This window comes from Hamadaea tsunoensis DSM 44101, from assembly GCF_000428945.1.
Lineage (GTDB): Bacteria > Actinomycetota > Actinomycetes > Mycobacteriales > Micromonosporaceae > Hamadaea > Hamadaea tsunoensis.
Map to the genome: position 1 here is coordinate 57672 of NZ_KE386822.1, position 57053 is coordinate 114724.

A 57053-nucleotide genomic window follows, 5' to 3' on the forward strand; every position below is an offset into this window, starting at 1 on the left:
ATGAGGGCGCCGTTGAGCGTACGGTTGCCGAACTCGATGACGCCGTGCACGCCCATGGCCTTGGTGGTGGTGAGCGACTCGGCGGTGCAGCGGGGCCAGGTCGGGCAGCCGAGGCCGGAGCCGGTGAGGCGGACCGCGCCGCCGGTGACGACGATGCCGATGTTGGCGACCAGGTTGGCCATCGCGGTCACCCGCAGCAGCCGCTCCGACATCACGCCGGACTCGCGGAGTGCGGCCGGGGACAGCCGGCCGAGGAAACGCCTGACGGGGGACGGTGGCACGGCACCGAGCATAGCCACGGCCCGGGTGTGTCCGCGCTCACGCCGCGCTCCCGAGATGGTTCACACCCCGTTCATCGGTGATCGCGGGCAGCTTCCTATGCTGCTCACATGATCCGCCGACCCCTCCTCCTCGGTATCGCGACCGCGGCCTTGAGCGCCGCCGCCCTCACGGCGTGCGCGCCGGCCGACGACACGAGCACCTCTCCTTCCGCGGCCGCGTCCGGGGCCGCCTGCGCCAAGGACTCGCTGAAGACGCTGGCCGCCGGGAAGCTGACCGTCGGCACCGACGAGCCCGTCTACGAGCCGTGGTTCGTCGACAACAAGCCGGACAACCAGAAGGGCTTCGAGGGCGCGGTCGCGTACGCGGTCGCGACGAAGCTCGGCTACCAGCCGGCCGAGGTCGTCTGGACCCGGGTGACCTTCAACAACGCCATCGCGCCCGGTGCGAAGACCTACGACTTCGACATCAACGAGTTCTCGATCACCGACGACCGCAAGAAGGCGGTCGACTTCTCCTCGCCGTACTACGACGTGCGGCAGACCGTGATCGCGCTGAAGTCCTCGAAGATCGCCGGGGCGAAGTCGCTGGCCGACCTGAAGAACGCCAAGCTCGGCGCCCAGGTCGGGACGTCCTCCTACACCGCCATCACCGACGTCATCAAGCCCGGTACGCAGCCCGCCGTCTTCAACAACAACGACGACGCCAAGAAGGCGCTGCAGAACGGCCAGATCGACGGCCTCGTCGTGGACCTGCCGACGGCGTTCTACATGACCGGTGCCGAGATCGAGAACTCCCTCATCGTCGGCCAGCTGCCCCCGACCACGGGGAACGTCGAGCAGTTCGGTCTCGTGCTGGACAAGGGATCGGCCCTGACCGCGTGCGTCAGCCAGGCCGTGGACGCCCTCAAGGCCGACGGGACGCTGGCGAACCTCCAGAAGCAGTGGCTCTCGCAGGACGCGGGCGCGCCCGAACTCTCGTGACGATCACCGACACCTGGCGGCCCAGCGCCGTCGAACAGGAGCGGATCGCGTACCGGCGACGGCGCGCGATCCGCTCGGTTCTGCTCGCGGCGGCCTCGACGGCGGTGCTCGGCACGCTGCTGGCCGTCGGCGTCACGAACTCGCCGGGCTGGCCGCGGGTCAAGGAGTCCTTCTTCGACCTCGCGGTCGCCCAGGACTCCCTGCCGGCCATCCTGGACGGCCTCGTGCTCAACATCGAGCTGCTGATCTGCTGCGCGCTGGGCGCGATGGCGCTGGGCCTGCTCATCGCCGTGCTGCGTACGCTGCGCGGGCCGGTCGCCTTCCCGGTCCGGGCGCTGGCCACCGGCTACACGTACGGGTTCCGGGGCGTACCGCTGATCATCGTGCTGTACGTGATGACGCTCGGCGTACCGGGGCTGCGGCTGTCGGGCATGCCGTCGACCCTCGTCCTCGGCGGCCTGGCGCTCGTGATCGTCTACGGCGCGTACCTGGCCGAGGTGTTCCGGGCCGGCATCGAATCGGTGCACCCGAGCCAGCTCGCCGCCGCCCGCTCGCTCGGCCTGACCTACCGCCAGACCATGCGCCACGTCGTGCTGCCGCAGGCCGTCCGGCGGGTCGCGCCGCCGCTGCTCAACGACACCGTCGCCCTGCAGAAGGACGTCGGCCTGGTCTCGCTGGCCGGACCCATCGACGCCGTACGCGCGGCGCAGATCCAGGTCGCCGAGCACTTCAACTTCACCCCGTACATCGTCGCCGGGGTGCTGTTCGTCCTGCTGGCCCTGCCGCTGATCGGCGTCACCGACTGGGTGACCCTGCGGGCGGCCCGACGTCAGGGGGCCCGTTCATGAGTCCCGTCCTCCAGTGCCGGGGGCTGCGCAAGACGTTCCACGGTTCGGTCGTCCTCGACAGCCTCGACCTCGACGTCGCCGAGCACGAGGTCGTCGCGCTCATCGGCGCCTCGGGTTCGGGCAAGTCGACCCTGCTGCGCTGCGTGAACCTGCTCGAACGGCTGGACGACGGCACGATCCACCTCGGCGGGGAGCACATCACCGACCCCCGGGCCGACGCCGACCGCGTACGCCGGCAGATCGGGATCGTGTTCCAGGCGTACAACCTGTTCCCGCACATGACCGTGCTGCAGAACATCCTGCTGGCGCCGGTACGCGTACACCGGCGGGCGAGGGCCGAGGCGGAGCAGGCGGCGCGGACGTGGCTGGACCGGGTCGGCCTGGGCAACCGCGCGGGTGACTATCCCGACCGGCTCAGCGGCGGCCAGCAGCAGCGGGTGGCGATCGTGCGGGCGCTGGTCAACAACCCGCGGCTGCTGCTGCTCGACGAGGTCACCAGCGCGCTCGACCCGGAGCTGGTCGGCGAGGTGCTGTCGATGGTGCGGGAGCTGAAGGGCGACGGGATGACCATGGTCCTCGCCACCCACGAGATGGGCTTCGCCAAGCAGGTCGCCGACCGCGTCGTCTTCCTCGACGGGGGAAGAGTCCTCGAACAAGGCCCGCCCGAACAGGTCCTCGGCGACCCGGTGGAGGCGCGGACCAGGCAGTTCCTCAGCCGCATCATCGAAGCAGGTCGTCTGTGACCGACCCCGACGATCTTGCGCGAACGTACCGGCACTTCGGGCATTCCGCGCAGATTTTGAGGCATTCGCGCAAGATCGTCGGAACGGATTAAAGTTAGGCTTACCTCCGGTGGGCTGGATCACCGGGGCCCGGGTTTGCGCACCTGAGAGCAAATAAGTCACACTGGTGTAGTGGAAATCCAGACCGAGACTCCTGCGGGCGCCGACCGGCGTACCCGGGACAAGGTGCTGGAACTGCTCGGCCAGGCACCGGCGACCGCCGGCCAGCTCGGCACCGCGCTCGGCCTGAAGCCCGCCGCGATCCGCCGGCATCTCGACGCGCTGTGCGCCGACGGCCTGCTGACCGGCCGCGAGCTGCCGGCGAAGGGCCGGGGCCGGCCGGCGAAGATCTTCAGTCTGACCCGGCTGGGCCGCGAAGGCCTCGGCGGGCACTCGTACGACAACCTGGCCGCCGCCGCGCTGCGGTGGCTGGCCGCGCGGGGCGGCGAGGCCGAGGTGGCCGAGTTCGCCCGGGCGCAGGTCGAGACGCTGGAGACCCGCTGCCAGGAGGCGATGAGCGAGGCCGGCGACGACCCGGTGGCGCGGGCGGAGGCGCTGGCCGGCGCCCTGACCGCCGAGGGTTACGCCGCGAGCGCCTCGGTGATCGCCACGGGCGGGCAGCTGTGCCAGCACCACTGCCCGGTGGCGCACGTCGCCGCCGAGTTCCCCCAGCTCTGCGAGGCGGAGACGGCGGTCATCGGCCGCCTCGTCGGCTCGCACGTGCAACGGCTGGCGACCATCGCCCACGGCGACGGGGTGTGCACCACGCACATCCCCGGCCAGCTCCACCAGATCCAGACCCACCAGACACACCCGATAACGGTGAGGGATTAGCTCATGACCGAGATCACGCAGGAAGAACACCTCGCTGCGCTAGGCAAGTACGAGTACGGCTGGGCCGACTCGGACCTCGCCGGTGCCGCGGCGCAGCGCGGCCTGAACGAGGCCGTCGTCCGGGACATCTCGGCGAAGAAGAACGAGCCCGAATGGATGCTCGACCTGCGGCTCAAGGGACTTCGCCTGTTCGGCCGCAAGCCGATGCCGGCGTGGGGCGCCGACCTGTCGGGGATCGACTTCGACAACATCAAGTACTTCGTGCGGTCCACCGAGAAGCAGGCGGCCAGCTGGGAAGAGCTGCCCGACGACATCAAGGCGACCTACGACCGGCTCGGCATCCCGGAGGCGGAGAAGCAGCGCCTCGTGGCCGGCGTCGCCGCGCAGTACGAGTCCGAGGTCGTCTACCACAAGATCCGTGAGGATCTCGAGGAGCAGGGCGTCCTCTTCCTCGACACGGACACCGCGCTCAAGCAGTACCCGGAGATCTTCCAGGAGTACTTCGGCACGGTCATCCCGGTGGGCGACAACAAGTTCGCCGCGCTGAACACGTCCGTGTGGTCCGGCGGCTCGTTCATCTACGTGCCGAAGGGCGTGCACGTCGAGATCCCGCTGCAGGCGTACTTCCGGATCAACACCGAGAACATGGGCCAGTTCGAGCGGACGCTGATCATCGTCGACGAGGGCGCGTACGTGCACTACGTCGAGGGTTGCACCGCGCCCATCTACTCGTCCGACTCGCTGCACAGCGCGGTCGTCGAGATCATCGTCAAGAAGGGCGGCCGCTGCCGCTACACGACGATCCAGAACTGGTCGAACAACGTCTACAACCTGGTCACCAAGCGCGCGGTCTGTCACGAGGGCGCGACCATGGAGTGGATCGACGGCAACATCGGCTCCAAGGTGACGATGAAGTACCCGGCCGTCTACATGACCGGCGAGCACGCCAAGGGCGAGGTGCTCAGCGTGGCCATGGCCGGCGAGGGCCAGCACCAGGACGCGGGCGCCAAGATGGTGCACGCCGCGCCGCACACCAGCAGCACGATCATCTCGAAGTCGATCGCGCGCGGCGGCGGCCGCACGTCCTACCGCGGCCTGATCCAGGTACTCGAGGGGTCGCACCACAGCAAGTCCACGGTCAAGTGCGACGCGCTGCTGGTCGACACGATCTCCCGCTCCGACACCTACCCGTACGTCGACATCCGCGAGGACGACGTCGCGATGGGGCACGAGGCCACGGTCTCCAAGGTGAGCGAGGACCAGCTCTTCTACCTCATGTCCCGCGGCATGTCCGAGGACGAGGCCATGGCGATGATCGTGCGCGGCTTCATCGAGCCGATCGCCAAGGAGCTGCCCATGGAGTACGCCCTGGAGCTGAACCGCCTGATCGAACTGCAGATGGAAGGTGCCGTCGGCTGATGACGACGCTTACGAACGCCGCTCCGCCCAAGACCAAGAGTCAGGCGCTGCGGTCCTACGATGTCGCCGATTTCCCGGCCCTCACGGGTCTGGAGGAGGAGTGGCGTTTCACCCCGCTCAAGCGCCTGCGCGGACTCGCCTCGGCGACCGACGCGGTGGCGACCGGGGCGGCCCCGAAGCACGAGGCCGTCTCGCTGCCGGCCGGCGTGACGCTGTCGTCGATCGGGCGCGACGATCCCCGGCTGGGCAGCATCCTCGCGCCGTTCGACCGGATCAGCGCGCTCGCGTACGGGGGTGCGCCGGAGGCGCTGCTCGTCAGCGTGGCCAAGGAGGCGACCCCCGGTGAGCCTGCCATCCTGCGGCTCGTGGGCGGCGGCGCCGAGGGGCTGTCCTTCGGCCACACCTTCGTCGACGTCGGCCCGATGGCCGAGGTCACCCTCGTGCTGGAGCACACCGGCAGCGCCACCCTCGCCGACAACGTCGAGGTGTCGGTCGGCGCCGGGGCGCACCTGGTCTTCGTCACCATCTCCTCGTGGGCGCCGGACGCGGTCCAGGCGCAGCACATCCGGTTCCGGCTCGGCCGGGACGCCAAGGCCACGCACGTGCAGGTGACCCTCGGCGGCGACCTCGTACGCCAGTACACCTCGGTCGACTACGCGGACCGCGGCGGCGACATGAGCGCGTACGGGCTGTACTTCGCGACCGAGGGGCAGCACCAGGAGCACCGCCTGCTGGTGGACCACTCGGTGCCGGACTGCCGGTCCTACGTGGGCTACCGCGGGGCGCTGCAGGGCGAGCAGGCGCACACGGTCTGGGTCGGCGACGTGCTGATCCAGAAGGAGGCGACCGGCACCGACACCTACGAGATCAACCGCAACCTGCTGCTGAGCGACGGGGCGCGGGCCGACTCGGTGCCGAACCTGGAGATCGAGACCGGCGAGGTCGCCGGGGCGGGCCACGCCAGCACGACCGGCCGGTTCGACGACGAGCACCTGTTCTACCTGATGGCCCGGGGCATTCCCGAGACCGAGGCGCGCAAGCTGGTCGTGCGCGGCTTCTTCGCCGAACTGCTGGCGAAGATCCCGGTCGAGGAGATCCGCGAGCGGCTCGGCGGCGAGATCGAGGCCCGCCTCGTCGACGCGGAGTCCGCGTCGGTCGCCGCGGCGAAGGTCGAGGAGATCACGGAGGGGGCGCTGTGAGCGAGCTTCTCGCCTGCGCCGTCGACGAGGTCGCCAAGGGCGCCGCGCTGCGGGTGGAGCTGGCGGGCGTCGACATCGCGATCGTGCACGCCGACGACGACAACTTCTACGCGATCCACGACGAGTGCTCGCACGCGGCCGTGCCGCTGTCGGACGGCGAGGTCGACGGCTGCACCCTGGAATGCTGGCTGCACGGCTCGCGTTTCGATCTTCGTACCGGCGAGCCGACGGGGCTGCCGGCCACCGAACCCGTCCCCGTCTATCCCGTCGAGATCCGCGACGGTTCTGTCTACGTCAGTCTGACGTCGAGCAATGGAGTCACCCGATGAGCGTCCTGGAAATCCGCGACCTGCAGGTGTCGGTCAAGCTGCCGGAGGGCGAGCTCAAGCCGATCCTGGCCGGCGTCGACCTGACCGTACGCGCGGGCGAGACCCACGCGATCATGGGTCCCAACGGCTCGGGCAAGTCCACGCTCGCGTACTCGATCGCGGGGCACCCGAAGTACGAGATCACCGGCGGCTCGGTCCACCTGGACGGCCGGGACGTGCTGGCGATGACGGTCGACGAGCGCGCCCGCGCCGGGCTGTTCCTCGCGATGCAGTACCCGGTCGAGGTCCCCGGCGTCTCCGTGGCGAACTTCCTGCGGACCGCCAAGACCGCGATCGACGGCGAGGCGCCGAAGCTGCGTACGTGGGCCGCCGAGCTGAAGGGCTCGATGGAGAAGCTCGGCATGGACCCGGCCTTCGCCCAGCGCAACGTCAACGAGGGCTTCTCCGGCGGCGAGAAGAAGCGGCACGAGATCGTGCAGCTCGAACTGCTCAAGCCGAAGATCGCCATCCTCGACGAGACCGACTCCGGCCTCGACGTCGACGCGCTGCGGGTGGTCAGCGAGGGCGTGAACCGCGTACAGGCCAACGGGGACACCGGTCTGCTGCTGATCACGCACTACACGCGCATCCTGCGCTACATCAAGCCCGACTTCGTGCACGTCTTCGTCGCCGGCCGGATCGTCGAGGAGGGTGGTCCCGAACTCGCCGAGAAGCTGGAAGCCGAGGGCTACGTCGCCTACACCACCGCCGCGGCCTGAGAGGTTGATCCGATGTCCGTGATCACCATTCCGCAGGGCATGCCGCAGTACGCGGACAAGCCCCGCTTCGACGTGGAGAAGATCCGGGCGGACTTCCCGATCCTGTCGCGTACGGTCAACGGGCATCCGCTCGTCTACCTCGACTCGGCGGCGACCTCACAGAAGCCGCGCCAGGTCGTCGAGGCGATCGCCGATCACTACCTGAACCACAACGCCAACGTCGCGCGCTCGGTGCACACGCTGGGCACCGAGGCGACGGAGGCGTACGAGGGGGCGCGGGCGCTGGTCGCCGGGTTCATCGGAGCCCGGGCGCCGGAGGAGATCGTCTTCACGAAGAACTCCACCGAGTCGATCAACCTGGTGGCGCACGCCTTCTCGCCCACCGCCGCCGACCCGCGGTTCCGCCTCGGGCCGGGGGACGAGGTCGTGATCTCCGAGATGGAGCACCACTCGAACCTCGTACCGTGGCAGATGGTGTGCGAGCGTACCGGGGCGACGCTGAAGTGGTTCGGCGTCACCGATCAGGGCCGGCTGGACGAGTCCGATCTGGACGGTCTGATCACCGAGCGGACGAAGATCGTCTCCCTCGTGCACTACTCGAACGTGCTCGGGACGATCAACGCGACGGCCCGCATCACGAAGCGCGTACGCGAGGTCGGCGCCCTGCTGATGCTGGACTGCTCGCAGACCGTCCCGCACCTGCCGTTCGACGTGGTCGACTACGACGTGGACTTCGTGGCGTTCACCGGCCACAAGATGCTCGGCCCGACCGGGGTCGGCGTCCTGTGGGGCCGGTCGGAGCTGCTGGAGGCCATGCCGCCGTTCCTCGGGGGCGGGTCGATGGTCGAGACGGTCACGATGCCGAAGACCACGTTCGCCCCGCCGCCGGCCCGGTTCGAGGCCGGTACGCCGCCCATCGCCGAAGCCGTCGGCCTCGGTGCCGCCGTCCGGTACCTGCAGGACATCGGCATGGAGGCGATCCAGTGGCACGAGAAGGAGCTGACGGCGTACGCGCTGGACGCTCTGGCCACCGTGCCCGGGCTGAACCTGGTCGGGCCGTCGGTGCCGGTCGGCCGGGGCGGGACGCTCTCGTTCTCGCTGGCGGCCGCCGACGGTACGCCGATCCACCCGCACGACGTCGGCCAGGTGCTGGACAGCCTCGGCATCCAGGTACGCGTCGGCCACCACTGCGCGCGCCCGACGTGCGTACGCTTCGGGGTGGCCGCGCTGACCCGCGCCTCGTTCTACCTCTACACGACGACCGACGAGGTCGACGCCCTGGTGCGCGGCCTGGACCAGGTCCGGAAGGTGTTCGCGTAGCCATGGAAATCGACCAGCTCTACCAGGAGATCATCCTCGATCACTACAAGCGCCCGCACGGCCGCGGCCTCCAGGACGCGACCGGTGAGCATGTGGGCGAGGCGCACCACGTCAACCCGACGTGCGGCGACGAGATCACCATCCGGGTGGACGCGCAGGACGAGAAGATCGCCGGCATCTCGTGGGAGGGCCAGGGCTGCTCGATCTCCCAGGCCTCCGCGAGTGTCCTGCACGAACTGCTCACCGGTACGGGCGTGACCGACGCGCTGCGCGTACACGGGGACTTCGTGGAACTGATGCAGAGCAAGGGCCAGCTGGAGCCGGACGAGGAGGTCCTCGGCGACGCCGTGGCCTTCGCCGGAGTGGCCAAGTACCCGGCGCGCGTGAAGTGCGCCCTGCTGTCGTGGATGGCGTTCAAGGACGCGCTCGCGCGTACCGGTGCGATGGAGGTTCAGTCATGAGCGAGGAAACCCTGGCCGACACCGCGGCCGAGAGCCCGGTGGCCGTGAGCCCCGGGGCCGTGAGCAAGGCGACCGAGGCCGAGATCGAGGAGGCGATGAAGGACGTCGTCGACCCCGAGCTCGGGATCAACGTCGTCGACCTGGGCCTCGTCTACGGTACGCACGTCGACGACGACAACGTCGTCACGCTGGACATGACGCTGACGTCGGCGGCCTGCCCGCTGACCGACGTGATCGAGGACCAGGCGCGCCAGGCGCTGTGCGGCGGTCCCGGCGGCGGGCTCGCCAGCGACATCAGGATCAACTGGGTCTGGCTGCCGCCGTGGGGCCCGGACAAGATCACCGACGAGGGCCGCGACCAGCTGCGGGCACTCGGCTTCAACGTCTGACCGGCTTCAACGTCTGAGCGGCACCCCGCCGCGACTTCTGACGGAAACCCAAGATCCCGTTGGGATCAGGGAAATCACCCGAATCTTGGCTCAAGATTACGGGCGGAACCCTGATCCCAACGGGATCTTGGCGTGTCCGCTCTTGGTGTGTCCGCGGGGGCGGGTCAGCGCTTGATCGCGACGCCGCCGGACATGTAGACGTGCTCCACGTCGACCGCGGCGGCCTCGGCGTCCGGGTGCCACTCGCTGACCGGCACCACGCCCGGCTCCACCAGCTCCAGGCCGTCGAACATCGCGGTGACCTCCGCGATCGAGCGGGCCCGGGCGGCGATGCCGCTCGCGTTGTACTGCGCGGTCGCCCGGCGCGACTCCTCGGACTCGATGCGCACGGTCGAGACGGCCAGGGCGCTCCCGCTCGGCAGCGGGGCCAGGAACTCGTCGAGGATCCGGCGCAGCTCGGCGTCGTCGGTCACGAACTGCAGCACGGCGATGAGACTGACGGCCACCGGCTTCGACAGGTCGAAGGTCCGGGTGAGCTCCTGCGCGTGCAGGATCCCCTGGACGTCGCGCATGTCCGCGTCGATGTACGCCGTCATGCCCTGCGGCGCGCTGGTGAGCAGTGCCCGCGCGTGCACCAGCACGATGGGGTCATTGTCGACATAGACGATCCGCGACTCGGGTGCGGCCGACTGGACGACCTCATGCAGGTTCGGCGCTGTGGGCAGCCCGGTGCCGACGTCGAGGAACTGCCGGATGCCGACCTCGGCCGCGAGGTAGTGCGCGACCCGGGCCATGAACGTGCGGTTGGCCCGCATCGACGTGGCGAGGTTCGGCGCGGCATTCATGATCGACTCGGCGGCCCGGCGGTCGGCGTCGAAGTTGTCCTTGCCACCGAGCATGTAGTCGTAGATCCGTGCCGAGTGCGGAATGTGAGTATTGAGCTCGACCGTCGACATGGCCGGAAGCCTACTGCACTCCATCGTTGATGTGGATGCCCATGTGGACGCAGCGTGGTGCCGGGCGGCCGTCACCGCATTCCGTCAGCCGCTCGGCTCACCCCGGGTGGTCGGTGGGTCACAAGACAGCGGCTGTCCTTGATGGATGCGTCGCCGTGCCCAAGACTGAAGCAATGCGAGCGTTCGGGGAGCGGCGCTGGGCCGGCGTGGGGGGATCGTCCGATCTGGACTCCCGTCGCGCCGCGCTGGCCGCCGCGACCGCCGCACTGGCCGGCGACGATCCCCGGCTGCTGCTCGTCTTCGGCTCGGCCCGGTACGACCCCGAGGCCGTACTGGCCGGCGTCGGCGAGGTCGCGGGCGGCGTACCGCTGATCGGGTGCTCCTCGACGCGGGTCGTGGGCGGCCATGATCTCGTCGTGGTCGCGCTCGGCGGCCCCGGGCTGTCGGCCGTCACCGCCGCCGCCCCGCACGCCGCCGCCGACCGCCGCGCCGCCGGGTCGGCCGTCGCCGCCTGCGCCGTCGACCCCGGCGACCGCCCCCACCATGTGCTGATCATGCTCACCGACGGCGTCACCCCCGGTCAGGAGGAGATCCTCGCCGGCGCGTACGCGATGGTGGGCGCGAGCGTGCCGATGGTGGGCGGGGCGGCCAGCCCGGACGCGTACGCGGGGCGGACGTTCCAGCTGCACGGCGACCAGGTGCTGACCGACGGGGTGGTCGGCGCGCTGCTGTCGTCCGACGGCCCGCTCGGCATCGGCCTGCGGCACGGCTGGCGCAAGGTCGGCGAGCCGATGATCGTCACGAAGAGCTCCGGCGGAGACGTGCACACCCTGGACGACCGGCCGGCGCTGACGGCGTACCTGGACCGGCTGGGGGCGCCCGCGGCCGCGTACGAGGACCCGGCGGCGTTCGAGACCTTCGCGCAGGTACGCCCGATCGGCATCCGCCGCCGTAGCGGAGAGGAGGTACGCGGAGTCAGCTCCCCCGGCATGTTCGGCTCCGGCGGCCTGAGATCCAGCGGCGAGGTCCCCGAGGGCGGTCTCGTCTGGCCGATGGAGGGCGACGAGCGCTCGGTCCTCGACTCCGCCGCCGACGCCTGCCGGGACGCGGTGGCCGCGCTGGAAGGCGTACCGCCGCTGGCCCTGCTCACCTTCGACTGCGAATCGCGCGGCCGGCTCCTGGGCGACGAGGGCGTACGCGCGGAACTGGCCCGGATGACCGGCGAGGTCCCCGGCGTACCGGTCGGCGGGCCGTACACGTGGGGCGAGATCTGCCGGACGCGCGGCATCAACGGCTTCCACAACCAGACGCTGGTCGTCTTGGCGGTGGGGTAGATGCCGACGAACGCCACGGCGCTCGCCACCCAGCAGCTCGCCGAGTTCCTCGCGATGCTCTCGGCCGCGACCGATCCCGGTGCCGTCGCCCGCATCGCCGCCGAACGCGCGGCGCGGGCGCTGGAAGCCGAGGTCGCCGTCGTCCTGGGAGGCGGCCCGGCGGAGGGCTACGAACTCGTCAGCTCCGTCGGCTTCCCGGCGGGACGCGTACCCGGGGCCGACCTGACCGAGGTGGTGCTGGGGCGCCGGCAGCTGCTCGACGTGCCCGGCGCGGGCAAGTGCCACACGGCGGTGGCCCCGCTCGGCGATCCGGTCCCCGGCGCGCTGCTGGTGGCGCGGGCGGGAGCCGAGGGCTTCACCCCGGACGAGGGCAGCCTGCTGCGGGGCATGGCGCGGGTGCTGGAGCTGGTGGTGCAGAGCCTGGGCCGGCTGTCCGCCGAGCGAACGCAGGCGGTGCAGAACGCCCGGCTGCTCGCCTCCCTGCAGGAGCGGCACAACCTGCTCAACCAGCTGTCGCGGATCCAGCGCGCGATCAGCCGCCGCCAGCCGCTGACCGACATCCTGCACACGATCACCGCCTCGGCCAAGGAGCTGTTCGCCGACGACGAGGTGGTCGGGCTGCGCCTGCGCGATCCCGACGACCCGGCGATGCTCATCCTGGTCTCGCAGCGCGGCATGCGCCCGCAGCTGGCCCGGGAGATCTGGCGGGTGGACGTCGAGGACGCCGGCGCCACCGGCCAGGCCGTCCTGCTCGACGACCTCGTCGTCATGGAGCGGTACGCCGACGCCGAGCACGGGATACCGCAGCTGGCCGCCGAGCACATCCAGGCCGCGATGGCCGCGCCGGTGCACGACAACGGGGAGGTGGCCGGGGGCCTGGCGGTGGCGTCCTACCGCGGCCGGGGGTACACCCGCCGGGACAGGGAGACGCTGCTCGTCTTCGCCGAGCACGTGAGCCTCGCCCTCAGCGATCACCGGACGCGGGAGAAGATGCGGGAGGCGTACCACGACGCGCTGACCGGCCTGGCCAGCCGCGGGCTCTTCCTCGACCAGCTGGAGCAGGCGCTGGCCCGGGCCGCCCGCAAGGACGCCCCGCTCGCGGTCCTCTTCGTCGACCTGGACCGGTTCAAGATCGTCAACGACTCCCTCGGCCACGCCGCCGGCGACTCCCTGCTCATCGCGGTCGCCGACCGGCTGCGGTCCTGCCTGCGCGCGTCCGACGTGGCGGCCCGGTTCGGCGGTGACGAGTTCGCCGTGGTCCTGCCCGACCTGGGCGAACCCGAGCAGGCCCAGGCCGTCGCCCGGCGCATCACCGAAGTCGTCCAGGCCCCGTTCGTCGTCCTCGGCCGCGAGGTCTTCATCGACGCCAGCATCGGGATCGCGTACCGGGAGGAGGGCACGACCGGCGAGGAGCTCATCCGCCGCGCCGACCTCGCCATGTACCAGGCCAAACGCAACGGCCGGGGGCAGACCGCGACCTTCCGCCCGGCCATGCAGGCGACCCTGCGGCGTACGCTCGATCTTGAGGCCCGGCTGCGCCGCGCGGTCGAGGACAGCGCCTTCGAGGTGCACTACCAGCCGATCGTCGCGCTCGCGGACGGCACGGTCGCCGGCGTCGAGGCCCTCGTGCGCTGGCGCCACCCGCAACGGGGCCTGGTCACCCCGGGCTCCTTCGTCCCGCTGGCCGAGGAGACCGGGCTCATCGTCCCCATCGGACTGCTGTCCCTGCGCGAGGCGTGCCGGCAGACCGCCAAGTGGAACAGCGTACGCCCGGGCCGGCCGCTCACCGTCGGCGTCAACATCTCGGCCCGGCAGCTGCACCAGCCGGACCTGCCCGACGCCGTGGCCCGGATCCTCGCCGAGACCGACCTCGACCCGGGCTGCCTCGTCCTCGAACTGGCCGAGACCCTGCTGGCCGAGGACCCCGACGCGGCCCTGGACCGGCTGTGCAGCCTCAAGAACCTCGGCGTACGCCTCGCGCTCGACGACTTCGGCACGGCGTACGGGTCGCTGGCGCACCTGCGGCGGTACCCGGTCGACATCATCAAGATAGATCCGTCGTATGTGGCCGGAATGGGCCGCTCGGCGGCGGCGGACCAGGCGGCGCAGGCGGCGATCACGCTCGGGCAGATCATGGGGCTGCAGACGATCGCCGAAGGCATCGAGACGGCCGGCCAGCTGGCCGCGCTGCGGGGGGCGGGGTGCGAACTCGGCCAGGGGCATTTCCTGGCCCGCCCGGTCGCCGCCGAGGAGGCCGACGAACTCCTCCGCACCTCCTTCTAAGGCTCTTCGGTCGCTTGTGTGGGTCCGGATCGCCCGTTTTCTGCAGGATCCGGGAACTTGATCATGCTTTCCCGTCGTGATGGACCGGCCCGCTGTTGAGCGGCCCGCCGTGGAGTGATCATTTACCGCTATTTCGGCAGTCCACGGTGTGTCTCCTTGATCAAATACCGGCTATCCGGCAGGGAGGTGCGCTCTCGCCGTAATGACGGTATTTGATCAAGGTAATCGGCGTCGTGATGCCGCAATAGTGGTATTTGATCAAGTCCTCGGACTCCACTGCCGCCTGAGTGGGGCGAAGCATCATCCACCGTCGCCCGGCGGCAGCTCGTGACCTTTGTCGGCGGGGTTCGGCATGATCAAGGTCGCACCGCTCGGCCGGCCAGGCATGGTCCGGGCTGTGGGATGGATCTTCCGGACGGTGGGACGTGCTTCGGACTTTGTCTCGATTTTCCAGTTTCGCGGCCATCCGGCCTTGATCATGTGATGCATATACGTCGAAAACCCCCGCCCGGCGACATATGCATCACATGATCATGGGGACGTCGAAGGTGCCGCCCTGGCTCCGCGTGGACTTTGTCGCGACTGTCCGGCGCTGAGGTTCGCTGCCTCGGTTCAGTGGTGATCGTTGGCAATCATCGGTCCCCATACGAGACAGTCGCGACAAAAGCTGGTTGACGGCAAAATGCCCATGGATAACCATCAATGATCTTGAATATCGACGTACAGTCAGGAAGTGTTCACGGAGCGGTAAGGAACTCTTCCCGCCACACCCCTCCGGGGTCGGCCATTCAGACGGGACGATGGAACCGCTCACCGTCTTCCGGCTGGAGGAATATTCATGCTCGTCAAGCGCATCCTGATCGGAGCGAGCGCGCTCGCCCTGGTCGCCGCGGGCGCGACCGCCGCCCACGCGGCAACGAAGAACGACACCGCGACGAAGAACGACACCGCGACGACGAACGCAGCCGCCGTCACGGCCGCCGTCCCCCGTCCCGACCACGTCGTGCTGGTGATGTTCGAGAACAAGAAGTACTCCTCGATCAGCGGCAGTTCCAGCGCGCCGTACTTCAACTCCCTGGCCGCGCAGGGTGCGAAGTTCACCAAGTCGTACGCGATCACCCATCCGAGCGAGCCGAACTACATCGCGCTGCTGTCGGGCTCGACGCAGGGCGTGACCTCGGACGCCTGCCCGGTGAACTTCTCCGGGGAGAACCTCGCGCACCAGCTGATCGCCGGCGGTTTCTCGTTCAAGGGGTACTCGGAGACGATGCCCTCGGACGGCTACACCGGCTGCAGCAGCGGCAACTACGCCCGCAAGCACAACAGCTGGGTGGACTTCTCGAACGTGCCGGCGGCCAGCAACGTGCGCTGGTCGACCTTCCCGACGTCGGCCAACTACGCGACGCTGCCGGCGGTGTCGTTCGTGAGCCCGAACCTGTGCAGCGACATGCACGACTGCTCGATCGGCACGGGTGACACCTGGCTGAAGACCAACCTCGACGCGTACGCGCAGTGGGCGAAGACCCACAACAGCCTGCTGATCGTGACGTTCGACGAGGACAGCGGCACCTCGGTGAACCAGATCTTCACGATCTTCGTCGGCCAGCACGTGAAGGTCGGCACGTACGCGGAGTCGATCAACCACTACACCGTGCTGCGTACGCTGGAGGACGCGTACGGGCTGGCGGCCATCGGCTCGGCGGCGTCGGCCACCCCGATCACCGACGTCTGGCAGTAGACACCGGTGTACCTGTCCACCATCGATCGTCCCGCGGCGTCCGGAGCGACTTCCGGCCGCCGCTGGACGGCCATCGGCGTGAACGTCGTGGCGCTGGGCACGGTCAGTCTCGTCACCGACGTCTCCTCGGAGATGGTGACGGCCGTCCTGCCGGTGTATCTGGTCGTCGGGCTCTCGCTGGGCCCGCTGGCGTACGGGGTGATCGACGGGGTCTACACCGGTGCGACGGCCGCGCTGCGGCTCGTGGGCGGCTGGCTGGCGGATCGGACGCGGCGGCGCAAGACGGTCGCCGGGTTCGGGTACGCCCTCTCCGCGCTCGCGAAGCTCGGCCTGCTCGCGGCCGGTCCGCACGCCGGAGTGCTCGGTGCCGTGATCGCCGCCGACCGGACGGGCAAGGGTCTGCGGACGGCTCCCCGGGACGCGCTGATCACGTTGTCCGCGCCCGCTCCGCTGCTCGGCCGGGCGTTCGGCGTGCACCGGGCGATGGACTCGATCGGGGCCTTCCTCGGGCCGCTGGTCGCCCTCGGGGTGCTCGCCGCGACCGGGGCCTCGACGTTCACCGCGGTCACCCGGCAGTCCTTCGACGCCGTGTTCGTCGTGAGCTTCTGCGTCGCGGCTCTCGGCGTACTCGTGCTGGCGCTGTTCGTGAAGGAGCACCGGGAGCCGCACGCGGTCGCGCGGCCGAAGCTCCGGGAGGCCGGGGTTCTGTTGCGGGGCAACGGAAGGCTGGTCGGAGCGGCGGTCGTGCTGGGCACGGTCACGATCGGCGACGGGTTCGTCTACCTGCTGCTGCAACGGCGCGAGGAGCTCGCGGTGGGCTGGTTCCCGCTGCTCGCGGTGGGCACGAACCTGGCCTACCTGCTGCTGGCCGGACCGGTCGGCGTTCTCGCGGACCGGGTGGGGCGGCTGCCCGTGATCCTCTCCGGGTACGCGTGCCTCGCCCTCGTCTACCTCCTGCTGTTCGGCCCGCTCGGCGGTACGCCGCTGGTGGTGCTGGTCCTGGCGCTCAACGGGCTCTTCTACGCGAGTACGGACGGGGTGCTCATGGCGCTGGCCGGACCCTTATTACCGGAGAACCTGCGCACGACCGGTCTGGCGCTGGTGCAGACCGGGCAGGCGCTGGCGTACCTGGTGTCGTCCGTCCTGTTCGGACTCGCCTGGACGGCCTGGGGGCCGGCGCCCGCCTCCCGGGTCGCGGCGCTCGCCGCCCTGCTCGGCATCGGCGCCACGTTCGCTCTGCTGAAAGGCGTACGCCGTGCGGACTAAGCTCCTCGTCCTGCTGGCCGCGGTCGTCCTGCTGGCCGGGGTGGGCATCGGTTACGTCCGATACGTCGCGAGCCGGGCGGCAGCCTCGGACGCGCCCGCCGTCCAGGGTGTGAGCCTCGGCGCGCAGGACACCGTCGCCGCCGTCAGCACCGCACCGGGTGAACGCGGCCGGGTCGTCTTCGTGCACGACGGGCGCAGAGACGTCTCCGCCCTGTCCTGTACGCGGTTCTACGCGGCCGGCGGCGCCGGTGTCTGCCTGCGCCCGGACGGGCCGCTCGCCACCTACCAGGTCGCCCGGCTGACCTCCACACTGGACGTCGCCGAGACGATCCCGCTGGTGGGCGTGCCGAACCGGGCGCGGGTGTCGGCCGACGGGAAGCTGCTGGCGTGGACGGTCTTCGTCACCGGCGACTCGTACAACAACGGCCGGTTCTCCACGCGCGTCGGCATCCTGGACGCGCGTACCGGGGACGTCGTGGCGACGCTGGAGGACTTCGCGGTCTTCGTGGGGGACCGGGCCTACCAGGCGGCCGACCTCAACTTCTGGGGCGTCACGTTCCTGCCGGACGACAACCGGTTCTACGCGACGATGTCCACGAAGGGCCACCGCTACCTGGTCGCCGGGGACATCAGGGCGCAGACCGTGCGGACCGTCGCGTACGGCGGGCGGACCCTGGAGAACGTCGAGTGCCCGTCGCTGTCCCCGGACGGCACCCGGCTCGCGTTCAAGGCGGCGGTCGGCGGCGACCCCGCCCGCGGGTGGCGGCTGTCCGTCCTCGACCTCGCCACCGGCGCCGTCACCCCCACCGCCGAGACCCGGTCGGTCGACGACCAGGCAGCGTGGATCTCCACAACCACTCTGGCGTACGCGATCCCGCGCGGCCAGGGTTCGGATGTGTGGGCCGTCGACGCCGACGGGGGCGGGCGGGCACGCGTACTGATCCCGGACGCGGCCTCGCCCGCCGCTCTCTAGGGGTCAGGCCTTCCTGCGCCGGGGCAGGCCGACGAGGCCGAGCACGATCAGGCCGCCGAGCGCGTACCAGGGCCAGGTCGCGGGGTGCTCCGCCGGACCCGTGCCGAGGCCGCCGGCCATGCCCGCCTTGTCGTACGCCGACCCGGGCAGCTTGTCCGCGTACCTGCCCGCCACCAGGGCGTGGTACGCGGCCACGGTCACCCCGGCCGCGCCGACCGACGTGCGCGCGTCGGCGTTGAGCGGGACGACCCGGCCGGCGGTCAAGGCGTACCAGGCGTGGATCTGCGGTTCGGTGAACGCCGTCCCGCCGAGGGCCGCCGCCTTGGTCGCGTACGCGGCCTCGTCGTCACCGGAGGCGATGTTCACGACGGTCCAGCCGCCGCCCGACTGGACACTCTGGACGGTGGCCGCCCGGCCGTTCGCGGTGGCGGTCGTGGCCACGTAGCCCAGCACCGTGACCGGCGCCGAGCCCGACCGGACGAACCCCGGATTCAGCTGGTACGCCGCGACGGACGAGCCGAGGGTCGGCGTACCCCCGAGGAAGCGGGACAGGGCCGCGGTGGCCTGGGTGGCGGGTTGCCGCGCGGCGGCGAGGTCGGGGCCGTCGGCGGCCGAGGCCGGAGTGGCGAGCGCGAGGGCGGCGAGGACGCCGAGGCTCGCGACCAGGGTGAGCTTCATGGCGGGCACCTCACATGCCGATCTGGTAGAGGGAGTGGGTCCAGAAGAACGAGCTGTTGGAGACGTAGTAGCTCCAGGTGGCCCAGTTGTAGCGGGTGTCCGACGGCCAGGGATCGCCCCAGTAGACCCAGTTCTGGCTCTTGTCGTAGCCGTAGAGGACCATCATGTGGCCGCCGCCGGACTGCCACTGGATCCGGGTCATGACCGGGCGCAGCGCGTCGATCTCGTTGATCACGGTGTTGTAGGACAGGTAGCCGTTGTAGTAGTAGCCGGGCGAGATGCCGATCTGCCGGAACGCCTCCTGGTCGTTGCCCAGGTTGGCCTGGCTGTTCGGGCAGGTCGAGTTGATCGAGCGGTCGAAGGCGAGATTGCAGAACTGGTTCTGCGAGTAGGACGGGAAGCCCAGGTACGCCGCGACCGTGTTGCCGGAGGCGGCCCAGCACCAGTTGGAGTTCACCTGCGACTGCATGGTGATCCCCAGCTTGTGCCAGGTGTAGGACGTGGTCGCTTGCCGGCCGGTCGCCTTCTCCTGTGCGGCACTCTTTTCCTGTGCGGGAGTCTTTTCCTGCGCGGCAGCGACATGGGCCGCCGGCTGTGCGGCGGCGGTGACGGGGGCGCTCGCGGCCGGCTGGGCGGGGAGCGCGACGGCGGCCGCGAGGACCGCGGCGAGGGTGACGGCCCGGGATCTCCGGGTGGCGGGGTTTCGCATGCGTGCCACGGTCGGGCCTGCGTGTTTCCCCGGCAAGACGTGAAACGGGTCGATGCGCTTGATCGTGAACCGCCACGCGCCGCCAGTAGCGCGAAGGCGTCGCTGCTGTGAATATTCACATGATGGAGCGTGATGAGCTGTCGGTGCTGCTGCGGACGGGCCCGTTCCATCTCGCCCTGCGCGCCGCGATCGACGCCCGGGGCCTTGCCCTGCAACGGATCCAGCACAGGCTGGCCGAGCAGGGGGTCAGCGTCGGCGTGGCGACGCTCAGCTACTGGCAGTCCGGCCGCCGCCGGCCCGAGTCGCTGCCGGCCGTCCAGGCGCTCGAAGGGATCCTCGGCCTCGCGCCCGGCGCGCTGACCACACTGCTCGGGCCGCGCGGCGTACCGGCCGGCGGGCGGCGGTACGCCGATCTCATGTTCAGCGGCGACGAGATCGAGCGCATCGTCGGCGACCTCGACCCGGCGACCGACGGCCGGCTGCACACGCTCATGTTCTCCGAGGAGGTCGAGCTGGGCGCCGACCGCTCCGCCGTACGCCGCAGCTGCCGCCAGGTCCTCACCGCGCACCAGGAGGCCGACCGCTACGTGACCGTCGTGCAGGGCGAACCCGGCTGCGACGCCGCCCGGCTGGAGATCGTCCCCGGACTCGACTGCCGCCTCGGCCGCGTACGCCGATCGTTCGCCGGCGGCTTCCTCGTCGCGGAACTGATCTTCGACCGGCTCCTGCGGGCGGGGGACACGCACGTCCTCGACTACGAGGTGGTGGACCGCAACGGGCTGCCGGCCACGGAGTACTGGCGCGGAGTGCGCTTCCCGGCCCGGCTGCTGGTGCTGCGGGTGCGGTTCCATCCGGAGGCCCTGCCGGTGCGGTGTTACCGGTTCGCCCGCAAGCACGCGCACGGCGCGGACGTCAGCAGGGAGGAGCTGACGCTGTCGGGGCACCGCACCGTCCACATCGTCGAGCCCGACCTGACCCCGGGCATCATCGGCGTCCACTGGGACTGGACCTGACCACGGCCCTCCGCGGGCGGGCGGGCATTGACGAAAGTAGGGGTGAATATTTTAATAAACCTTACTTACAGTTCCCCCAGGCTGTGGAGAAGACATGAGACCCAAGCGCATGGCGGCACTGTCCGCCCTCGTCACCGTCCTGATCACCACCTTCGCCCTGACCGCCGCCGCCCCCGCGGGGGCCGCTGAGCTGATCACGAACGGCGGGCTGGAGTCCGGCGCGCTGAGCCCGTGGTCGTGCACCGGCTCGCTCGGCAGCGTCGTGGCCACCCCCGTCCACACCGGGACGAAGGCGCTGCAGGGCGCCGCCTCCTCCTCGGACAACGCGAACTGTACGCAGACCGTCCCGGTCGTGTCCGGTACGGCGTACACGCTCAGCGCGTACGTGCGGGGCAGTTACGTGTACCTCGGCGTCACCGGCGGCAGCTCGACCTGGACGCCGAACGCGACCGACTGGACGAAGCTGACCGTCACGTTCACGGCGTCCAGCTCCAGCGTCCAGGTCTTCCTGCACGGCTGGTACGGCACCGGCACCTACTACGCCGACGACGTCTCCCTGGACGGCCAGGGCGGATCGAGCGCGCCGGGCGTACCGGGCAACCCGTCGGCGGGCACGATCACCAACACCTCGGTGGCCCTCTCGTGGGGCGCCTCGACCGGTACGGTCACCGGTTACCGGGTCTACGAGGGCGGCACGGTCGTCTCGACCGGCACCGGGACCAGCGCGACGATCTCCGGGCTGACCGCCTGCACGACGCACACGTACAACGTGACCGCGTACAACAGCGTGGGGGAGTCGGCCCACTCGGGCAACGTCTCGGCCACCACGACCGGCTGCACCACCGGCGTCCCCGGTACGCCGGCCGGCCCCTCGGTCACCGGCAGCACCGACACGTCGCTGAGCCTCGGCTGGGGCGCGTCCAGCGGAACCGTGACCGGCTACCGGGTGTACGAGGGCACCACGCTCAAGACCACGGTGACCGGGACCAGCGCGACGATCTCCGGGCTGACGGCCTGCTCGTCGCACACGTACGGGATCGCCGCGTACAACGGGACGGGTGAGTCGGCCAAGGCGAACGTGACCGGAACGACCACCGGCTGCACCACCGGTACGCTGCCCAAGCACCTGCTCACCGGGTACTGGCAGAACTTCACCAACGGGGCGACCCCGCTCAAGCTGGCCTCGGTGCCGACCACCTACGACATCGTGGCGATCGCGTTCGCCAACGCCGACCCGGGCAACGCCGGCGGCGTCACGTTCACCGTCGACTCAGGACTGTCGTCGGCGCTCGGCGGGTACACCGACGCGCAGCTGAAGGCGGACGTGACCACGCTGCACTCGCGCGGCCAGAAGGTGATCCTGTCGGTCGGCGGCGAGAAGGGCTCGGTCTCGGTCGGCAGTTCGGCCGCGGCGACCAACTTCGCCAACAGCGTGTACGCGATCATGAGCAGCTTCGGCTTCGACGGCGTCGACATCGACCTGGAGAACGGGCTCAACGCGACCTACATGGAGCAGGCGCTGCGCTCGCTGCGCTCGAAGGCGGGCAGCGGCCTGCTCATCACGATGGCACCGCAGACGATCGACATGCAGTCCACCGGGACGGCGTACTTCAGCCTGGCCCTGAACATCAAGGACATCCTGACGATCGTGCACACCCAGTTCTACAACTCGGGCAGCATGCTCGGCTGCGACCAGATGTTCGCGTACTCGCAGGGCACGGTGAACTTCATGACGGCGCTGGCCTGCATCCAGCTGCAGTCGGCGCTGCGGCCCGACCAGGTGGCGCTCGGCCTGCCGGCGACGTCCGGCGCGGCCGGCGGCGGCTACGTCGCGCCGTCCGTGGTCGACAGCGCGCTCGACTGCCTCGCGGCCGGGACGGGCTGCGGCTCGTTCGTGCCGCCGGCGAAGTGGCCGGCGATCCGCGGCGCGATGACCTGGTCCATCAACTGGGACGCCGCGAACGGCTACAACTTCGCCAACACCGTGCACAGCCACCTCGTGGCGATGCCGTAGTTCTCATCGTCCTCTCATCCTCGCCGGGGCAGAGTGGGTCGCGTGCCAGCGATCCGCAACTCCCGGCGGAGGCTCCCGACCGGACCTGGCCCCGCGGTGCGTGTGTCCTTCCTCGCGCGCTCCACGGTGGCCGGGCCCGGGCCCAGGGTGGTCCTGGTGGCACCTTGACGCGACCGCCAGTGCGGCGCCCACCGACCTTGGGGTCAAGAGGGGTTTACCGGGTCCGGGCGGCTCGTGCGGGATCATGGCGGGCGCCGGCGGCGCCGGTCGGGACCGGTCTCGTCCCGGTATCGGGGTGGCCGATGACTCCGAGACGGGACAGGGGATCCGACCGGCCGCCGCCCTCAGGGCGGCGGCCGCCCCATCTCCTCCCGACGATCTTGCGCGAATGCCCCGAATTTCGCGGCGTATGCCCGTTGTGCCGGTACATTCGCGCAAGATCGTCGGAAGGAAGGGCGGGGCGCGCCGGGGAGGGGGCGGAGGGGCGGCGGAAGGAAGGGCGGGGCGGTCAGGAGGCGGCGAAGCGGTAGCCGGCGCCGCGGACCGTCTGGATCGTGTCCCGGCCGAACGGCCGGTCCACCTTCTCCCGCAGGTAGCGGACGTAGACGTCGACGACGTTGGAGCCGCTCAGCTGGTCGGAGTCCCAGAGCTTGTCGATGAGATAGCTGCGCGAGAGGACCTGGTCGGGATGCCGCATCAGCTCATGGAGCAGCCCGAACTCCCGGGCCGACAGGGCCACCGGCTGCCCGTCGCGGGTCACCGTGCGGCGGGCCGGGTCCAGCGTCACGCCGGCCAGGTTCAGCACCGCCGGCCGCTGGCTGGGCGCCCGCCGGGTCAGGGCGCGCACGCGGGCGTACAGCTCCGCGAGGGCGACCGGCTTCACGAGATAGTCGTCCGCACCGGCGTCCAGCGCGGTCACCCGGTCGGCCACCGCGTCCCGCGCGGTCAGCACCAGGATCGGGGTCCAGCGCTCCTCGGCCCGCAGCGTCCGGGTCACGGAGATCCCGTCGCCGCCGGGGATCATCAGATCCAGGACGATCAGGTCGTACGCGAATTCGCGCGCGGCCCAGAGTGCTTCGGTGCCTGAGCCCGCGAGGTCGACCGCGTACCCCTCGCCGGACAGTCCTCTGCGCAGGGCCCCGGCCAGCGCCGTGTCGTCTTCCACCAGAAGCAGCCGCACGACGACTACCGTACGCCGGGTGAGTCCCCGTCTTCGCCGTTGGACACCGCGTACGCTCCGCGGCCGCATCACCGCGGCGTACCTGGCCGCGCTGGTGGTGACGCTGGGCGTGTTCGGGATGGTCGGCTCGGCGCTGCTGGTGCACAACCTGCGCGCGGCCGACACCGACGAGGTGACCGCCCGCCTCGGCGACCTGGCTGCGGCCGTCCAGGCGGGCGACCTCACACCGGTCGACCGGGACCCGTTCGCGCAGGTGATCACCCGCGATCTGGTGACCGCCCGCTCCTCGGCCGCGCCGAGCAGCCCGGTGCTCACCGACGCCGAGCTCGCCCGGGCCCAGCAGGGACAGATCGTGGTGCACAAACGCGTACCCGGGCTCGGGTCGGACGCCGTGCTGGTGGCCACGCCGCTGTCGCCGGAGCGGGTGGCGGTCGCCGGATCCAGCCTGGACAGCGTCAACGAGGTGTCCCGCCGGCTCGTCGTCGGCGTCGCGATCAGCGTGCCGCTGCTCGTCCTGCTGCTGACGCTCGGCGTACGCCGCCTGGTCGGCACGGCGTTGCGGCCGGTCGCCGGGCTCACCGCCGAGGCACAGGAGATCAGCACCGCCGACCCCGGCGAGCGGCTGCCGGTCCCGCCCGGCGACGACGAGGTGGCCGCCCTCGCGCGTACGCTGAACGGAATGCTCGACCGGATCGCGGCCGCGTCGCGACGGGAGCGTTCGTTCCTCGACGCCGCCGCGCATGAACTCCGGACGCCGGTGGCGGCACTGCGCGCGGAGCTGGAGGTCGGTCTGGCCGCGGAGGGCGAGCGGGACGCGCGGCTGGCCCTGCGCGGCGCGCTGCGCGAGGCCGACCGGCTGGGCCGGCTGACCACGGACATGCTGACGCTCGCCCGGGCCGGGGCCGGTGAGGTGCCGCTGGAGCGGGTGCCGACCGACGTCACCGACCGGATCCGGGCCACCGCAGCCCGGGTCGCCACCGTCTACGCCCTGGCCGTCGAGATCACCGGCGAGGAGGTCGTGGCCGACGTCGATCCCGTCCGGCTCGACCAGGTGGTGACGAACCTGCTGGCCAACGCCGCGCAGGCGGGTGCGCGCCACGTCGCCGTACGCGTCGGCGAGCCGCTGGTGCTCGTGGTGGACGACGACGGGCCGGGTTTCCCACGCGCGCTGCTGCCGTTGAAGTTCCGCGACTCCGACGCGCCCGGCCTCGGACTGACCATTGTGGACATGGTGGCCCGTGCGCACGGGGGAGAACTGGTGGTGGGCAACGATTCGCCGCTCGGCGGTGCCCGCGTCACGGTACGCCTGAGCGCGCCGTGACGGACGAGTGCCCGATACGGAGCCGCGGCCGCCTCCCGAGAGACGGCCGCGGCAGGTCCGGCGGTGTGACCGGTTCGCTCAGGCGGCCGCCGCGACCGCCTGGATCTGCCGGATCGCCTCCGGGACGCCGCCGTTCCAGGGCGTGCCGTGGCCCGGCAGCACCCACGTGGCCGGCAGGTCCGCCAGCCGGGTGAGCGAGGCCAGCGCCTGCTGCGGGTCGTCGGTGAACGGCGCCGGCTGGGGACCGCGCCGCCCGGTGAGGACGTGGCGGGTCGTGAGGCCGTCGCCCACGAAGATCGCATCCGCCACCGGCACGGAGACCGCGATGCTGCCGGGGGAGTGGCCCGGCAGGCCGATGATCTGCGGCGCGCCGGGCAAGTCGAGCACCTGTCCGTCGGCCACCTCGACCACCTCGGTCAGGTAGTTCGTGCGCAGGCCGCCCTTGCGGCTCGCGTACCAGAAGAAGCCGGCGGTGGCGCCGACCTTCATCGGGCCGTACGCGACCTTGGGCTTGGGGCCGCCCTTGGCGCGCTCGGCGTCGGCGGCGTGGATGTACACCGGTACGCCGTGCTCGCGGCGCAGCCGCTCGGCGAACCCGATGTGGTCGCTGTCGCCGTGGGTGAGGACGACGCCGCGGATGTCGTCGAGCGAGCGGCCCATGGTCGCGAGTTCGGCGGTCAGTTCGCCGTAGTGGCCGGGGAGACCGGCATCGATGACCGTCACGCCTTCATCAGTGTCAACCAGGTAGACCGCGACGATGTCGTTACCGATGCGGTGCAGGTGCGGGCCGAGCTGCATGGTTGTGCCCTCTCCGAGGATGTTGCTACCTTCCGTCTGATGGCTACGCTACCTAGCTATCATGGCTATGGTCAATAGCTATGATGGTGTCACGCGCGTCACGGTCGCCGACCGCGTCACGATCGGAAAGGAGGTCGGATGCCCACGCCCGACCGGACCTCGCTCGACGAGATCATCCGCACCGGCCGCGAGATCCTCGAAAGCGACGGGCTGGGCCGCCTCACCATGCAGGCGGTCGCCGACCGGGTCGGCGTACGCGCACCGTCGCTGTACAAACGCGTACGCAACCGCGACGATCTCGTCCGGCTCATCGCGGAGGCGATCCTCCTCGACCTGACCGGGCGGCTGGAGGCGGTGGCCGACGGCGGGGATCCGCGCCGGGAACTCGGGCGGCTGGCCCATGCGCTGCGCGCGTTCGCTCATGCCCAGCCGGCCGGGTACCGCCTCGTCTTCACCTGGGGGCCGCCCGATCCGGCCACGCTCACCCGCTCCAGCGCGCCGATCCTGCGGGTGGCCGCCCGTCTGGCCGGGCCGGACCACGCGCTCCCGGCCGCGCGCACGATCACCGCATGGGCCCACGGGTTCATCGGCATGGAACTGGCCGGGGCCTTCAACCTCGGCGGGGATCTCGACGTCGCCTTCGACTTCGGGATCGCCGCCCTCGCCGAAGCGCTCACCGCCGCGGGCACGGCCTAGCCCCCGCCCCCTTCCGCCCGGCTTGTGGCGACGATCTTGCGCGAATGTACTGGCATAACAGGCATAAGCCGCGATTTTCGGGGCATTCGCGCAAGATCGTCGGAAGAGAGGGTCAGGCGGAGACGTCGGCGGTCGCCCAGGAGTCGCGGAACGCGTACCGCTTCGGGTTGGCGGTATAGCGCAGGAACGCGGTGCCCGTCGTCGTGCCCACCGCCGTCGTCGTGTGCTGGAACCGGCAGCCCTCGTAGATCATCTTGCCGTTCGTGAGGGCGGCGCCGTCGGCCGACACCACGTGGTATCCGCCGAGTACGCAGTCCTGGTACCGCACGATCGGCAGCTTTCCGGCCCCGCCGCCCGTGTACCGGTGGAAGTTGAGGAAGCCGGGCGCGTCCTGAATCGCGGCCACGTCCGAGCACGACGTGAACGTGACGTTGCCCCGGTTCCAGTCGCAGTCGATGACCTTCTGGTCCGCGCTCTTCTTCGGCTCGAAGCGTACGCCGTCGACGTTGAGCCGGGCGTCGGTGATGTCGCCGTCCGCGGTGTAGCGCAGGACGAAGTAACGGGCGGCGGCCGTGCCGACCATCGACCACGAGCCGCCGAGGACGTTGATCGAGCCGCCGCGGTCGAACTTGAGCAGGTCGCCGCCGGCGACGGCGAAGTTGCAGGACAGGAAGAAGTAGTTCAGGAACTGGTCCTGCGGCTTGCTGCCGGCCGGGTCGGTGATGCCGCAGTGCAGGAACGCGTCGGTGAAGGTGGCGGTGGTGTCGGTCGAGCAGAGCACGAAGTGGTGCTCGCTGTTGTTGTTGGCGTACTTGTCGCCGTCGATCCCGATCACGCGGTTCCACTTGCCGCGCCACTCGACGTTGCGGTACTCGAAGTACTGGTTCTGCCCCGCGCCGTACTGCGGGTACACCGAGTCGGCCGCCACCGAGCCGACCGACCAGTAGTACGCGAAGTTGTTGTTCGCGTTGCCGGAGCTGAAGCTCATGTCCGCGAACGTCGTGTAGCGCAGGCGTACGGCCGCGGTGAGGAGGTTGTTCTCCCTCGGGTCGGCGCTGGCCGCGAAGGCGGTGTCGAAGGTGATCGTGGTGACGCGGACACCGGCCCCGCGGTAGCGCAGGCCGAAGATCTGATCGGCGGTGCCGGTCGTCGGCGACCACATCAGGATGTCCTTCTGGGTGATGCGGTAGTTGCCCGGCGGGAAGAAGATCTCCTTCTGCGCGACGCCGCCCACGCGGCCGGCGATCGCCGCGGTCACGGCGGCCTTGACCGCCGCCGAGTCGTCCGTGACGCCGTCGCCCTTGGCGCCGTAGGTCTTCACGTCCACGGTGTAGACCGCCGGGTCCGTGTTCGCGGCCGCCGGGTCCGCGCCCAGCAGGGCCGCCGCGCCCGCGCCGCCGACCGCGGTGCCGACCATGCCGCCGACCATGCCCAGGCCGAGCCTGCGCCGGCTCAGTCTCTCGTCGTACGCCATCCTGCCTCCCCTGCTCCAGATGATCTGTACAAAGTAGACCGATGGCGTGGCCGGTACAAGATCGTTGATCAGGACGGCGGGGTCAGGTCGGCGGCCCGGTCCAGCAGTGCCCGCCGCTCCGCGTCGCCGTGGGTACGCTCCGCGGCCAGCCGGAACAGCCGGGCGGCGCGTACCGGGTCGCCGTCACGGGCGGTCAGATCGGCCTCGACGGCCACGGCCAGCGGATAGTCGTCCAGCGCCCCGCCCGTGCGCGCCTGGGCCAGCAGGAGCAGCCCGGCGGCGGCCCCGTACGCGTACCCGTGCGCGACCGCGCGGTTCAGCTCGATGACCGGGCTGGGCTGGACGCGGGCCAGCTCGTCGTAGAGCTCCGCGATCCGGGGCCAGTCCGTCGCGTCGGCCGTCGGGGCGGTCGCGTGGCAGAGGGCGATCCGGGCCTGGAGCGCGTACGCGCCGGAAGTGTCGACAGTGGACAGCACGGACCGTGCCTCGGCGACGGCGGCGTGGTCCCACCGGGAGCGGTCCTGCTTGTCGAGGGTGACGAGGTGGCCGTCGGCGTCGCGGCGGGCCGCGCGGCGGGAGTCCTGCAGCAGGAAGAGCGCGAGCAGCGCGGCGGCCTCGGGCTCGGCGGGCAGCAGCCGGGCGAGCAGCCGCGCGAGCCGGACGGCCTCGGCGGCGAAGGCCGGCTCGCCGTCGGCGTTGTAGCCGGTCGTGAACAGCAGGTAGAGCACTGCCAGCACCCCCGGTACGCGGTCGGCCAGCGCGGCGCCCTCGGGTACGCGGTACGGGATGCGGGCGTCGGAGATCTTGGTCTTGGCCCGGGTGAGCCGGCGGGTCATCGTGGCCTCGGTGACCAGGAACGCCCGGGCGATGTCGGCGGTCGGGACGGCGCAGATCGTCCGCAGCGTGAGCGCGACCCGGGCCTCCAGCGGCAGCGCGGGATGGCAGCAGGTGAAGATCAGCCGCAGCCGGTCGTCCTCGACCTCCCCGTCCGCGGCCTGCTCGGCGGTCGCCGCGGTCAGCGCCAGCACGGCCAGCTCGCGCAGCTTGCGCCGCTCCACGTCGGCCCGGCGCAGCAGATCCAGCGCGCGGTTGCGGGCGACGGTCATCAGCCAGCCGCCGGGATTGCCGGGAACGCCGTCCGCGGGCCATCGCGCCAGCGCCTGCGCCAGCGCGTCCTGCGCGCAGTCCTCGGCCAGGGTCCAGTCGCCGGTGATCCGGATGAGGGCCGCCACGATCCGGGGGTACGCGTCCACGGCCGCCTGGGCGGCGGCAGCCCGTGCCTCATCACTCACCCGCACACCCTACTGACGAACGCGTACCCCCACTGCGGACGCCGCCCTTCTCGCGAGGGCTCAGGATCCCGCGCCCTCGTCCGCCGATCCCGCGCCCTCGTTCGACGATCCTGAGCCCTCGTTCGGCGATCTTGCGCGAATGTTCGGGCTTGTTGGGCATTCCAGGCAGATTTTCGGACATTCGCGCAAGATCGCCGCGATGGCGGTTCGCCGGGATGCAAGTTGCATCGACGGTTCCCGTGGGCGGTTGAACCGCATATGCTCGGTACCGGATCTCCGGCCGCCCTCGGGCGGCGCGGTCGCCGGCTGAAAGGTGTGTCGATGGAACGTCCCCGCTGGGCACCCGACGGCCTGGATCTCGATCGGCCCAGCGTGGCCCGGGTCTACGACTACTACCTGGGCGGATCGCACAACTTCGCGGTGGATCGCGAGTTCGCCGAGCAGGTCATCGGCCAGATGCCCAACGTGCCCGAGCTGACCCGGCAGAACCGCGGCTTCCTGCGCCGGGCGGTCCGCGATCTGGCGCGCGCGGGGGTGGAGCAGTTCGTCGACCTCGGCTCCGGCATACCGACGGTGGGCAACGTGCACGACGTCGCCCAGGAGATCAACCCGGCCGCCCGCGTGGCCTATGTGGACTGGGATCCGGTCGCGGTCGCGCACGGCCAGGCCATTCTGGAGGACAACCCGCGCACGGCCGTGATCGGCGCCGATCTGCGCGACCCCGCGGCGGTCTTCGCGCAGCCGGCGGTGAGCGCGCTCATCGACCCGGCCAAGCCGACGGCCGTGCTGCTCATCGCGGTGCTCCACTTCGTGCCGGACGAGGAGAAGCCGGCCGATCTCGTGGCCGCCATCGCCGGCCTGCTCGCGCCCGGCAGCTACATCGCGATCTCGCACGCCAGCCCGGAGAAGGAGGAGTCGGTGCTCGACCGGGCGGCGACCCTCTACCGGCAGACGGCCAGCCCGGTGACCACCCGGTCGCCCGCCGAGATCGCGGCCCTCTTCGGCGACCTGGAAATGCTCGACCCCGGTGTCGTGCGTACGCCGCTGTGGCGGCCGGACTTCCCGGACGAGCTCGGACCGGAGGCGGCGGCGTATCCGGGGTGCGCCGGCGTCGCCCGCGTCGGGTAGCCGGGGCCGGCCGTGACAGCGCCCAGCGCCCAGGAGATCGCCCGGCGGTGGGTCCGCGCCGTGGCCGAGACGAGCTACATCGCCATCGACCGGCCCTCGCTCACCGAGCGGCTGGCCGTGCGCGTCACCACCCTGCTCGGCCTGCTCGCCGGGGACGGCACCGACTGGTCGCCGGCCCGGGAGATCGGCACGGCCCTGGTCGCCTCGCATTTCACGTCCACCGACGCGCTCACCGGCACGCTCGATGTGCTCGGCACCGACCTGTCGGCGTACGCGGACGCGACCGGCCGGGCCGACCGCCTCCGGCGGATGCTGCACGAACTCGCCGCCGGGTACGCCGACGCGCTGCGCGAGCGTACGCTGAGCGAGCAGGAGCGCATCCACACCGCGGTGATCCGCGCGCGGGCCGAGGCCGAACAGGCGCGCTGGGACAGCGAAGCGCGGTTCAAGGCGGTCTTCGCCGACGCCGCGATCGGTATCGGGATCGGCGATCTGTCCGGCCGCATCCTCGAGGTGAACCAGGCCCTCTGCGAGATGCTCGGCTACTCCGTGGAGGAACTGCGCGGCCTCAAGGCGGCCGACTTCACGCACCCCGCCGACGATCCGGAGGTCTGGGCGCAGCTGGGCGAGCTGTTCGCCGGGCGTACCGACCACTTCCGGGTGCAGAAGGCGTACTACCGCCGCGACGGCGAGGAGATCTGGACCGACCTGGTGGTCTCGCTGATCCGCGCCCAGGACGGTACGCCCCGGTTCGCGGTCGGGATGGTCGAGGACGTCACCGACCGGCACCGGCTGCTGACCCAGCTGGAGTACCAGGCGACCCACGATCCGCTGACCGGGCTGCCGAACCGCACGGTCTTCTACGACCGGCTCGCGGAGGTGCTCGGCGACCAGGAGCCGGGGGCGGCCGTCGGCGTGTGCTTCCTCGACCTCGACGGCTTCAAGATGATCAACGACACCCTCGGGCACGACGCCGGGGACGCGCTGCTGCGTACGGTGGCGCAACGGCTGCACGACGGCCTGGCCGCACCGGACCGGCTGGTGGCGCGGATGGGCGGCGACGAGTTCGTGGTGCTGATCGCGCCCGGCGCGGGCGCCGACGTGCTGGCCGCGATCGCCGAGGCGGCGCTGGCGATCGTCCGCCGTCCGGTGCAGGTGGACGGCCATTCGCTGGCGGTCTCGGCGAGCATCGGCGTCGTCGTCCGCAACGCGGTCACGACGACGGCCGCCGAGCTGATGAAGGCGGCCGACACCACGCTGTACTGGGCCAAGAGCGACGGCCGGGACCGGTGGGCGATGTTCGATCCGCACCGGCACGCCCAGGCGGTCGGGCGCTACCGGCTGTCGGCCCAGTTGCCGCGGGCGATCGAGGAGGATCAGTTCCTCCTGGACTACCAGCCGCTCGTACGCCTGGAGGACGGCGCCCTCGTCGGCGTGGAGGCCCTCGTGCGGTGGCGGCATCCCGAACACGGCCTGCTGCGCCCGGACCGGTTCATCGAGATGGCCGAGCTGTCGGGACACATCGGCCGGCTCGGGCGCTGGGTGCTGCGCGAGGCGTGCCGCCAGGCGGCGCGCTGGCGGGCGGCCGATCCGGACTGGCAGCCCCTGGTCAGCGTCAACCTCTCGGTACGCCAGGTCGCCCATGCCTCCATTGTGGACGAAGTGCGCGACGTGCTGGCCGAGACCGGCATGGAGCCCGGTTCGCTGCAACTGGAGCTGACCGAGAGCGCCCTCATGGCGACCAAGGGCGAACCCTTGTCGACCCTGCACCGCCTGGCCGACCTCGGCGTACGCATCGCGATCGACGACTTCGGCACGGGGTACTCGAATCTCGCGTACCTGAGCCGGCTGCCGATCCACGCGCTCAAGCTGGCCGGTCCGTTCGTGGCGGCGCTGCGCCGGCCGACGGGCCCGGACGAGAGCGACGTCGAGATCCTGTCCACCCTGGTGCATCTGGCGCACACGCTCAAGCTGACCGTCACCGCCGAGGAGGTGGAGACCGCCGCGCAGGCCGAACTCCTCGCCGGGCTCGGCTGCGATCTCGGGCAGGGGTGGCACTTCGGCATGCCGGTGGCGGGCGGCGAGATCCTCCGGTTGCGACACCCGGCGAACTGACGGCCGCCGGACCGACGACCGCCGGACCGACGACCGCCCTGGTGGCGGGACAAGTGCGGGACACGGGCGCGGAAACTTTCGCGCAGATCACCACGTCAACGACCGCGTCACGAAATCTTCATCGACACTGTTGTTTTGGGAGCGTTCCCATGCCATGATCCCATCACTTCTTCGCCGGGCGCGGCTGTTCCACCAGGCGCTCCCGGCACAACGCCCATGGAGTGTCCTTATGAGATCAGTCCCCTTCAGCGGACGGGTCCGGCAGGCTCTGCGTTCCCCCGTTCGCCGTGCGGTCGTCGCGGCTAGCGTGGTCGCGCTGAGCTCCGCCGGCGTCGTGGCGATGGCGAGTTCGGCCAGCGCCGCGGCGGGGTGCCAGGTCGCGTACACCACGAACCAGTGGCAGGGCGGGTTCACCGGCACTGTCACGATCACCAACCTCGGCGACCCGATCGCCAACGGCTGGAACCTCGGCTTCGACTTCCCGGCGGCCGGCCAGGCCGTGACGCAGGGTTGGAGCGCCACGTGGACCCAGTCCGGCGCGCACGTCAACGCGGCGAGCCTGGACTGGAACAAGAGCCTGGCGACGAACGGCAACGTCCAGATCGGCTTCAACGGCGCCTGGACGACGAGCAACCCGAACCCGGCGAGCTTCACGCTCAACGGGGTCGTCTGCAACGGTGGCGTGACCACCAGCCCGAGCGCGTCGAAGTCCGCTTCGGCGTCCCCCTCTGCCTCTGCCTCTGCCTCTGCCTCTGCCTCGGCCTCTGCCTCGGCGTCGCCTTCGCGCTCGGCGAGCGCGAGCGCCAGCCCGAGTGCCAGCGCGAGCCCGAGCGTGAGCACCTCGCCCGTCCCCCCGGGTACGCACGTCGACAACCCGTACGCGGGCGCGACGGGCTACGTCAACCCGGAGTGGAAGGCCAAGGCCACCGCCGAGACCGGCGGCAGCCGCGTCGCGAACACCTCGACGGCCGTCTGGCTCGACCGGATCGCCGCGATCAACGGCGTGAACGGCGGGATGGGTCTCAAGGCCCACCTGGACGCCGCCGTGCAGCAGGACGCCGCCAACGGCAGCGCCCCGCTGACCGTCGAGTTCGTCATCTACGACCTGCCCAACCGGGACTGCTCGGCCCTGGCCAGCAACGGTGAGCTGCTCGTGGCCAACGACGGCCTCAACAAGTACAAGACGCAGTACATCGACCCGATCGCCGCCCTGATGGCGCAGCCCGCGTACGCGAACCTGCGCATCGTCACGGTGATCGAGCCGGACTCGCTGCCGAACCTCCTCACCAACCTGAGCTTCGCGAAGTGCGCCGAGGCGCAGTCCAGCGGGGCCTACGTCCAGGGAGTCCAGTACGCGCTGAACAAGCTGCACGCTCTGTCCAACGTGTACACGTACATCGACTCGGCGCACCACGCCTGGCTCGGCTGGGACAGCAACTTCACCCCGGCCGTGAACCAGTTCTACACCGTCGCGTCGGGCACGACCGCCGGGGTGAACAGCGTGGACGGCTTCATCGTCAACACCGCCAACTACTCGGCCGCGACCGAGCAGTTCTTCACCGCCGCGACCTCGGTCAACGGCACCACCGTGCGCCAGTCCAAGTGGGTCGACTGGAACCAGTACGTCGACGAGCAGAGCTTCGCCGCCGCGCTGCGCACGGCGCTCATCGCGAAGGGCTTCCCGTCGACGATCGGCATGCTGGTCGACACCTCCCGCAACGGCTGGGGCGGCACCGCCCGGCCCGCCGCGGCGAGCACGTCGACCGACGTGAACACGTTCGTCAACGACTCGCGCATCGACCGCCGGATCCACGCCGGTAACTGGTGCAACCAGAGCGGCGCCGGTCTCGGTGCCCGCCCGGTCGCCAGCCCGGCCGCCGGCTTCGACGCGTACGTCTGGATCAAGCCGCCGGGTGAGTCGGACGGTTCGAGCACCGCCATCGCCAACGACGAGGGCAAGGGCTTCGACCGCATGTGCGACCCCACCTACACCGGCAACTCGCTCAACGGCAACAACCTCACCGGGGCGCTGCCCAACGCGCCGCTCGCCGGCCAGTGGTTCTCCGCCCAGTTCCAGCAGCTCATGGCGAACGCGTACCCGCCGCTGTCCTGATCTGCCGCAGTGGGGTCCCGGGCTCGCCCGGGACCCCACCCGCGTTCCTCCGCCCGGATGCGGGGAATGCTGGTGAAAATGGATCAAGCCGCCCGGTAGCGCCCCGGGGTCGTGCCGATGACCGCCGTGAACGCCGCGATGAAGCTGCTGGGATTGGACCAGCCACAGGCGTGCGCGGTGTTCGTGATGTCGTGGCCCTCGGCGAGGAGCACGAGCGCACGGTAGATGCGCAGCTGCGTACGCCATTCGTAGAACGTCATGCCGAGTTCGTCGTGGAACAGCCGGCTGAGCGTACGCGCGCCGGCGCCGACCGTCCGGCCGAGATCCGCCAGCGTGGAGTCGTCCGCGGGGTTCTCGTAGAGCCGCCGGGCGACGGCGCGCAGGCGGTCGTCGCGCGGCTCCGGCAGGTGCAGCGGTTGCTCGTGGGTCTCCGTCAGTTCGTCGGCGAGGACGCGCAGCAGCCGGGAACGGGCCGATCGGGTGTGGCCGGGGGCCGTGTCCTCGTAGTTGCGGGGCCCGGTCAGGGCGAGCAGGACCTCGCGGGCGAGGCCGGAGGCCAGGAACACGGCCGGCCGGTCGGGGAGCAGCCGGGCGAGGGCCGGGGTGAGGAAGACGACCCGGATGTCGGTGTCGCCGTGGGCGCGGTGGCGGTGCGTGAACGCGGCGGGCGTCCAGGCGATCCGGTTGGCGGGCACGATCGAGGTGCCGCGCTCGGTGTGCACGGCCAGGACGCCGTTCGCCGCGTAGACCAGATGGCCCCGCGTATGCGACTGCGTCCCGCTCGCCTCGCCGGACGGCCACAGGTGGCGGCCGCCGGACGGCCACATGTGCGAGGTCACGCCGGTGGCCCGGGGAGCTTGGCGGGCTACGGGCATCAGTTGGCCTCCTCACGGTAGTAAGCCACGGCCTGCGCCGGTGAGACTACCTCGTGGCGGCTGGCGGTGCCGCGATCGTGGAGGGGAGAAGCACATGGCGACGTTCGTTCTCGTACCCGGTGCGTGGCACGGATCCTGGGCGTTCGAGAAGGTGGTGCCGCGGCTGGCGGAGGCCGGCCACACCGTGCACGCGCTGACCTTGACCGGCCTGCGGCCGGACGACGACGAGGCGACGGTCGCGGCCACGAACCTCGACACGCACGCCGGCGACGTCCTGCGGCTGCTCGACGGCGCCCGGCTCACGGACGTGACGCTGGTCGGCCACAGCTACGGCGGGATGGTGATCGCGGCCGCGGCGGACCGGGCCGGCGGCCGGATCTCCCGGCTGGTGCACCTGGACGCGTACGTGCCGCGGGACGGCGATTCGTGCTGGGCGACCACGTCCGACGGGTACCGCCAGGCGTTCGTCGCGGGCGCGGCGGACACCGGCTACGCCGTGCGCCCGCCGGACGGTGGCGACCCCCGCCGCCGCCCGCATCCGGTCGCCTCGCTCCTGCAGCGGATCCGGCTCACCGGCGGGTTCGACCGGGTCCCGCGCCGCGAGTTCGTCTACTGCTCGGGCTGGGCGGACCGCACACCGTTCGCGGGGCTCCGGGCCCGGCTCGCCGCCGATCCCGGCTGGCAGGTCCACGACATCGCGACGGTCCACAACGCGATGCGTGATGACCCGGCGGGGGTCGCCGCGATCCTTCTCGCCGGGGAGTCCACACAGGATCGGGCGGCCGGACTCGCGGAGATCAGCCGGTGACCGGGTGCCGCCGATCGGGCAGCCGGAGGAACGCGGCCCAGCCGAGGACCGCGGCGATGGCGACGAGCTGGATACGCTGCCAGACGCCGGGGACGGTGTCGGTGAAGCCGGCGATCGCCGTGGTGAGCAGGAGAGTGCCGCACAGTACGCCGCCGGTCCACCGGGCCCGCCCGGCCGCGGCCGCGGTGAGGCAGGCGGCGGCCACCGCGATGCCGAGGACCGCGGCCGAGGACGAGAGGCCGTGCAGGGCGTGCAGCCACGACCCCGCGTCCGGATCGCACGCGGGATCCGCGGTGGGCGAGCAGCCCATCGTGGTGACGCCTCCGTCGACCATTGTGGACACACCGAAGAGTGCGAGTCCCCACCAGCCCCAGCGGACGAGCGAGCCGGTCGAGCGGAGGGCGGAGACCGTGCCCACCAGTGCGCACAGGAGCCCGCACGCGACGTCGCACAGCTGGAAGAAGAGATGATGGGGCTGGGTGGGCGCGGCGTACTCGCTGGCGTAGCCGGAGACCGCGCCGACCGCGGGGTCCAGCCAGGGGCCGAGGATCCAGGACGAGTAGAGGACCGCCGCCGCGATCAGCGCCCACCGCCTCATGGGGTCGCCCGGACCAGCGGGAAGGGCAGTGTCTCGCGGATGCTCCGGCCGGTCAGCAGCATCACGAGGCGGTCGACGCCGATGCCGAGGCCGCCGGTGGGCGGCATGGCGTACTCGAGGGCGAGCAGGAAGTCGTCGTCGAGTTCCATCGCCTCCGGGTCGCCGCCCGCGGCCAGCAGCGACTGCTCGGTCAGGCGGCGGCGCTGCTCCACCGGGTCGGTCAGCTCCGAGTAGGCCGTGCCCAGCTCCGTGCCGAAGGCGACCAGGTCCCAGCGTTCGGCCAGCCGCGGGTCGTCGCGGTGGCCGCGGGTCAGCGGGGAGACGTCCGTGGGGAAGTCCTTGTAGAAGGTCGGGCGCTGGGTCCGATGCTCCACCAGGCGCTCGTACATCTCCAGGAGGACGGCCCCTCTCGTCCACTTCGGATCGACGGGTACGCCGGCCGGCCCGCACAGTTTCCGCAACGTCTTCAGGTCGGTGTCGGCCGTCACCGTCTCGCCGAGCGCCTCGGAGACGGCCTCGTCGACCGTGCGTACGGGCCAGAGGCCGGAGAGGTCGATCTCGGTCCCGTCGTGCACGGCGATCGGGCGGCCGTGCACGGCGGTGGCGACTTCCTGGACGACCTCGCGGGTGAGGTCGAGCATGCTCATGTAGTCGGCGTACGCCTGGTACGCCTCCAGCATCGTGAACTCGGGGTTGTGCTTGAAGGAGACGCCCTCGTTGCGGAAGGTCCGGCCGACCTCGAACACCTTCTCGACGCCGCCGACGGCCAGCCGCTTCAGGTAGAGCTCCGGCGCGATGCGCAGATACAGGTCGAGGTCGTACGCGTTGATGTGGGTGACGAACGGCCGCGCGTTCGCCCCGCCGTGGATCCGTTGCAGGATGGGCGTTTCGACCTCGAGGAACCCCCGGCCCACGAGGCTGGTACGCAACGTGTGCACGGCCGTGCTCCGGGCCCGCAGGACGTCGCGGGCCTTGGTGCTCGTGATGAGGTCGAGGTAGCGGCGACGCGTACGGGCCTCGGGATCGGTGAGGCCGCGGTGCTTGTCCGGCAACGGCCGCAGGCATTTCGCGGTGAGGGTCCAGCCCGCGACGGCCACGCTCGGTTCGCCGCGGCGGGTGGTGACGATCTCGCCGGTCACGCCGACGTGGTCGCCGATGTCCACGAGTTCCCGCCAGCGGGCAACCTCGTCCGGGGTGGACCGCTCGTCGAACATCACCTGCAGGTCGCCGGACCAGTCCCGGAGAGTGGCGAACACGTACCGGCCGTGGTCGCGGGCCAGCACGACGCGCCCGGCCACCGCCGCCGTCCGCCCGGTACGCGAGTCCGTCGGCAGCCCCGCCGCGGCCCGGACGACACCGGCACACGTCTCGGTACGTGCGAAGCCGACGGGGTAGGGCTCGATCCCGGCCTGGCGCATCCGGTCCAGCTTGGCAAGGCGTACACCCACCTGTTGAGCCGGAGCGGCGGTGGGGGCGACGGGCTCGGTGACCGCGAGTGGCGCGGCGCCCGGCTGGTAGAGCGGGGGAGTGTGGCCGGAGGCGATCGGGACGAAGCCTTCGGCGACGGCCGACGCGAGGCCGACGCGGGCGAGTTCGCGGCGCTCGGCGAAGCAGAGGTAGCGCGGCACCCAGTGGGGCTGGAACTTGGCGTTGGCCCGGTACAGCGATTCGAGCTGCCACCAGCGGGACAGGAACAGCAGGGTGCGCCGCCACAGCCGGAGCACGGGACCGGCGCCGATGCGCGCGCCCTCGGCGAAGACGGCGCGGAAGACGGCGAAGTTGAGCGAGACGCGTTCGACGTCGAACCGCGCGGCGTCCTTCATCAGCGCGGCGACCATGAACTCGGTGAGCCCGTTGTCCGCCTCGCGATCCCTGCGCATCAGGTCCAGGGAGATCCCGGTGCCGCCCCACGGGCTGAACGAGAGCAGCGCCTTGGTCTCGCCCGCGGCGTCGACCGCCTCGACGAGCAGGCAGCGGCCGTCGTTCGGGTCGCCGAGCCGGCCGAGCGCCATCGAGAAGCCGCGCTCGTTCTCGGTGTCGCGCCAGTGCGTCGCGGCGTCCGCGATCCGGCGCATCTCGTCGTCGGGGATGTCGGCGTGGCGGCGGATGCGGGCGGTGTGGCCGGAGCGTTCGACGCGGTGCACGGCCTGGCGTACCGGGCGCATGTCCCGTCCGTCCACAGTGAACTCGGCCGGCAGCAGGATCGCCTCGTCCCCGAGGTGCAGCACCTTCAGCCCCGCCCGCGCGTACGCGGTCGCGCCGGCCTCGCTCGCGCCCATCACGGCGGTCGTCCAGGCGTAGGTGCGGGCCTGGTCGAGCCAGACGCGGATGGCCGCGCCCCACGCCTCGGGATCGCCGAGCGGGTCGCCGCTGGCCAGGCTCACGCCGTTGACCACGCGATAGGTCAGGGCCGCCTTGCCGCTCGGGGCGAACAGGACGGCCTTGTCCCGCCGGGTGGCGAAGTAGCCGAGCGAGTCGTTGTCGCCGTACCTCGCCAGCAGCTCCCGGACGCGCTGCTCGTCGGCGGGTTCGAGGACGGCCGCCCGGCGCTGCGAGCGCAGGAGCGTGAACAGGGCGGCGAACAGCGCCAGCGCGCCGAACAGGCCCAGCAGCAGGTTGACCCAGCCGGCCGCCTCGCCGGTGATCGCCACGTCGAACGTCACGGCGCCGCCCAGGACGCGGGTGGCCGCGTACAGCAGCCGGTCGCCGGTGTTCTCCAGGCTGCCCGGGAAGAGGGTCAGCAGGCCGAAGCCGACGGCGATGCCGGCCGCCACGCCGGCGACGAACACGAGCAGGGCGCGCCGCAGGCTGCCGGCGCGTACGCGGGCGTAGAACTCGCCCCGCGCCCAGGTCAGCACGGCCAGCGCCACCAGCGGCAGGAGCAGGGAGAAGGCGAGCTGCCGGGCGTCGGACGCGGTCAGCACCTTCGCACCCTGGTCGTCCTCGAGGTCCGGGTCGGCCAGCCAGAGGATCAGGAAGGCCACCAGCACGACGGTCACGAACGCGAAGTAGACCGTCAGCACCACCCGGGCGACGCGCTTGCGCCGGGCGCACGCGGCCACGAGGACGGCCAGGAAGGCGGCGTAGCCGAGGTTGGCCGGTGCGGGCAGGACGTAGTCGTCGATCGCCGTGCGTACCGGCTGGACCCGGTCGCTCAACGCGCCGCCGACGGCCCCCAGGGCGCTCAGCACGGCGACGATGCCCAGCACCCACGCGAAGATCCGTGGTACGCGCGTACGCCACATCCGTCGATCATCGCGCGCGGGATGCCCCGATGATCCCGTTTGGACCAGGGAACCCGCCCGAATCTTGGACCAAGATCACGCGCGGCGGACGACCTGAAGATGGGCGAACGCGCTACGCGGCACCTTCGCGTTTGGCACCGTGATAGCCATGACCGTCACGAACCCGACCTCGGTCGAGAGCCATCTGGACGAGAACGAGCTGGCGACGCTGGACGCCTGGTGGCGCGCGGCCAACTACCTGACCGTCGGGCAGATCTACCTGCTGGACAACCCGCTCCTGCGCGAGCCGCTGAGCATCGAGCACATCAAGCCGCGGCTGCTCGGCCACTGGGGCACGAGCCCCGGCCTGAACCTGCTCTGGGCGCACATGAACCGGGCGATCATCGCCCGCGACCTCAACGCGCTGTTCATCACCGGCCCGGGCCACGGCGGCCCGGCCATCGTGGCCAACACCTGGCTGGAGGGCACCTACAGCGAGCTGTACCCATCGATCGGCACCGACGAGGCCGGCATGCAGCGGCTGTTCCGCCAGTTCTCGTTCCCGGGCGGCATCCCCTCGCACGTGGCGGCCGAGGTGCCCGGCTCGATCCACGAGGGCGGGGAACTCGGGTACTCGCTGATGCACGCGTACGGCGCGGCGTTCGACAACCCCGACCTGCTGGTCGCCTGCGTGGTCGGCGACGGCGAGGCGGAGACCGGCCCGCTGTCGGCGTCCTGGCTCGGCAACGTCTTCTGCAACCCGGCCACCGACGGGGCGGTGCTGCCGATCCTGCACCTCAACGGGTACAAGATCGCCAACCCCACGCTGCTCGCGCGCATCCCGGAGGAGGACCTCCTCGGGCTGATGCGCGGCTACGGCTACGAGCCCTTCCTCGTCTCCGGGGACGACCCCGCCGACGTCCACCAGCAGCTCGCCCGCGCGCTGGACACCGCGCTCGACCGGATCCGCGACATCCAGCACAAGGCGCGTACCACCGGTGACGGCTCGCGGCCCCGCTGGCCCATGATCATTCTGCGTACGCCGAAAGGCTGGACCGGCCCCGCCAAGGTGGACGGCGTCCAGGTGGAAGGGACGTTCCGGGCGCACCAGGTGCCGCTGGACGGGGTGCGCTCGAACGCCGAGCACCGGGCGGAGCTGGAGCGCTGGCTGCGGTCCTACCGGCCGGAGGAGCTGTTCGACGCGACGGGCCGGCCGGTCGGCCTGCTGGCCCCGCTCGCGCCGAAGGGCGACCGCCGAATGAGCGCCAACCCGTCGGCCAACGGCGGCGTCGTCCTGCGCGACCTCGTGCTCCCCGACATCGGCGCGTACGCGGTGGAGGTCACCGCGCCCGGCAGCGCGCAGGCCGAGGCCACCCGGGTGACAGGCAGGTGGCTGGCCGAGGTGACGCGGGCGAACCCGGACCGGTTCCGCCTGTTCGGGCCGGACGAGGTCGCCTCCAACCGGCTCGGTGCGGTGCTCGACGTGACCGACCGGCAGTTCACGGCCGAGATCCGCCCCGGCGACGACCACCTGGCCCCGGCCGGGCGGGTCGTGGAGGTGCTGTCCGAGCACCTGTGCCAGGGTTTCCTGGAGGGCTACCTGCTCACCGGCCGGCACGGGCTGCTCACCTCGTACGAGGCGTTCACCCACGTCGTGGACTCGATGGTCAACCAGCACGCGAAGTGGCTGAAGGTGACCCGCGAGATCCCCTGGCGGCGGCCGCTCGCGTCGCTGACCTACCTGCTGTCCAGCCACGTGTGGCGGCAGGACCACAACGGCTTCTCCCACCAGGACCCCGGCTTCATCGACCACGTGGTGAACAAGAAGGCCTCGGTCGTGCGCGTCTACCTGCCGCCGGACGCCAACACCCTGCTGTCCACGATGGACCACTGCCTGCGCAGCCGGCACTACATCAACGTGATCGTGGCGGGGAAGCAGCCCGCGCCGAACTGGCTGACGATGGAGGAGGCCGCGCTGCACTGCCGCCGGGGCCTCGGCATCTGGGACTGGGCCGGCACGGAGACGCCCGCGGCCGGGGAGCCCGACGTGGTGCTCGCCTGCGCCGGGGACGTCCCGACCCTGGAGACGCTCGCGGCCGCCGACCTGCTGCGCCAGCACCTGCCGCAGTTGCGCGTACGCGTCGTGAACGTCGTGGACCTCATGCGGCTGCAGCCGGAGACCGAGCATCCGCACGGGCTGTCCGACCAGCAGTTCGACGCGATCTTCACGCAGGACAAGCCGGTCGTGTTCGCGTACCACGGGTATCCGGCGCTGATCCACCGGCTGACCTACCGCCGGCACAACCACCGCAACATCCACGTCCGCGGCTACAAGGAAGAGGGCACGACGACCACCCCGTTCGACATGGTCATGCTCAACGACCTCGACCGGTTCCACCTGGTCATCGACGTGATCGACCGCGTACCCGGGCTGGGGGTGAAGGCGGCCGGGCTGCGCCAGCGGATGTCCGACGCGCGGCAGACGTGCCGGGACTACACGCGGCGCACGGGCGAGGACGACCCGCGGATCACCGGCTGGAGCTGGCCCGCGCGCTGAGGCCGCCGGCGGGCCGCGCGGGTGGATCTTGGGTAGGGTGGTGACGTGACCGAGGACTGGTGGCGGCACGCCGCGATCTATCAGATCTACCCGCGCAGCTTCGCCGACGGCGACGGTGACGGCGTCGGCGACATCACGGGCATCCGCGCCCGCCTGCCCTACCTGCGGGAGCTGGGCATCGACGCGGTCTGGCTCAGCCCGTGGTACACCTCGCCGCAGGCCGACGCCGGCTACGACGTCGCCGACTACCGCGACATCGACCCGCTCTTCGGTACGCTCGCCGACGCCGAGGCGTTCATCCACGAGGCGCACGACCACGCGATCCGGGTGATCGTGGACATCGTGCCGAACCACTGCTCGGACCGGCACCCGTGGTTCCAGGCGGCGCTCGCGGCCGGCCCCGGCTCGCCCGAGCGGGAGCTGTTCTGGTTCCGGCCCGGCCGGGGTGAGCACGGCGAACTGCCGCCCAACGACTGGCAGTCCAACTTCGGCGGCCCGGCCTGGACCCGCGTGCCTGATGGTCAGTGGTACCTGCACATGTTCGCGCCCGAGCAGCCCGACTGGAACTGGGACAACCCCCGCGTCCGCGAGGATTTCGAGCGTACGCTGCGGTTCTGGCTGGACCGCGGCGTCGACGGGTTCCGCATCGACGTCGCCGACAACCTGGTCAAGGACCCGAACCTGCCCGACGTGGCGACGCTGCCGGACGGCGCGGTCATGCCGTGGGGCGACCAGGAGGGCGTGCACGAGATCTACCGGGAGTGGCGCAAGATCGCCGACTCGTACCCGCAGCGGGCGATCTTCGTCGGCGAGGTGTGGCTGCCCGACCCCGTACGCTTCACCCGCTTCCTGCGCCCGGACGAGCTGCACACCGGTTTCAACTTCGCGTTCCTCTCGGCGCCGTGGGAGCCGGCCGAGCTGCGGCGCACGATCGACGCCACCCTGTCGACGCACGCGCTCGTGCACGCCCCGGCGACCTGGGTACTGTCCAATCACGACGTTCCCCGGGTCGTGACCCGGTACGGGCGGGCGCAGACCGCGCACACGTGGGAGTCCTCGAAGACCGCGCACGTCGCCGACCTCGCCCTCGGTACGCGTCGCGCCCGGGCGGCCGCCCTGCTGACCACGAGCCTCCCGGGTTCCGTCTACGTCTACCAGGGCGAGGAGCTGGGCCTGCCGGAGGTGCAGGACATCCCGGAGGAACTGCTCGCCGACCCCCGCTGGATCCGCTCCGGCCACACCGACCGGGGCCGGGACGGCTGCCGCGTACCGCTGCCGTGGAGCGGGGACGCGCCGCCGTTCGGGTTCGGGCCGGCCGGCTCGACGCCGTGGCTGCCGCAGCCGCCGGGGTGGGCCGCGCTGACGGCCGAGGCCGAGGCGGACGATCCGGGATCGACCCTGTCGCTCTACCGTTCCGCGCTGCGGATCCGGCACGCCGAACCCGATCTGCTCGGCGAGGACATGGAGTGGCTGCCGTCGTCCGGGAACGTGCTCGCGTACCGGCGGGGGCGGATCGGCTGCATGATCAACTTTGCCGACCCGCCGGTTCCGCTGCCGGTCGGGGCGCAGGTCCTGCTCACGAGCGAGCCGGTCGACGGCGACCTGCTGCCGACCGACGTCGCCGCCTGGTTCCGCCTACCCTGACACCGTCCCGGCACCTGCGATCATCATTCGTATCCTGATCGCGGGAAGGGACACGATGGACGGCTCGACGGTCAGCTCGGTGGCGGTGCCCCACAGCGTGGACATCGCCTCGGTCATGCTCGGCGCCGCGCAGGGCGCCCTGTTCGCCGCGGGTGTCGCCGCCAAGCAGCGGATCGACCTGATCGGGGTGGCGCTCATCAGCATCGCCACCGGGCTCGGCGGCGGCATCGTCCGCGACCTGCTGCTCAACGAGGTCCCGGCGGCCTTGCGCAGCAACGGATACGTCTCCGCCGCGCTGCTCGCGGCGATCGTCGCGTCGGCCTTCAGCCGCCTGCTGTCCCGGCTCGACCCGCTCGTGGTCGCCTTCGACGCCCTCTCGCTCGGGCTCTACCTGGTCGTCGGGCTGTCCAAGGCGGTCGCCGCCGGGCTCGGGTCGGTGCCCGCCGTCTTCGTCGGCATCCTCGCCTGCACGGCCGGCGGCGTCATCCGCGACATCCTGCTGCGTACCGAGATCGCGCTGGTCACCGTCGGCTCGTTCTACGCCTTCGCGGCCCTCGGCGGCGCGCTCGTCTTCATGGTCGCCCAACCGCACGTGGGCACCAGTCACGCCGCGTGGGCGTCGGTCATCGTGACTTTCAGCGTACGCATGATGTCGATCTGGTTCGGGTGGAGCACCCCGCACGCGAGCGCGCTGAACCTGGAGGCCGGTATGGAGCGGATGGAGCAGCTGGCGCGGTCGGGCGTACAGGTGATCACGAGGGGTTCGGGGTTCATGCGCCCGCGGGTGCGCGCGGAGAACGCCCCCGGCCGGGGACGGACCGGGGGCGTTCGAGGGGGAGAGCCCGACGGCGACTGAGCGCCGGAAGGGTCAGACGCTTCGCCGGCCGCGCAGCCCGGCGAAGAGCGCGACCCCCACCGCCGCCAGCACCACCTGGATGACGATCTCGATCCAGTCGACGCCCGACGTGTCGGCCCAGCCGGCCGCGCGGGCGATGGCGGTGCCGATGAGGGCCGCCACGATGCCGATGACGATGGTCAGCCAGATCGGGATGCTCTGCGGGCCGGGGACGAGGAGCCGGCCGAGCGCACCGATGATGAGACCGACGATGATGGCCGAGATGATGCCGGATACGGTCATTGTTCCTCCCTCAGCAATGCCTACGGGCGGTCGTGTACCCGAACGTCCCGTTCGCAAACCCGGCGGCAGTTCAAGATCCTGCTTGGATCACGGTTGTCACCCGAATCTTGGGCCATGATCCGGGTGATTTCCCTGATCCAAGCGGGATCATGGGGCCGGGCGGGGGCCGGGTGGAGGTGCGGGAAGATGGGGGTGTGGAGATCACGGACGCCCCCGACCTCGACCGCTTCGAAGCCCGCGTCGACGGCGAACTCGCCGGCTACCTGGAGTACGCGAGACACGGCGGCGTCTGGGCCTACAACCACGCCTTCACCTTCCCGGAGTTCCGCGGCCGGGGGATCGCCGCCGAGGTCACGCGGTTCGCGCTGGACGCCGCCGAGGCCGCCGGGGTACGCGTACGCGCGGTGTGCCCGTTCGTCGCCGACTACCTCGCGGCCCACCCCGGGTACGCCCACCTGAAGACCGACTGACGGGACGGATGTTCCGAAGAGTGACCGGGGACTCCTCGGAGCACCCCCGGCGGTGGCAGGATGAACCCATGCAGCCCCCGCACGCCCTCCTGCTCGATTTCGGCGGAGTCCTCGCCGAGAAGACCGACCGGACCGTCGACCCCGGTCTCTACGAGTGGGTCCACCAGGTGACGGGTGGCGTGCTCGGGACCGAGCGGATCAAGGCCGACATGGCCGCCGCCAACAAGGCCCGCAACGAGTGGCGCGAGAACGCCGAAAATCCCGAGCTGAGCCATGAGCAGCTGTGGCGCGACTTCGTCGCCAAGGACTGGCCCGAGCCGGCGCGCGAGGCCGCCGTGGCGTACGCGTCCGAGTTCACGTACGCGTGGGAGAACGCCCGGTTCCGGCTCGTCGACGGCATGGCGGAGGTGCTGGAGTGGGCGCTCGGCCGCGGGCTGCCCGTCGCCGTGGTCAGCAACACCCGCTGCGGCAAGGTGTTCCGCGACTTCCTCGACGAGGCCGGCCTGACCGGTGCGCTGCCGGTGCAGATCTACAGCGACGAGGCCGGCGTCTTCAAGCCGCACCCGGAGATGATCTTCGCGGCGGCCCGCGCGCTGAACGTCTCGCCGGCCCGGTGCTGGTTCGTCGGGGATTCCCTGCACCGCGACATCGAGTGCGGCCGCCGGGCCGGCGTCGCGGCGGCGGTCCTGCGCCCGTCGCGCTACCGGGACAACGAGCAGTGGGACATCGAGCCCGACGCCGTCGTCACCGACGGCCACGAGCTGCTCAAACTGCTCAAGGACGCTCTGGAGCCGTGAGCGCCCGGGCCGCCCGCGCCCGCTCGGTCAGCTCCCACGCCAGCGCGTACGCCTCGTGGACGTCGCGTTCGGGCGCGCTCGCCGACGGGGCGCCGGCCAGGTCGACGTGCACCGTGGCCAGCCCGAGCCGCTGCTGCAGCCAGCCCTGCTCGACCCGGACCGACTGGATGCGGGCGTAGGGGACCAGGCGCAGCCGGCGGGTCAGCACACCGTCCACAGTGGCGAAGACATGCTCGGTCGCCCCGGCTGCCAGCACGGTACGCGCCAGCGGCACGACCCATTTCGCCCGGTCCGGTACGCCGGTCAGCGGCAGCGCGGCGATGTCGACGGCGGCCAGCCGGTCGGGTGCCGGGCGGGGCAGGCACCACGGTACGACGGCCCGCGCCTGTTCCGTGACGGCCACCGGCAGCAGCGTCGTGCCCATGTGCTTCTCTTCGTCCTTGGCGCCCTCGGCACCGTGGGCGGCGATGTCGAGGTTGACGCGTACCCAGCGCTTCATCCGCCAGAGCAGCGGCCACGTGATCGTGACGGCCTGTACGCGTTGCACCGGCACCACCTGGCTGCGCGTCTCGGTGAGCCCCCGGCGGATGTGCAACCGGTCGTCGGCGATGGTCAGCCGGCAGCGCCAGTCCCGCGTGATCCGGCGTACCGGGCGCAGGATGGCGCCGATCAGGGCGGTGACGGTGCTCGCGACGGCCACGAAGCCGAAGCTGCCGTTGGTGACGAACTGCAGCCCGATCAGCGCGACACCGATCGGCAGGTAGATCACTTCGGGTGACAGGGACTGGCTGAGCAGCAGCTCGTCGTCGCGGGTCTCGTAGAGGACCTGTTCGGCCGAGGGCTGCTCGGCGGCGGCGTCCCCGCGGGCGTTGGCCAGCTCCAGCAGGTGTTTGCGCAGGTCCTGTGCCTCGCCGACGGTCAGGTACGCGAGCGGCGCCTCGGCCTTGCCGCCGCCGACCACTTCGAGGCGGAGCTCGGCGAGCCCGGTGAGCTGCGCGAGCAGCGGCCGCACGACCTCCACGGACTGCAGCCGTTCGAGCGGGATCGCCCGCGTGCGCCGGGAGAACGTGCCCTCGTGGATGCGCAGTTCCCGGCCGGTGATCTCGTAGCCGGTGTACCGCCAGGCGACGACCGAGATCGCGACGGCGCCGAGCAGCACGACGACCACGCCGATCGCGAACTTCTCCAGCCCGAGCTGCGAGTAGCCCTGCCAGGACACGACCGCCACGACGGCGACGAGCTGCCGGGCGCTGTGCAGGAACGGCGAGAGCGGGTGCAGCCTGCGCCGGGGCAGGTCGGTCACAGCCCTTCCTTCCCGATCTCCCCGAGGGTGGTCAGGCGGTCCCGCAGCCGGGCGGCCTCGGCGGGGTCCAGTCCCGGCACGCGCGCGTCGCTCGCCGCCGCCGCGGTGTGCAACTGGACCGTGGCCAGGCCGAACATGCGCTCCAGCGGGCCCGCGCTCACGTCGACGAACTGCATCCGCGCGTACGGCACGATGCTCAGGTGGCGGCGGACCAGCCCGTGCCGCACGAGCAGGTCCTGCTCCCGCTCGGCGTACCCCCAGGAGCGCACGCTGCGCCCGACGGTGCCGACGCGGATCAGCACTCCCGCGGCGATGACGCCGAAGATCAGGAAGACCCAGCCCCAGTGCCACACGAACCAGACGGCGGCGGTGGCCGCGGCCGGGATGATCAGGTTTCCCAGCAGCTGCAGCCGCTTGAGCGTGGTCAGCTTGGCGGAGACCGGATGCCAGTCGACGGTGTCGGGCCACGGGCGCAGTGCGTCGGACACGGGGGAGCTCACGCCTGAAATCTACGCGAGCCCTTCCACATCACGAAGGAATCCGCGCGCCGCGAGGAAGTCGGCCAGTGACGCGCGATGCTCGTCGCAGGCCAGCCAGGTCTTGCGGCGTTCGGGCTCGTGCAGCTTGGGGTTGTTCCACAGCAGCTTGTACGCGGCGGGGCGCCGGCAGCCTTTGGCGGAGCACAGAAGCTCGGATTCCTCGGACACCGGACCGATGGTAGTGGTGCAATCGGTCGGGTGGAGTGTGAGCGCCGGGCGGCCACGGGGGAAGCCGCCCGGCGACGCGGAAATAGTAACCACATCGGCCGGGTGCGTGTCCAGTCCTCCTCCGTGCCCGATCGGTCGATTCTCCGCGCCGATCGCGAGCCCCGCGCGCCGTTCAGGGCGGCTCCTGCGGCGATATGCCACTCTTATCCAGGTATTGCGTCACTCTATGGAGGCGATCCGTGACTGAGAAGAGTCTCGACACCCATCTCGACTTCGCGGAAATTGCCGTGGAAACCTCCATTTCCGACGTTCCGACCGACCGCGTTTCGGCGAGTGCCGAGGTACGCCGGATCCCGCCCGCGGTCGACGCCACCGTCCTCGAACGCGCGCTCTTCGAGGTGAAGAAGGTCATCGTCGGCCAGGACGCCCTGCTGGAGCGGATGTTCGTCGCCCTGCTCGCCCGTGGGCACTGCCTGCTGGAAGGCGTACCGGGGGTGGCGAAGACGCTGGCCGTGGAGTCGCTGGCGCAGACCGTCGGCGGCACGTTCGCGCGGATCCAGTTCACCCCCGACCTCGTCCCCGCCGACATCGTGGGTACGCGCATCTACCGCCAGTCCAGCGAGAGCTTCGACGTCGAGCTGGGTCCGGTGTTCGTCAACTTCCTGCTGGCCGACGAGATCAACCGCGCGCCCGCCAAGGTGCAGTCGGCGCTGCTGGAGGTCATGGCCGAGCGGCAGGTCTCGCTGGGCGGCCGGCGCCACCAGGTGCCCAACCCGTTCCTCGTGATGGCCACGCAGAACCCGATCGAGCAGGAGGGCGTCTACCCGCTGCCGGAGGCGCAGCGCGACCGGTTCCTGCTCAAGGTGGTCGTCGGCTACCCGTCCGACATCGAGGAGCGGGAGATCGTCTACCGGATGGGCGTGGCCGCGCCGCGGGTGAGCGCGATCCTCAACCCGATCGACCTGATCGGCCTGCAGGCGCGCGCCGATCAGGTCTTCGTCCACAATGCACTGATTGACTACGCCGTACGCCTGGTCACGGCCACCCGCGCCCCCGCCGATCACGGCATGCCGGACGTCGGCCAGCTGATCCAGTACGGCGCCAGCCCGCGCGCCTCGCTGGGCCTGGTCCGGGCGGCCCGCGCGCTCGCCCTCCTGCGCGGCCGGGACTACGCGCTGCCGCAGGACATCCAGGAGCTGGCCCCCGACGTGCTGCGGCACCGGCTCGTGCTCAGCTACGACGCGCTGGCCGACGACGTGCCGCCGGACAGCATCGTCGCCCGGATCCTGGAGTCGGTGCCGCTGCCGACCGTGGCACCGCGGCAGCAGGCCGACCGCCGGTGACCGAGCCGCACGACGCCGTCCTCGCGCGCCTGCACCTGCAGGTGACGCGGCGGCTCGACGGGCTGCTCCAGGGCGACTACCTGGGTCTGCTGCCGGGGCCGGGCAGCGAGGCCGGCGAGTCCCGCGAATACCGCCCCGGCGACGACGTACGCCGCATGGACTGGCCGGTCACGGCCCGTACCACCGTCCCGCACGTACGCCTGACCGAGGCCGACCGCGAACTGGAGACCTGGCTGGCCGTCGACGGCTCGGCGAGCCTGGACTTCGGCACCGCCCGGATGCGGAAATGGGATCTGGCGATCTGTGCCGCCGCGGCGATGACCCACCTGACCGCGCGCGGCGGCAACCGGGTCGGCGCCGTGCTCGCCACCGGCGGCAGGATCCGGCCCGTCCCCGCCCGGGGCGGCCGCCGGGGCGCCCAGGCCCTCCTGCACGCCATCGCGCACCTGGAACCGCGGCCGGGGCGGACGAACCTGGGGGATCTGCTCGACACGCTGATGCGCCCGCCCCGCCGGCGCGGGCTGGTCGTGGTGATCTCCGACTTCCTCGGCCCGGTCGGCGAATGGCAGCGTCCCCTCGCCCGCCTCGGCGTACGCCACGACCTGCTGGCCGTGGAGATCGTCGACCCGCGCGAACTCGAACTGCCGCCGGTCGGCTTCCTCGAAGTGGTCGACCCGGAGACCGGCGACGTGCACGAGGTCGACGTCGACGAGCGGCTGGCGGCCGCGTACGCGCGCGCCGCGCAGGAACACCGGTCGGCGGTCGCCACCGGGCTCCGGGCGGCCGGGGCGGGTCGGTTGCGGCTGCGTACGGACTCGGATTGGTTGCGCGACACGGTCAACTTCGTGGCCGGACGGCGCAAGGGGAGGGACCGATGATCAGTTTCCTGCAGCCGTGGGCGCTCATCGCCCTGCTCCCGGTCGCGCTCGTGGCCGCCGCGTACGTCTGGCGGCAGTACCGCAAGCGGACCAACGCGCTGCGCTTCTCCACAGTCGACATGCTGAAGACGCTGGCGCCCAAGGGGATCGGCAAGAAGCGCCACATCACCGCGGGCGCGCTGCTGCTCAGCCTGTTCACGCTGGCGCTGGCCGTCGCGCGGCCCACGATGGCGATGGAGGTCCCGCTGGAACGGGCCACCATCGTGCTCGCGATCGACGTCTCCCTGTCCATGCAGGCGCAGGACGTCGACCCCACCCGGATCGCGGCCGCCGAGGAGGCCGCGAAGAACTTCGCGGCCGATCTGCCCCCGGCGTACAACCTGGGGCTGGTGGCCTTCGCGAAGACGGCGAGCGTGCTGGTCTCGCCGGGCAAGGACCGCGCGGCCGTGGTCACGGCCCTGGACGGCCTGCACCTGGACGAGGCGACGGCGACCGGCGACGCGGTGTTCACCGCCCTGGACGCGATCAAGTCGGTGCCCGGCGACGGCGCGGAGGGCCCGCCGCCGGCCCGCATCCTGCTGCTGTCGGACGGCTACCGCACGGCGGGCCGGCCGATCGAGGACGCGGCGGCCGCGGCGGTGGAGGCGGACGTGCCGGTGTCGACGATCGCGTTCGGTACGGACGACGGCGTCGTGGACATCGGCGGGCTGCCGCAGAAGGTGCCGGTGGACCGCGAGGCGCTCGCGCAGCTGGCCGAGTCGACCGGCGGCTACTTCGCCCAGGCGGCGACGGCCGCGGAGCTGAAGCAGGTGTACGACAACCTGGGCTCGTCCATCGGCCACCGGCACGAGCAGCGCGAGGTGACCGTGTGGTTCGCGGCCGGTGCGCTGCTGTTCGGCATCTGCGCCGCGGGACTCAGCCTGCTGTGGGGCAGCCGGCTGCCCTGATGCGTCCGAACCCGATGCATCCGAATCTGATGCATCCGAAGTGGATGGACGTTTGTCGGCCGGCCCGCGGGGGCCGGCCGTAACGCTGGCCGGGCGTCAGTGGCTGGCCAGGAGGAAGAGGGTGAAGACCCACGCGCAGGCGAGAGTGAACCCCAGGGGAGCGACGTAACGGCTCATGGTGGACTCCAGCGACGAGTTCGGGATGGGAACGCGGGACGCTGAAAGTCGTGGCTGAGCGCGGCCGTCCACACGCGCAGGTAGCCCCGCCAGACGGCGGAGCGGCGAATGCGGCGGCGCGGCGAGGCGCGGGAGAATTATCCGCGCGCGACGGCCCAGCCACGACTGGGAGGATCGCTATCTCGCACAGCGATCACCTCCTGCGAGCCGGGCGCCTGGGCGCACAACGGACAGATCATTGGGGAATACTCGCCATTGGGGAACAATCGCCAATGGGGAAATACCCGGAAGGGATCCTACCCGTTACCGTGTCGCCGGTTCCACCCGCCTCCGCCGACTCGCCGCAAGCTCTGTCCGTCCGGCGGATCCCCCGCTCCCGAGCCCGCCCAGCCGGGCCAACCCCAAGATCCTTGGCTGACGCCCAAGATCCTGCTTGGATCAGGGAAATCACCCGAATCTTGGGCCATGATCCGGGTGATTTCCGTGATCCGAACAGGATCGTCGACGTGGACGGGACGCGGCTACTCGGCGCGGACGACGGACAGGGACCAGATGACGAAGACGTCGAGCGCGATGATGATGATGGCCCAGACGGGCTGGTAGGGCAGCCAGATGAAGTTCATGATCGCGGAGACCGAGGCGAACGCGATGCCGAGTCCCCGCCACATCCACGATGTGCTGTAGAGCAGGAAGAAACCGGTGATCGCGGCGAGGATGCCGATGATCAGGTGTATCCAGCCCCAGCCCGTGACGTTGATCTTGTACGTGTAGTTCGGCGCGACCACGAAGTACGCGCCCCGGGCGATGGCCGCGATGCCCTGCAGTGCCTGGAAGACACCGGCCATCATGAGGGTGATCGAGGCGAAGAGCAGCCCGCCCCGGGCCCACGAATTGCTGGTCGAATCCTGCGACATGCTTCCTGTGTACGCGTATTCGCCCCATTATGTGGGTGAATCTAGAGATCGGTCCGGCCTGATTGTGGAACCCCTACAACATTGATAGTTGGATTTCGTGCGTGACCTCGCCGGTGGCATACGCGGGGCGGCCCTTAGGCTCCACCAGGGAATGGCATGACGGCAAAACTGCGAGAGGGGAGCGGGCGTGGCTCGCACCGTACTGGTCACCGGCGGTAACCGGGGCATCGGCCTGGCGATCGCGCAGGCGTTCGCGAAGCAGGGCGACCGGGTCGCGATCACCCATCGGGGCAGCTGGGACCCGGCGACGGCGCCGGACCTGTTCCCGGTCGTCTGCGACATCACCGATCCGGCCGCGGTCGACGCCGCGTTCACGGCGATCGAGGCGGAGCTCGGCCCGGTCGAGGTCCTGATCGCCAACGCCGGCGTCACCGACGACACGCTGATCATGCGGATGTCGGAGGAGCAGTTCAGCCGGGTCGTCGAGACCAACCTCGGCGGCGCGTGGCGGGTCGCCAAGCGCTCGGCGACGAAGATGGTCCGCGCCCGCTGGGGCCGGATGATCTTCATCTCGTCGGTCGTCGGCCTGCTCGGCAGCGCCGGCCAGGTGAACTACGCGGCGAGCAAGGCGGGGCTGGTCGGCATCGCCCGGTCCCTGACCCGCGAGCTCGGTACGCGCAACATCACCGCCAACGTGGTGGCACCGGGCTATGTGGACACCGACATGACGGCGAAGCTGTCCGACGACCTCAAGGCCCAGTACCTCAAGATGATCCCGGCCGGCCGGTTCGCGACGGCAGACGAGATCGCGGGCGCGTGCACCTGGCTGGCGAGCGACGCCGCGGGCTACGTGTCGGGCGCGGTCATCCCGGTCGACGGCGGCCTGGGCATGGGCCACTGACGTTCCGCCGTCCCCAGTCATTCAGAGTTTTGCGAGCAAGGAGGCGAGCGTGCTGCTCGAAGGCAAGAAGATCCTGGTCACCGGCGTGATCACCGACCAGTCGATCGCGTTCAGCGTGGCGAAGCTCGCCCTCGAGCAGGGCGCCGAGATCGTGCTGACGGCGTACCCGCGCCCGACGCTGGTCGAGCGGATCGCGAAGCGGCTGCCGACGACGCCGCCCGTCATCCCGCTCGACGTGACGAACCCCGAGGAGCTGGCGGGCCTGGCCGACAAGGTCAAGGAGTACCTGCCGACCCTCGACGGGGTCGTGCACTCGATCGGGTTCGCGCCGCAGACCGCGCTCGGCGGCAACTTCCTGGAGACGCCGTGGGAGGACGTGGCCACCGCGCTGCACGCCTCCACGTACTCCTACAAGTCGCTGGCGGCCGCGCTGCTGCCGCTCCTGCAGCCGGGCGGCTCGGTGGTCGGGCTCACGTTCGACGCCACGGTGTCGTACCCGGTCTACGACTGGATGGGCGTGGCCAAGGCGGGCCTGGAGTCGGCCAGCCGCTACCTCGCCCGTTACCTCGGCGAGAAGGGCATCCGCAGCAACCTGGTGTCCGCGGGACCGCTGCGCTCGATGGCGGCCAAGTCGATCCCCGGCTTCGAGAAGTTCGAGGAGTCGTGGGCCGAGCGGGCGCCGCTGCGCTGGGAGCTGACCAACCAGGAGCCGGCCGCCAAGGCGGTCATCGCCCTGCTGTCGGACTGGTTCCCGGCCACCACCGGCGAGATCGTGCACGTCGACGGCGGCTACCACGCGATGGCCGGCTAGCTTGACTGGCTAGTCTGGCTTCGTGCCGATAGACGCTTTTCTGCTGCTTTCCTTCGGCGGCCCCGAGGGCCCCGACGACGTCCTGCCCTTCCTGCGCAACGTGACGGCGGGGCGGGGCGTCCCGGAGGAGCGGCTGCTCGAGGTGGCCGAGCACTACCAGCATTTCGGCGGCGTCTCGCCGATCAACGAGCAGTGCCGCGTACTGCTGCGGGCCATCGAGGCCGACTTCCGCGACCAGGGAGTCGGCCTCCCGCTGTACTGGGGCAACCGGAACTGGAAGCCCCTGCTCGCCGACACCGTGGCGCGGATGCGCGACGACGGGATCACGCACGCGATCGCCCTCGCCACCAGCGCGTACGCCGGATATTCGTCGTGCCGGCAGTACCTGGAGGACATCGAGGCGGCCCGTGCCCACGTGGGACCGGGCGCGCCCGAGATCACGAAGCTCCCGCACTTCTACGACCGGCCCGGCTTCATCGAGCCCAACGCCGACGCCGTACGCGACGCGCTGGCCAAGGTCGGCGGCGACGCCCATCTGGTGTTCACGGCGCACTCCGTCCCCGTCTCGGCGGCGCGTACGGCGGGGCCGCCCGCCGACGAGCGCTCGCGCGAGTCGCCAGGAGTGCGGTCAGGGAACCTCTACGAGGACCAGCTGCGGGAGGCGGCCAGGCTGGTGGCCGAACGGGTCGACCCGGCCCTGTCCTGGGATCTCGTCTGGCAGTCGCGCTCCGGCCCGCCGCAGGTCCCGTGGCTGGAGCCGGACGTGAACGACTTCCTGCGTACGCTGCCGGCGCGCAACGTCGTGGTGAGCCCGATCGGTTTCGTCTCCGACCACCTCGAGGTCGTCTGGGATCTGGACACGGAGGCCGCCGCGACTGCCGCCGAACTGGGGATGGGATACGCCCGGGCGGCCACCGCCGGCACCGATCCACGGTTTGTGCGTATGGTCACAGACCTCGTACAAGAGGCGTTCACCCCGTCCGACCCACGCCCGTCACAGGGGCTCGGTACGCTTTCGCGCAGACAGACGTGCGGTGCGGGCTGCTGCCCGCGCCAAACGCGGCCGCGGATGGGTGTGGGAGCAGATGAGCGAGCGTAAGCCGATCGAGAGCTGGCTGACCGACATGGACGGCGTCCTCGTGCACGAGGGTGTGCCGGTCCCGGGCGCCACGGACTTCATCGGCCGGCTGCGCGCCTCCGGCAAGCCGTTCCTGGTGCTCACCAACAACAGCATCTACACGCCGCGCGACCTGCACGCGCGGCTGACCCGGCTCGGCTTCGACCTGCCCGAGGACGCGATCTGGACCTCGGCCCTCGCGACCGCGCAGTTCCTGGCCGACCAGCGGCCGGGCGGCAGCGCGTTCGTCATCGGGGAGGCCGGCCTGACCACGGCGCTGCACTCGGCGGGCTACATCCTCACCGACTACAAGCCGGACTACGTCGTGCTCGGAGAGACCCGCAACTACAGCTTCGAAGCGATCACCACGATGATCCGCCTGATCAACAACGGCTCGCGGTTCATCTGCACGAACCCGGACGCCACCGGCCCCTCGAACGAGGGCGCGCTGCCGGCCGCCGGCTCGGTCGCCGCCCTCGTCACCAAGGCCACCGGCGTCGAGCCGTACTTCGTGGGCAAGCCGAACCCGATGATGATGCGTTCGGCGCTCAACAAGATCGGCGCGCATTCCGAGTCGGCCGCGATGATCGGCGACCGGATGGACACCGACGTGCTCTGCGGCCTGGAGGCAGGGCTGCGCACGTTCCTCGTCCTCACCGGGATCAGCAGCAAGGAGGACGTGGAGCGCTATCCGTTCCGCCCGTCCGAGGTGGTCGACTCCGTGGCATCCCTGGTGGACCGCATCTGATTGCGCCCAGGAGCGTCCGACGATCTTGCGCGAATGTCCCGGCATTTCGGGCATAGCCGACGAAAGTTGAGGCATTCGCGCAAGATCGTTGGGGCTTTTGATCTTGGGTTCGGGGTGGAAGCTACTTCTCGGCCGCTGTGGATCGCGCCAGCACCGTTTCACCCTCGGCCTTCGCCCGTGATGCGGGAAGGATCTTCCATCAGGTGAACCTGGATCACCGATTTCTTGATCATTTACGGCTGAGGTGTATTTCCGGCGCCCTCTGCATGATCGATGACGCTTCAGGTGCAGTCAGGGGCCGTCGGAGTGCACCAGAACCGTCATGGATCATGCAACCGACAGCGGTTTTTACACCACAGCCGTAAACGATCGACGCCACCCGCTACCACCCGCCACCGCGGGGCACCCATATCG

At 71.0% G+C, this 57053-nt stretch carries 52 protein-coding genes and 1 pseudogene (1 of these 53 only partly in view); 37 read left to right on the top strand and 16 right to left on the bottom strand.

The features are described from left to right. Positions 1–212, bottom strand: the 5' portion of a protein-coding gene (locus tag G401_RS0140745) for a COX15/CtaA family protein (protein WP_034594774.1). 730 nt of this gene lie to the left of the window's left edge; the window shows 212 of its 942 coding nt (coding positions 1–212); it begins with the start codon at positions 210–212; its stop codon lies off the left edge, out of view. Positions 213–389: 177 nt separating this feature from the next. Between G401_RS0140745 and G401_RS0140750 the strand changes: the two genes are divergently transcribed. From G401_RS0140750 to G401_RS0140800, 11 genes are all read left to right on the top strand, one after another. Next, complete coding sequence (locus G401_RS0140750; protein WP_027347022.1) at positions 390–1262, top strand: ABC transporter substrate-binding protein; 873 nt, start codon at positions 390–392, stop codon at positions 1260–1262. A 2-nt stretch (positions 1263–1264) separates the two neighbouring features. Next, a complete protein-coding gene (locus tag G401_RS0140755) occupies positions 1265–2110 on the top strand; it encodes an amino acid ABC transporter permease (RefSeq protein WP_034594776.1) in 846 nt (281 codons plus the stop codon). Beyond that, on the top strand, positions 2107–2853 hold the full coding sequence (locus G401_RS0140760) for an amino acid ABC transporter ATP-binding protein (protein ID WP_027347024.1): 747 nt from the start codon (positions 2107–2109) through the stop codon (positions 2851–2853). The genes G401_RS0140755 and G401_RS0140760 overlap by 4 nt, the downstream gene beginning before the upstream one ends. A gap of 171 nt (positions 2854–3024) precedes the next feature. Continuing rightward, on the top strand, positions 3025–3726 hold the full coding sequence (locus tag G401_RS51820) for a helix-turn-helix transcriptional regulator (RefSeq protein ID WP_034594695.1): 702 nt from the start codon (positions 3025–3027) through the stop codon (positions 3724–3726). A 3-nt stretch (positions 3727–3729) separates the two neighbouring features. After that, a complete protein-coding gene (gene sufB / locus G401_RS0140770; protein WP_027347025.1) occupies positions 3730–5145 on the top strand; it encodes a Fe-S cluster assembly protein SufB in 1416 nt (471 codons plus the stop codon). Continuing rightward, complete coding sequence (gene sufD, locus G401_RS51825; protein ID WP_051367967.1) at positions 5145–6344, top strand: Fe-S cluster assembly protein SufD; 1200 nt, start codon at positions 5145–5147, stop codon at positions 6342–6344. Before sufB ends, sufD begins: the two co-directional genes overlap by 1 nt. Further along, positions 6341–6673 carry a non-heme iron oxygenase ferredoxin subunit gene (locus G401_RS0140780; protein WP_027347026.1) on the top strand — a complete coding sequence of 111 codons (333 nt, stop codon included), beginning with the start codon at positions 6341–6343 and terminating at the stop codon, positions 6671–6673. Before sufD ends, G401_RS0140780 begins: the two co-directional genes overlap by 4 nt. Beyond that, positions 6670–7431: a Fe-S cluster assembly ATPase SufC gene (sufC, locus tag G401_RS0140785; RefSeq protein ID WP_027347027.1), complete on the top strand. Its 762-nt coding sequence runs from the start codon at positions 6670–6672 to the stop codon at positions 7429–7431. The genes G401_RS0140780 and sufC overlap by 4 nt, the downstream gene beginning before the upstream one ends. 12 nt (positions 7432–7443) lie before the next feature. Next, positions 7444–8751 (top strand): cysteine desulfurase, encoded by a 1308-nt coding sequence (locus tag G401_RS0140790; protein WP_027347028.1) that lies wholly within the window; start codon positions 7444–7446, stop codon positions 8749–8751. A 2-nt stretch (positions 8752–8753) separates the two neighbouring features. Continuing rightward, complete coding sequence (sufU, locus tag G401_RS0140795; protein ID WP_027347029.1) at positions 8754–9212, top strand: Fe-S cluster assembly sulfur transfer protein SufU; 459 nt, start codon at positions 8754–8756, stop codon at positions 9210–9212. Further along, positions 9209–9601, top strand: a complete 393-nt coding sequence (locus tag G401_RS0140800; RefSeq protein WP_027347030.1) for a metal-sulfur cluster assembly factor — start codon at positions 9209–9211, stop codon at positions 9599–9601. The genes sufU and G401_RS0140800 overlap by 4 nt, the downstream gene beginning before the upstream one ends. 164 nt (positions 9602–9765) lie before the next feature. Here G401_RS0140800 and G401_RS0140805 read toward each other — a convergent pair whose 3' ends face one another. Continuing rightward, a complete protein-coding gene (locus G401_RS0140805; protein WP_027347031.1) occupies positions 9766–10557 on the bottom strand; it encodes an SAM-dependent methyltransferase in 792 nt (263 codons plus the stop codon). Between the two features lie 173 nt (positions 10558–10730). Between G401_RS0140805 and G401_RS0140810 the strand changes: the two genes are divergently transcribed. The 5 genes from G401_RS0140810 (at position 10731) to G401_RS0140835 (ending at position 18151) form a co-directional block, all read left to right on the top strand. Next, on the top strand, positions 10731–11891 hold the full coding sequence (locus tag G401_RS0140810) for an FIST signal transduction protein (protein ID WP_027347032.1): 1161 nt from the start codon (positions 10731–10733) through the stop codon (positions 11889–11891). Beyond that, positions 11892–14174 (top strand): putative bifunctional diguanylate cyclase/phosphodiesterase, encoded by a 2283-nt coding sequence (locus G401_RS0140815; protein WP_027347033.1) that lies wholly within the window; start codon positions 11892–11894, stop codon positions 14172–14174. An 838-nt stretch (positions 14175–15012) separates the two neighbouring features. Further along, positions 15013–15912 carry an alkaline phosphatase family protein gene (locus G401_RS0140825; protein ID WP_027347034.1) on the top strand — a complete coding sequence of 300 codons (900 nt, stop codon included), beginning with the start codon at positions 15013–15015 and terminating at the stop codon, positions 15910–15912. Positions 15913–15918: 6 nt separating this feature from the next. Beyond that, entirely contained in the window at positions 15919–17178 is a 1260-nt protein-coding gene (locus G401_RS0140830; RefSeq protein ID WP_027347035.1) for an MFS transporter, read from the top strand. Continuing rightward, entirely contained in the window at positions 17168–18151 is a 984-nt protein-coding gene (locus G401_RS0140835) for a TolB family protein (RefSeq protein WP_027347036.1), read from the top strand. The genes G401_RS0140830 and G401_RS0140835 overlap by 11 nt, the downstream gene beginning before the upstream one ends. Before the next feature lie 3 nt (positions 18152–18154). Here G401_RS0140835 and G401_RS51830 read toward each other — a convergent pair whose 3' ends face one another. Next, a complete protein-coding gene (locus G401_RS51830) occupies positions 18155–18829 on the bottom strand; it encodes a hypothetical protein (RefSeq protein ID WP_157546822.1) in 675 nt (224 codons plus the stop codon). A 10-nt stretch (positions 18830–18839) separates the two neighbouring features. Next, a complete protein-coding gene (locus G401_RS0140845; protein ID WP_027347037.1) occupies positions 18840–19538 on the bottom strand; it encodes a papain-like cysteine protease family protein in 699 nt (232 codons plus the stop codon). A 119-nt stretch (positions 19539–19657) separates the two neighbouring features. Here G401_RS0140845 and G401_RS0140850 point away from each other — a divergent pair, with 119 nt between their 5' ends. The 3 genes and pseudogenes from G401_RS0140850 (at position 19658) to G401_RS58750 (ending at position 22565) form a co-directional block, all read left to right on the top strand. Then, positions 19658–20551 carry a hypothetical protein gene (locus G401_RS0140850; RefSeq protein ID WP_051367969.1) on the top strand — a complete coding sequence of 298 codons (894 nt, stop codon included), beginning with the start codon at positions 19658–19660 and terminating at the stop codon, positions 20549–20551. A 109-nt stretch (positions 20552–20660) separates the two neighbouring features. Beyond that, positions 20661–21359 (top strand): annotated as a pseudogene (locus G401_RS58745) (carbohydrate binding domain-containing protein); the annotation flags it as partial. Then, complete coding sequence (locus tag G401_RS58750; RefSeq protein WP_407636978.1) at positions 21339–22565, top strand: chitinase; 1227 nt, start codon at positions 21339–21341, stop codon at positions 22563–22565. The pseudogene G401_RS58745 and the gene G401_RS58750, both read left to right, overlap by 21 nt. Before the next feature lie 508 nt (positions 22566–23073). Here the strand turns inward: G401_RS58750 and G401_RS0140860 are convergent. Further along, positions 23074–23745 (bottom strand): response regulator transcription factor, encoded by a 672-nt coding sequence (locus tag G401_RS0140860; RefSeq protein ID WP_027347040.1) that lies wholly within the window; start codon positions 23743–23745, stop codon positions 23074–23076. A 19-nt stretch (positions 23746–23764) separates the two neighbouring features. Between G401_RS0140860 and G401_RS51835 the strand changes: the two genes are divergently transcribed. Further along, entirely contained in the window at positions 23765–25066 is a 1302-nt protein-coding gene (locus tag G401_RS51835; protein WP_051367970.1) for a HAMP domain-containing sensor histidine kinase, read from the top strand. A gap of 78 nt (positions 25067–25144) precedes the next feature. Here G401_RS51835 and G401_RS0140870 read toward each other — a convergent pair whose 3' ends face one another. Next, on the bottom strand, positions 25145–25864 hold the full coding sequence (locus G401_RS0140870) for an MBL fold metallo-hydrolase (RefSeq protein WP_027347041.1): 720 nt from the start codon (positions 25862–25864) through the stop codon (positions 25145–25147). Positions 25865–26002: 138 nt separating this feature from the next. Here G401_RS0140870 and G401_RS0140875 point away from each other — a divergent pair, with 138 nt between their 5' ends. Then, complete coding sequence (locus tag G401_RS0140875; RefSeq protein WP_027347042.1) at positions 26003–26560, top strand: TetR/AcrR family transcriptional regulator; 558 nt, start codon at positions 26003–26005, stop codon at positions 26558–26560. Positions 26561–26672: 112 nt separating this feature from the next. Here G401_RS0140875 and G401_RS0140880 read toward each other — a convergent pair whose 3' ends face one another. Together G401_RS0140880 and G401_RS0140885 are read right to left on the bottom strand one after the other, a co-directional pair. Further along, positions 26673–28034, bottom strand: a complete 1362-nt coding sequence (locus G401_RS0140880; protein ID WP_027347043.1) for a glycosyl hydrolase family 28-related protein — start codon at positions 28032–28034, stop codon at positions 26673–26675. A 68-nt stretch (positions 28035–28102) separates the two neighbouring features. Further along, the gene (locus G401_RS0140885) at positions 28103–29326 is read right to left on the bottom strand and encodes an RNA polymerase sigma factor (RefSeq protein WP_027347044.1); all 1224 of its coding nucleotides are present in this window, start codon (positions 29324–29326) and stop codon (positions 28103–28105) included. Between the two features lie 321 nt (positions 29327–29647). On the opposite strand from G401_RS0140885, the gene G401_RS0140890 reads away from it, so the two are divergent. The 3 genes from G401_RS0140890 (at position 29648) to G401_RS0140900 (ending at position 34682) form a co-directional block, all read left to right on the top strand. After that, positions 29648–30454: an SAM-dependent methyltransferase gene (locus G401_RS0140890; RefSeq protein ID WP_027347045.1), complete on the top strand. Its 807-nt coding sequence runs from the start codon at positions 29648–29650 to the stop codon at positions 30452–30454. A gap of 12 nt (positions 30455–30466) precedes the next feature. After that, positions 30467–32569, top strand: a complete 2103-nt coding sequence (locus G401_RS0140895) for a putative bifunctional diguanylate cyclase/phosphodiesterase (RefSeq protein ID WP_027347046.1) — start codon at positions 30467–30469, stop codon at positions 32567–32569. 229 nt (positions 32570–32798) lie between these two features. Further along, a complete protein-coding gene (locus G401_RS0140900; protein ID WP_084558164.1) occupies positions 32799–34682 on the top strand; it encodes a glycoside hydrolase family 6 protein in 1884 nt (627 codons plus the stop codon). Between the two features lie 83 nt (positions 34683–34765). Here G401_RS0140900 and G401_RS0140905 read toward each other — a convergent pair whose 3' ends face one another. After that, complete coding sequence (locus G401_RS0140905) at positions 34766–35557, bottom strand: AraC family transcriptional regulator (protein ID WP_084558165.1); 792 nt, start codon at positions 35555–35557, stop codon at positions 34766–34768. Between the two features lie 94 nt (positions 35558–35651). Here G401_RS0140905 and G401_RS0140910 point away from each other — a divergent pair, with 94 nt between their 5' ends. Beyond that, entirely contained in the window at positions 35652–36365 is a 714-nt protein-coding gene (locus tag G401_RS0140910) for an alpha/beta fold hydrolase (RefSeq protein ID WP_027347049.1), read from the top strand. Here G401_RS0140910 and G401_RS53955 read toward each other — a convergent pair. Together G401_RS53955 and lysX are read right to left on the bottom strand one after the other, a co-directional pair. Then, positions 36355–36963, bottom strand: coding sequence for a DUF998 domain-containing protein (locus G401_RS53955; protein WP_051367971.1), 609 nt, complete (start codon positions 36961–36963; stop codon positions 36355–36357). The two genes, G401_RS0140910 and G401_RS53955, sit on opposite strands and share 11 nt — an antisense overlap. After that, positions 36960–40256, bottom strand: a complete 3297-nt coding sequence (gene lysX / locus G401_RS0140920) for a bifunctional lysylphosphatidylglycerol synthetase/lysine--tRNA ligase LysX (protein ID WP_281174239.1) — start codon at positions 40254–40256, stop codon at positions 36960–36962. The genes G401_RS53955 and lysX overlap by 4 nt, the downstream gene beginning before the upstream one ends. A 100-nt stretch (positions 40257–40356) precedes the next feature. On the opposite strand from lysX, the gene G401_RS0140925 reads away from it, so the two are divergent. Genes G401_RS0140925 through G401_RS51845 form a run of 3 tightly spaced genes read left to right on the top strand, consistent with a single transcriptional unit; the run spans position 40357 to position 45244 of the window. After that, positions 40357–42744 (top strand): phosphoketolase family protein, encoded by a 2388-nt coding sequence (locus G401_RS0140925; RefSeq protein ID WP_034594701.1) that lies wholly within the window; start codon positions 40357–40359, stop codon positions 42742–42744. 45 nt (positions 42745–42789) lie between these two features. Then, positions 42790–44388 carry a glycoside hydrolase family 13 protein gene (locus tag G401_RS0140930; RefSeq protein ID WP_027347052.1) on the top strand — a complete coding sequence of 533 codons (1599 nt, stop codon included), beginning with the start codon at positions 42790–42792 and terminating at the stop codon, positions 44386–44388. 55 nt (positions 44389–44443) lie between these two features. After that, on the top strand, positions 44444–45244 hold the full coding sequence (locus tag G401_RS51845) for a trimeric intracellular cation channel family protein (protein ID WP_051367972.1): 801 nt from the start codon (positions 44444–44446) through the stop codon (positions 45242–45244). Between the two features lie 12 nt (positions 45245–45256). On the opposite strand, the gene G401_RS0140940 is transcribed toward G401_RS51845, so the two are convergent. Further along, positions 45257–45526, bottom strand: a complete 270-nt coding sequence (locus tag G401_RS0140940) for a GlsB/YeaQ/YmgE family stress response membrane protein (protein WP_027347053.1) — start codon at positions 45524–45526, stop codon at positions 45257–45259. A gap of 194 nt (positions 45527–45720) precedes the next feature. Here G401_RS0140940 and G401_RS0140945 point away from each other — a divergent pair, with 194 nt between their 5' ends. Further along, entirely contained in the window at positions 45721–45996 is a 276-nt protein-coding gene (locus G401_RS0140945; RefSeq protein WP_051367973.1) for a GNAT family N-acetyltransferase, read from the top strand. Positions 45997–46064: 68 nt separating this feature from the next. Then, the gene (locus tag G401_RS0140950) at positions 46065–46793 is read left to right on the top strand and encodes an HAD family hydrolase (RefSeq protein WP_027347055.1); all 729 of its coding nucleotides are present in this window, start codon (positions 46065–46067) and stop codon (positions 46791–46793) included. Here the strand turns inward: G401_RS0140950 and G401_RS0140955 are convergent. The 3 genes from G401_RS0140955 to G401_RS0140965 are packed head-to-tail and all read right to left on the bottom strand — an operon-like array spanning position 46771 to position 48803. Beyond that, positions 46771–48096 (bottom strand): PH domain-containing protein, encoded by a 1326-nt coding sequence (locus G401_RS0140955; RefSeq protein WP_027347056.1) that lies wholly within the window; start codon positions 48094–48096, stop codon positions 46771–46773. The two genes, G401_RS0140950 and G401_RS0140955, sit on opposite strands and share 23 nt — an antisense overlap. Further along, positions 48093–48596 carry a PH domain-containing protein gene (locus G401_RS0140960; RefSeq protein ID WP_027347057.1) on the bottom strand — a complete coding sequence of 168 codons (504 nt, stop codon included), beginning with the start codon at positions 48594–48596 and terminating at the stop codon, positions 48093–48095. Before G401_RS0140960 ends, G401_RS0140955 begins: the two co-directional genes overlap by 4 nt. A gap of 9 nt (positions 48597–48605) precedes the next feature. Continuing rightward, positions 48606–48803, bottom strand: coding sequence for a hypothetical protein (locus tag G401_RS0140965; protein ID WP_027347058.1), 198 nt, complete (start codon positions 48801–48803; stop codon positions 48606–48608). Positions 48804–49102: 299 nt separating this feature from the next. Here G401_RS0140965 and G401_RS51850 point away from each other — a divergent pair, with 299 nt between their 5' ends. The 3 genes from G401_RS51850 to G401_RS0140980 are packed head-to-tail and all read left to right on the top strand — an operon-like array spanning position 49103 to position 51971. Further along, positions 49103–50146 carry an AAA family ATPase gene (locus G401_RS51850; protein ID WP_051368005.1) on the top strand — a complete coding sequence of 348 codons (1044 nt, stop codon included), beginning with the start codon at positions 49103–49105 and terminating at the stop codon, positions 50144–50146. Beyond that, positions 50143–51024 carry a DUF58 domain-containing protein gene (locus G401_RS0140975; protein ID WP_027347059.1) on the top strand — a complete coding sequence of 294 codons (882 nt, stop codon included), beginning with the start codon at positions 50143–50145 and terminating at the stop codon, positions 51022–51024. Before G401_RS51850 ends, G401_RS0140975 begins: the two co-directional genes overlap by 4 nt. Continuing rightward, positions 51021–51971 carry a VWA domain-containing protein gene (locus G401_RS0140980; protein ID WP_027347060.1) on the top strand — a complete coding sequence of 317 codons (951 nt, stop codon included), beginning with the start codon at positions 51021–51023 and terminating at the stop codon, positions 51969–51971. Before G401_RS0140975 ends, G401_RS0140980 begins: the two co-directional genes overlap by 4 nt. A 698-nt stretch (positions 51972–52669) precedes the next feature. Here G401_RS0140980 and G401_RS0140990 read toward each other — a convergent pair. Continuing rightward, entirely contained in the window at positions 52670–53062 is a 393-nt protein-coding gene (locus G401_RS0140990; protein WP_027347061.1) for a DUF7144 family membrane protein, read from the bottom strand. Positions 53063–53249: 187 nt separating this feature from the next. Between G401_RS0140990 and fabG the strand changes: the two genes are divergently transcribed. Genes fabG through G401_RS0141010 form a run of 4 tightly spaced genes read left to right on the top strand, consistent with a single transcriptional unit; the run spans position 53250 to position 56639 of the window. Continuing rightward, the gene (gene fabG / locus G401_RS0140995) at positions 53250–53963 is read left to right on the top strand and encodes a 3-oxoacyl-ACP reductase FabG (protein WP_027347062.1); all 714 of its coding nucleotides are present in this window, start codon (positions 53250–53252) and stop codon (positions 53961–53963) included. Positions 53964–53982: 19 nt separating this feature from the next. Then, positions 53983–54774 carry an enoyl-ACP reductase FabI gene (fabI, locus tag G401_RS0141000; protein ID WP_034594705.1) on the top strand — a complete coding sequence of 264 codons (792 nt, stop codon included), beginning with the start codon at positions 53983–53985 and terminating at the stop codon, positions 54772–54774. A 22-nt stretch (positions 54775–54796) separates the two neighbouring features. Further along, positions 54797–55873 carry a ferrochelatase gene (locus G401_RS0141005; protein ID WP_027347064.1) on the top strand — a complete coding sequence of 359 codons (1077 nt, stop codon included), beginning with the start codon at positions 54797–54799 and terminating at the stop codon, positions 55871–55873. Then, positions 55860–56639 (top strand): HAD-IIA family hydrolase, encoded by a 780-nt coding sequence (locus G401_RS0141010; protein WP_027347065.1) that lies wholly within the window; start codon positions 55860–55862, stop codon positions 56637–56639. Before G401_RS0141005 ends, G401_RS0141010 begins: the two co-directional genes overlap by 14 nt. Positions 56640–57053: the final 414 nt, after the last annotated feature.

What these genes read in the sequence shown, in the direction of transcription:
- G401_RS0140990 (WP_027347061.1), bottom strand. Translation starts at nt 53,062, where the DNA reads ATGTCGCAGGATTCGACCAGCAATTCGTGGGCCCGGGGCGGGCTGCTC.
- G401_RS0140750 (WP_027347022.1), top strand. Translation starts at nt 390, where the DNA reads ATGATCCGCCGACCCCTCCTCCTCGGTATCGCGACCGCGGCCTTGAGC.
- G401_RS0140800 (WP_027347030.1), top strand. Translation starts at nt 9,209, where the DNA reads ATGAGCGAGGAAACCCTGGCCGACACCGCGGCCGAGAGCCCGGTGGCC.
- G401_RS0140760 (WP_027347024.1), top strand. Translation starts at nt 2,107, where the DNA reads ATGAGTCCCGTCCTCCAGTGCCGGGGGCTGCGCAAGACGTTCCACGGT.
- G401_RS0140805 (WP_027347031.1), bottom strand. Translation starts at nt 10,557, where the DNA reads ATGTCGACGGTCGAGCTCAATACTCACATTCCGCACTCGGCACGGATC.
- G401_RS0140810 (WP_027347032.1), top strand. Translation starts at nt 10,731, where the DNA reads ATGCGAGCGTTCGGGGAGCGGCGCTGGGCCGGCGTGGGGGGATCGTCC.
- G401_RS0140980 (WP_027347060.1), top strand. Translation starts at nt 51,021, where the DNA reads ATGATCAGTTTCCTGCAGCCGTGGGCGCTCATCGCCCTGCTCCCGGTC.
- sufU (WP_027347029.1), top strand. Translation starts at nt 8,754, where the DNA reads ATGGAAATCGACCAGCTCTACCAGGAGATCATCCTCGATCACTACAAG.
- G401_RS0140825 (WP_027347034.1), top strand. Translation starts at nt 15,013, where the DNA reads ATGCTCGTCAAGCGCATCCTGATCGGAGCGAGCGCGCTCGCCCTGGTC.
- G401_RS0140910 (WP_027347049.1), top strand. Translation starts at nt 35,652, where the DNA reads ATGGCGACGTTCGTTCTCGTACCCGGTGCGTGGCACGGATCCTGGGCG.
- G401_RS0140950 (WP_027347055.1), top strand. Translation starts at nt 46,065, where the DNA reads ATGCAGCCCCCGCACGCCCTCCTGCTCGATTTCGGCGGAGTCCTCGCC.
- G401_RS0141010 (WP_027347065.1), top strand. Translation starts at nt 55,860, where the DNA reads ATGAGCGAGCGTAAGCCGATCGAGAGCTGGCTGACCGACATGGACGGC.
- G401_RS0140875 (WP_027347042.1), top strand. Translation starts at nt 26,003, where the DNA reads ATGCCCACGCCCGACCGGACCTCGCTCGACGAGATCATCCGCACCGGC.
- G401_RS0140850 (WP_051367969.1), top strand. Translation starts at nt 19,658, where the DNA reads ATGATGGAGCGTGATGAGCTGTCGGTGCTGCTGCGGACGGGCCCGTTC.
- G401_RS53955 (WP_051367971.1), bottom strand. Translation starts at nt 36,963, where the DNA reads ATGAGGCGGTGGGCGCTGATCGCGGCGGCGGTCCTCTACTCGTCCTGG.
- G401_RS51845 (WP_051367972.1), top strand. Translation starts at nt 44,444, where the DNA reads ATGGACGGCTCGACGGTCAGCTCGGTGGCGGTGCCCCACAGCGTGGAC.
- G401_RS0140900 (WP_084558164.1), top strand. Translation starts at nt 32,799, where the DNA reads ATGAGATCAGTCCCCTTCAGCGGACGGGTCCGGCAGGCTCTGCGTTCC.
- sufB (WP_027347025.1), top strand. Translation starts at nt 3,730, where the DNA reads ATGACCGAGATCACGCAGGAAGAACACCTCGCTGCGCTAGGCAAGTAC.
- G401_RS0140925 (WP_034594701.1), top strand. Translation starts at nt 40,357, where the DNA reads ATGACCGTCACGAACCCGACCTCGGTCGAGAGCCATCTGGACGAGAAC.
- G401_RS51830 (WP_157546822.1), bottom strand. Translation starts at nt 18,829, where the DNA reads ATGAAGCTCACCCTGGTCGCGAGCCTCGGCGTCCTCGCCGCCCTCGCG.
- G401_RS0140870 (WP_027347041.1), bottom strand. Translation starts at nt 25,864, where the DNA reads ATGCAGCTCGGCCCGCACCTGCACCGCATCGGTAACGACATCGTCGCG.
- G401_RS0140790 (WP_027347028.1), top strand. Translation starts at nt 7,444, where the DNA reads ATGTCCGTGATCACCATTCCGCAGGGCATGCCGCAGTACGCGGACAAG.
- G401_RS0140845 (WP_027347037.1), bottom strand. Translation starts at nt 19,538, where the DNA reads ATGCGAAACCCCGCCACCCGGAGATCCCGGGCCGTCACCCTCGCCGCG.
- G401_RS0140880 (WP_027347043.1), bottom strand. Translation starts at nt 28,034, where the DNA reads ATGGCGTACGACGAGAGACTGAGCCGGCGCAGGCTCGGCCTGGGCATG.
- G401_RS0140815 (WP_027347033.1), top strand. Translation starts at nt 11,892, where the DNA reads ATGCCGACGAACGCCACGGCGCTCGCCACCCAGCAGCTCGCCGAGTTC.
- sufC (WP_027347027.1), top strand. Translation starts at nt 6,670, where the DNA reads ATGAGCGTCCTGGAAATCCGCGACCTGCAGGTGTCGGTCAAGCTGCCG.
- G401_RS0140940 (WP_027347053.1), bottom strand. Translation starts at nt 45,526, where the DNA reads ATGACCGTATCCGGCATCATCTCGGCCATCATCGTCGGTCTCATCATC.
- G401_RS0140890 (WP_027347045.1), top strand. Translation starts at nt 29,648, where the DNA reads ATGGAACGTCCCCGCTGGGCACCCGACGGCCTGGATCTCGATCGGCCC.
- G401_RS0140905 (WP_084558165.1), bottom strand. Translation starts at nt 35,557, where the DNA reads ATGCCCGTAGCCCGCCAAGCTCCCCGGGCCACCGGCGTGACCTCGCAC.
- sufD (WP_051367967.1), top strand. Translation starts at nt 5,145, where the DNA reads ATGACGACGCTTACGAACGCCGCTCCGCCCAAGACCAAGAGTCAGGCG.